Here is a 57,671-nt window from a genome sequence, read left to right as displayed (position 1 = left end):
TAAATCTAATTTTTTCCCTTGTTTGGCAATTAAAGTGTCAAGCCAATCTGTATCTGTTTCTTGACCTGGGAAAGTATCAATGAATAATTTTCTGGGAATGCGTGCTTTCTCAATGCAAAGACGCATAATATTGCGTTCAAATTCCCGTATGTGGTTTCTTAGTTGACGAAAATGCCGGGTCAATTTATCGACTTCTCTTGAAGTTAATTTTAACTTTAAGAAAGAGTCCGACATAGTATCTAAAAGCTCTACCGTTTTTTTAGAAGTACGTCCGTGCGCTTTTAATGCAGACATTGCACTTTCAAAGTTTACTCGTAGTTCGTCAAAATAAACTTTCGCTTGCTCTGGATTAGGACCCTCATCGACTTCAGTGATGCCGCCTTCGCCGTCTTCACTATCGTCTTCCAATAAGTCTTCAGCGCTAGTAGCGATTGCCTCTTCGTCTTCTTCCAGCATGGAGCCAATATTAGAAGCAGGGGCCTCATCTTCACCATCTGCAAAACCACTGATAATTTCACTTAAACGGGTTTCTTCTGCTAAGACGCGGTCGTAATCTTCTAAAACGATTTGCACGGTTTCAGGGTAATGGGCTAAAGCTTTAAGAACTTGATAAATACCTTCTTCAATACGCTTCGCAATGCGGATTTCGCCTTCACGGGTTAATAATTCCACAGTACCCATTTCCCGCATATACATACGTACAGGATCGGTTGTTCTACCTGTTTCTTTGTCTACAGAGGCCAAGACGGCAGCTGCTTCTTCAACGTCTTCAGGTGCTTCTTCGGTAGTCCCTAATAAAGCCAGCTCGTCTTCGCTAGGCGGCTGCTCGAAAACTTTGATATTCATGCCTTCCAGCATGCTAATAATCACGTCAAAGTGTTCGGTATCGACGATATTAGGTAAGAGGTCGTTAATTTGGGCATAGGTTAAATAATTTTGATCTTTACCTAAGCTAATCACCTTAGTGATCTGCGAGCGTTGCTGTTCTTGGTCATTCATGGTCATAGGCATTATCACGGCGTATATCTTGCAAAATGATTTGATTATAAACTGGGTTAGTGAAACTTGCCAGTTTTTACCCTTTTTTATTAACAAATTGTATAAATTTGTTGCTATTTTACTTCTGTATTGCTGTGGCGTTTTTTTAACATATCTTGCAATTCAATACGCTCGGTATCGTTTAACCCTTGCAGTCTTGCCTTGGTCAATAGTTGTTGTATCTGCTCATCCCGCTGTTGTTTTTCTAAAAAAAAGAGCGTATCGATAAACTCTTTTACAAGGGCGTCCTCAGGGACTTGGTGATCCCAAAAAGCGAGCTTTGTTATTGCCTCAAACAATGGTGAGTCACGCCAAGACTCAACAAGTTTAGCTGTATTAATGCCAGGATTTTCGCTTATTTGTTGCAGTAACTGATGTAAAATCGGGTGGTTATTCTGCTTAAGGAAATCTGGGTACAGCTTATTTTTACTATCACTAACAATCTCGGGATGTTGCAAAAGAAGTGCTATAGCAACGCGTATAGGAGAGCGCGTTATATTTACACCCGAATCGCTTAGTTTATCTAATTTTTTATCGCTCAACAATTGATTTAATCGATGATGATCCATCCGCGTATAACGTGTTAATTCATCTAACAATAATTGTTTGTAAGAACCCTCTGGTATTTTCTGCAAAAAAGGTTTAGCTGTATTAATCAATTGAGTTTTGCCAGAAATTGTAGTTATATCAAATCCCTGCATTAAGGTACTCAATAAATATTGGTGTAAAGGCAGAGCAGTGTTTAAACGGGCCAAAAATTTTTCTTTGCCTTCTTCTCTTATCATGCTATCCGGATCCTGGCCTTCTGGTAAAAAGATAAAATTAATTTCTATCCCTGAATTTAAATACGGAAGAGAGCTTTCTAATGCTCGCCAAGCGGCACTTCTTCCTGCTTTATCCCCGTCGAAGCAAAAAATTAGTTTTTTAGTATGTTTACTTAATAATTGAATATGGTAAGTGCTAGTAGCGGTACCTAAGGTGGCTACGCAATTAGTAATTCCAAATTGCGCAAGAGCTATGACATCCATATAGCCTTCTACCACCAAAATAAAGTCAATGGGATTTTCCTGTTGGATCGCTTGATAAAGGCCATATAATTCGCGATTTTTTTGAAAAATTATAGTTTCGGGAGAATTTAAATATTTTGGTTTATCATTGGGATGTATGCTACGCCCCCCAAAACCAATAATACGCCCATGACGATCATGGATGGGATACATTACGCGGTTACGGTAACGATCATACGCGGAGCCGTTTTCTTTAGGGACGAGCATTCCTGTGGCAATTAATTCTTGCTTGTATGTTTTTAATTCATTTTCTAAAAATTGCCATCCAGGTGGGGCATAGCCCAGATGGTAGGTGCGGGCGATTTCTCCACTCACTTGCCTATTTTTAAGATAAGTAATGGCTTCCGCTCCGGCATGTTTTAAAGTTTTTTGATAAAGTAGGGAAACGCGCTCAAGCAGTTGATAATAAGTAATATTTTTTTTAACAGTATCCTTATGACCCGAACGCGGTACTTGTAACCCTAAACGCTCTGCCAAATTTTCAATGGCGTCCACAAAACTTAAATGCAGATAGTTCATGGCAAAGCTAATCGCGTTACCGCTCGCCCCACACCCAAAGCAATGATAAAACTGTTTTTTAGCGACTACGTTAAAAGAGGGAGTTTTCTCATTATGAAAAGGGCAGCAAGCAAGATGGCTATTTCCTCTTTTTTTCAATGGAACGTAGCTGTCGATTAGTTCAACAATATCTGTGCGGCTTAATAGATCATCGATAAACGGCTGCGGGATCAAACCGGTCATAGGAGGCCGCTCATTGGTTTAAGAAATGGAAAGCTGACTTAATTTTGCTTTGATTAATGCACTTACTTTTGCCATATCTGCACGCCCTTGTAATTTGGGCTTCAATTCTGCCATTACTTTACCCATATCACTCATTTGTTTGGCGGCAGAAGAGAGAATGGCCTCTTCAATTAATTGGTTTATTTCTTCTTCAGATAGCGGCTCAGGGAGGTATGCTTTAATTATGTCGAGCTCGAATTGTTCTTGAGCGACTAAATCATCACGCCCAGCGGCTTTAAATTGGGTAAGAGATTCATTACGTTGTTTAGCCATTTTGTCTAAAATGACTAACATGCGCGTATCATCGACTTCAATACGTTCATCAACTTCAATTTGCTTGATTGCAGCAGTAATAAGACGCAATGCTTCCAATTTTTTCTTGTCTTTGGCACGCATTGCATCTTTTAAATCGTTGTTGATACGTTCTTTGATAGTCATAATTATTTACGACGGTGTTTCACAGGTCTTTTAGCAGAAGTATCACGAGATAATTTCTTAAGATGACGCTTAACAGCAGCAGCTTGTTTACGTTTACGTTCAGCAGTGGGTTTTTCATAAAACTCACGACGGCGTAATTCAGTTAAAATACCTGCTTTTTCACAAGAACGCTTAAAGCGACGTAATGCGTATTCTGGATTTTCGCCTTCTTTCACGCGAACGGTAGGCATGCAATAGTTCCTCTTAATATATTTATAACAATAGGTGGGCAATTGTAGTGCTGGAAGAAACAATCGTCAAGTTTATTCGTTAGTTTATTGAGCGAATAAAAAATCACCCTCATAGTGGACTGTGTGAGTGAAAATTGGGTAGCTTGGTTGCTTGCCAACCAGGTTTATTTTAGGCTTGGTTGGTTATAAAACCTGGTTACAAACAATCAGGCTACAATTCTATTAGCTCTTCAGTAATAGAAGCGAGTTACAGTATAATTGATCCTTTATTTTTTAGCGGGGTACTTGTGCGCGTATTGGGAATAGAGACTTCTTGTGATGAAACAGGCGTCGCGGTATATGATTCGGAGCAGGGGTTACTTGCTAACGCACTTTATTCACAGATCGCTTTACATAAACAGTTTGGGGGGGTTGTACCGGAGTTGGCCTCCAGGGATCATGTTAAGTATTTAATTCCTCTGGTTGATGAAGTGCTTAATCAGGCAGGTATTACAAAAAGTGATATCGATGCCATTGCTTATACCGCAGGGCCTGGGTTAATCGGTGCTCTATTAACGGGTGCAAGTTTTGCGAAAGCTTTAGCGTATGCTTTAAATATCCCGGCAATAGCTACGCATCATTTAGAAGCACATTTGCTGGCCGCACAAATTAATTTTCCTGAAATTCGCTTCCCTTTTTTAGTCTTGCTGGTTTCCGGTGGCCATACGCAATTGTTAGCCGCACACTCTTTAGGCAATTATTCCTTACTAGGAGATACTTTAGATGATGCGGTAGGGGAGGCTTTCGATAAAACGGCAAAAGTAATGGGGTTTGAGTATCCCGGTGGTCCCAAACTGGCAGCAATGGCAGATGAGTACACTGCAACGAACCCTGTCGTTATTCCTGCATTCCCAAGACCTATGACAGATAGACCGGGTTTGGATTTTAGTTTCAGCGGCTTAAAAACACATGCACTGAATGCATGGAATAATAGTCTTAAAAATAAGGACGCGCAGGTAGCTATAGCCAAGGCGTTCCAGGATGCCGTGATTGCCACACTGCTTATAAAGTGTAAACGCGCTATTGAACAAGAAGGAATTAATACGCTAATAGTGGCCGGTGGAGTCGGCGCAAATCGTGCATTGCGAGCCTCACTGGAAAAAGAAATGAAACATTTAGGCGGTCACGTATTTTTTCCCCGCATTGAATTCTGTACAGATAATGGGGCAATGGTTGCTTATGCAGGTTGCTTACATTTATTGCAAAACAAAAAAGATCAGAACTTAAGCATTCAAGTAAAGGCCCGTTGGCCTTTATCTTAAGTGCTTTTCTTGACGCGTCTAGGTGCTCTTTTGGCGCGTGTTTTTTTTGGGGTTACTATCGCAGGCTCATCGAGATGAGTAACTTCCTCCGCAATTTCAATGGGTTCTGGATTTTTTAAAGAACCATGCCGACGAAAAACAATTTTAGATTCTGTACCATCTATCAGGCGGGTGATGTTATTTCGGTGTTTAAATAGAACAAAAACCGTAATGAAAAAGAGGGGGCTGAAGACATAAAGTCCTTTAAAAATATAAATAGAATAAAAAGGCATGAAAATTACCGATACAATGGAAGCAAAAGAAGAGTAACGGGTAAAATTAGCAATAATAAGCCAGGTAGCAATGACCATAACACCTAATATAAAATTAAGTGCCAATAATCCGCCTAAAGTAGTCGCAACGCCTTTCCCTCCCTTAAAATCAAAAAAGACAGGATACATATGGCCAAATACGGCGGCAAAGCATGTGCAGGCTTGAATAAACTCGTTTGCTCCAATTAATTTAGCCAGTAGGACAGGTAGCAAACCTTTTAATAAATCTGCTAAAAGAACAATAACGGCATATTTTTTCCCTGCTAAACGCAATACGTTAGTGGCTCCAGGATTTTGTGAACCCTCTAAACGGGGATCTGGGAGGGCAAAGATTTTACTTACAATAACGGCGGAGCATACGGAGCCTACGAGATAACCTACCAATACGCAAACAATAAGTGCTACCCAGACCATTCTTTTCTCCAATTTTTTTTATTATCTGAAAATATACCCAAGATACTTCCGCATTTTGAAGTAATTGAGTATAAAGTAAATTGGGAAAATTTTCCTAGTCGGGCAAAAATAATGCCTGGAGGTCGTTAGTGAATTTTCTTCCAAGTTTAGTTACTTGCCAGTGCGTTTCCCGGCAATCAATTAAACCTTTCACTTTCGCCTGGTTTAATTTGCTAAACAGCTCGCTGAAGTCCCCTCCCGTGGTTGCTGTAAATAATTCATTAGCGATAGGGTTTTCTAAACGAGTAGTATTGAGCATGAACTCAAATAGCAAATTTTCTTTATCTATTTTTTCGCAGTGAGTTAAAAAAGGCTTGTCTTTAGAAAGGTAATCTCTTGGTATACGATGTTTTTGCGTGCGATACACTTTCCTGTCCTTTGTAATTTTTCCATGAGCTCCTGCCCCGATTCCTAAATAATCACCAAATTGCCAATAGTTAAGATTATGCGAAGCATGCTTTTGCGGTTTGCAAAAAGCAGAAATTTCATAACGTGTGTAATCATGCTCTTTTAATAAAGAGAAACCTTCTTCTTCCAAGTGAAAGGTCAGTTCTTCTTCTGGAAGGGGTGGCGCTGTCTTATAGAAAACTGTATTGGGCTCTAGGGTGAGTTGATACCAGGAAATATGCTCTGGTTGATGACGAATGGCAGTTCTTAAATCGGCTATCCCCTCGGCTTGGGTTTGATGGGGAAGACTGTGCATTATATCTAAATTAATATTTGTAAATCCTGCTTTTCTGGCGCTCTCAATTGCTTTATGCGCTTGGGTATCATCATGAATGCGACCCAAGGCTTTTAAATGCTTGGCATGAAAACTTTGAATTCCCAAAGAAAGGCGATTAATTCCTAATTCGCGATAATTCTGGAAACGTTTTTGCTCTACGGTTCCCGGATTGGCTTCTAACGTAATCTCCGTGCCTGCAGGGATAGTTACTATTTTATTTAACTCTAAAAATAACTGATGGTATGCTTCGCCAGATAATAAGCTCGGTGTACCTCCGCCTATAAAAATGGTATTAATGGTGGGCTTATTGAGCGTAAAGTGTTCCAAATCATGTCTTAAATCAGCAACTAATGCAGCCACATATTCCATCTCCGGTAATTGCGAAGGGCTTTTATGCGAGTTAAAGTCACAATAAGGACATTTTTGAATACACCAGGGAATATGAATATAAAGTGACAAGGGAATCATGAATGTAAAAACAAGACTGGTTTGTTAGATAAAGGTAATATACCATAAGTTACAAAAGTTGAGGATAAAATATGAACAATAGAGTACGCGTTGCAGTAACCGGGGCGGCAGGTCAAATTGGCTATGCCTTGTTATTCCGAATTGCTTCAGGACAAATGTTTGGACCTGAGACCGATGTGGAATTGCATTTAATTGAACTAGAGCAAACAATGCCTGTTTTGGAAGGCGTTGCCATGGAATTAGACGATTGTGCTTTTCCACTGTTGAAACGCGTAGTTTGTACTTCTGACCTGAAAACGGGAATGGATGGGGTAAATTGGGCTTTATTAGTGGGGTCTGTGCCTCGCAAACAAGGCATGGAACGCTCTGATCTCTTACAAATTAATGGTGGTATTTTCATTAATCAAGGACGAGCTATTAATGATTTCGCTAGTGATGATGTGCGTGTATTTGTAGTGGGTAACCCTTGCAATACCAATTGTTTAATTGCCAAGCACCATGCTAAAGATGTTCCAGATGATCGATTCTATGCGATGACTACACTAGATGAATTACGCGCACGCACGCAATTAGCAAAAAAAGCGGGAGTAGATGTTACCTGCGTTACCCAAATGACTGTTTGGGGAAATCATTCTTCTACGCAATTCCCTGATTTTTATAATACTAAAATCAATGGTATTTCAGCAGCTAAAGTTATAGATGATGAAGACTGGTTAAGAAATACCTTTGTTCCTATGATTCAACAACGTGGTGCAGCTGTGATTAAAGCCCGCGGATCTTCTTCTGCTGCCTCCGCCGCCAATGGTGTTGTAGTAGGCGTAAATCATTTAGTGAAAGATACAGTACCTGGCGAATCGTTTTCTGTTTCCCTTTGCTCGAAAGGAGAATATGGCGTTGATGAAGGATTAATTTTCTCCTTCCCTTGCCGTCGAGAGCATGGATTAGTACGTAATATTGGTCTTGAGCATGGTGTAGTGAATGTTATTGAAGGTTTGGAATTTAATGATTATAGCCGTGGTAAGTTTGAAGAAACTTTGAATGAGTTGCGTCAAGAAAGAGATATGGTTAAATCATTGGGATTATTGGATTAATTTAGACTAATAGGTCGGGCCTCTAGGCCCAACCTATTAAAGCCCATCCTTCTTGTACATTTTCTTCAAGCGGAGTAAAAACGCCTTCATAAGCATTTTTCAATTCATTTATTTGTTCTTCTAAAATCCCTGAAACTACTAATAGTCCCCCTGGTTTTAATAGTTCTTTCAAACGAAAACGCAGTTCAATGAGTGGTCCTAGTAAGATATTTGCCAGAATTAAATCTACCGGTTTCTTTAATTCATCTGGTTTGCCTATGAATAATGAATCACATAATAAGTTATTTGATTGAGCGTTATTTTCAGTGGCAATTAATGCTTGGGGGTCAATATCTACGGCATATACTTTTTTAGCGTGCAACTTTAGAGCTGCTAGAGCTAAAATACCTGAACCGCACCCATAATCAATAACCTCTAATTCCTTTACAGAGTGATTACCTAGCCATTTTAAGCATAAGGCGGTAGTTTGATGATTGCCTGTGCCAAACGCTAGTCCCGGATCCAATATAAGATTAGTAGCGTTAGGATCAGGAGGTGCGGTCCAGGAAGGACAAACCCATAAATGGTCGCCAAATTGCAAAGGTTTAAAATCTACCAGACAAGTACGTTCCCAATCTTGCTCCTGAATTTCTTTAATGACCATTTCAGGATGTTCTGATTGTTGCTCAATCATCTGTTGGGCGAATTGTGCCTGGTGGATATCCTCAAAGAGTGCATTGATAACCACCTCAGGCCAAAGTGGCGAGGTGCCTAACTCCGGTTCTAGAATTGGGTGATCATGCTTGTCTGTCATGGTAATGGAAAGAGCCCCCAAGGACTCTAAAAGAGCACAAAGGGGTTCGGCGTGGGATTCAGGGGAGCTAACTTGAAGTTCAAACATTCGATTCCTTTAACATTTTTTCCAGGTAATGGATGTTTGTTCCACCCTCCATAAATGCTTTGTCGTGCATTATGCGTTGATGTAATTCAATATTGGTTTTAATCCCATCCACAATAATTTCATCAAGGGCATTGCGCATTCTACAGAGGGCTTCCTCACGTGTTTCCCCGTAACTAATCAGTTTTCCAATCATGGAATCGTAATTCGGAGGAACTGTATAACTGCTATAAATGTGAGAGTCAAAACGAATGCCAGGCCCACCGGGTTGATGTAATAACTTTATCGTTCCTGGTGAGGGCATAAATGTTCGCGCATCTTCAGCATTAATACGGCATTCAATCGCATGACCTCGCAAATTGACATCACTTTGTTTGTAATCAAAAGGCATACCACTGGCCACTTTAATTTGGGCTTTAATGAGATCGAACCCAGTAATCATTTCGGTAACCGGGTGTTCTACTTGTATACGGGTATTCATTTCTATGAAATAAAAGCATCCGTCTTGATATAAAAACTCAAAAGTTCCTGCACCACGGTATTGTAGCTCTTTACATGCTTGAACCACTCTTTCACCGATTTCTTGACGCAACTTAGTGGAAATACCGGGCGCTGGAGCTTCTTCCACCACTTTTTGATGACGGCGTTGCATGGAGCAATCACGTTCGCCAAGATGAATGGCATTACCATGGCCATCGCCAAGGACTTGAAACTCAATGTGTCTGGGATTTTCTAAAAATTTTTCCATGTAAACTATGGGATTATTAAACGCAGCTTTCGCCTCACTACGGGTGAGGGCAATTGCATTAAGTAGGTTGGATTCAGTGTGCACTACGCGCATGCCGCGTCCACCACCTCCGCCAGCTGCTTTAATAATAACGGGGTAGCCAATTTCTTTTCCTAATTTTAAATTTAATGCGTCATCTTCTGATAAAGGGCCATCAGAACCCGGTACGCAAGGAACCCCGGCTTTTTTCATAGCGGCAATGGCAGAAACTTTATCGCCCATTAAACGGATAGTCTCACCCCGCGGGCCAATAAATACAAAACCACTTTGCTCTACAATATCGGCAAAGTCTGCATTTTCAGAAAGAAAACCATACCCCGGATGAATAGCTACGGCATCCGTAATTTCTGCTGCAGAAATAATTGCAGGGATATTTAAATAGCTTTTTTGGGAGGGGGCAGGGCCTATGCAAACGGTTTCATCAGCAAGACGGACATGTAATAAATCTTTATCTACATCAGAATGTACGGCAACCGTTTGAATGCCCATTTCTTTACAAGCACGCAAAATACGTAAAGCAATTTCGCCGCGATTAGCAATAACTATTTTACTAAACATAACGGCCCCTAGTCTTGTATGACAAATAAAGGCTGATCATATTCAACAGGCTCGCCATTGTTTACCAAAATGGCAGAAATAGTTCCAGCACGATCGGCTTCAATTTCATTGAACATTTTCATCGCTTCAATGATACACAAGGTATCACCAACTTTTACTTTTTGACCGACTGTCACAAAAGGCGCTGCTTCTGGTGAAGGGGAGGTATACATAGTTCCCACCATAGGCGCTTTGACTTTATGGCCTGGAATTTGTTTTTCCTGCGGTTTACTTTCTGTTACATGAGCAGGGGTGGCTACGTGAGGGTGTGCTGGTGCAGAAACGGGAACATGATGAGCCACGACACGTGGGTGGGCTGGTTCGTTCGTGGTATAACGGCTCAAACGTAAAGACTCTTCTCCTTCTTTAATTTCAATTTCCGAAATTCCGGTTTCATCTAATAACTCAATGAGTTTTTTAATTTTGCGAATATCCATTGATAATGACTCTCTTTAACTAAAATGAAATGGCTAATAACGCCAACAAATATCCATTTGTTCCAAAACCGCTAATTACACCTTGCGCAATATCTGAAAAAAAGGATTTATGGCGAAAGACTTCTCGTGCATGAATGTTACTGATATGCACTTCAAAAAAAGGAATTTGAACGGCTAATAAAGCATCACGTAAAGCAATACTTGTATGCGTGTATGCTGCGGGATTAATGATAATGTAATCTACTTTATCAATCGCTGCCTGATGAACGATTTCAACTAACTCCCCTTCATAATTACTTTGTTTAGCAAAGAGCTCGAAACCTAGCTCCCGGGCTTTACTGTTTAATTGGCGATTTACGTCATCTAATGTAGTCGAACCGTACACATTGGGCTGACGTGTTCCAAGCAAATTAAGGTTAGGGCCATGCAAAACCAATATTTTTTTCATTGAAGAAGAAATTATTCAAACTTGGAGCAATTTTGCCTTATTTCAATATTTATGTCTACATGTAAGAGGATATCGGCAAGATCACTGCAAGTTTTCCACTAAGTTTGTTAGAAATTGAATTTACCATCCGCTTTGTGGATGAAGGTATTTGCTTCTGGATTTTTTATAAACTCGCTAATTTTTGCACAAAAGAGTATCATAAACGCCTATTTGGCAGCTGAATTTTTATTCTTAGGAGTAAAAAATGATACATTACTTATTCTTTTTTTTAGGATTGCTGTGGCTTCCTTTTGCCGCCTTTTCGGCGCAACCTTTAGCTTTAGATAAAACGAATTTGGCAACTATTCAAAAAAGCTTTCAAATAGTAATGCCCGCTGCCAAACAAAATACCATGACGGTAAAAAGCATTGCTTCGAAAGACAGTCTTAAATATTTAAAGGAAAATAAAGATAAAAATAACGTAATTCATGTTCGCATGCACCAAGAGTATGCTAATTTCCCTGTGTATGGAGGGTATGCAATATTTCATAGCAAAGACAAGAGCATAATGGATGCTGGAAATACAAAAATGACCGGCATACTCTACAAAGGATTAGAGTCTGACTTAGGTTCTCCCAAGTTAAGTTTTCTTAAAAATACTACACTCGCTTTGGAAAAATTTAAGGCCAAACATGGGAATGGTAAAATTATCAAAGAAGCGGTTACTCCAATTGTATATATAGATGAGCAAGGAAAAGGCCATTGGGCTTATAAAGTAAGTTTAATGATATTGTCAGACTATGCTATCCCTGAAAAACCTACCGCAATACTTAATGCAAAGAACTTCCTTCCTTTTGTTGAGTGGAACGACATGAAGACGGCTACCTCCCTCGTGACAGGGCAGGGCTATGGCGGAAATAGTCTTAACCGAAAAGTACATTATGGTGTAAATGCTCCTTTTTTACTTCTTTCACGTGATAACAATAGCGCAACTTGTTATATGGAAAACAAAAACGTAAAAGTAGTAGATATGAAGCATGAGTATGAAGCGCCTAATCTAGCTATGAAGTTTAATTGCAACCCTGTCGTTCAAAACAATCGCCAGGTATTTTGGACGGGCTATAAAGGCGACGGTTATGACTTTGAAAATGGTGCTTATTCCCCAACAAATGATGCTTTATATGCCGGCCAAGTAATTAATCAAATGTATCTGGAATGGTTTAAACAATATCCTTTAATGAGAAACAATGCACCTATGAAGTTGGTTATGCGGGTTCATTTTGGCCAAGGATATGAGAATGCCTTTTGGGATGGGGAGGAAATGACATTCGGGGACGGCGATGCAATGACGTATCCGCTTGTTTCCATTGGTATTGGTGCTCATGAAATTAGCCATGGATTTACTGAACAGCATTCTAATCTTCAATACTATGGACAATCTGGCGCTATTAACGAAGCATTTTCTGATATGGCGGCGCAAGCAGCTGAATTTTATGCTTTGAAAAATAACAGCTGGAAAATTGGAAATGATATTTTTAAAAAGGAGAGCGGGTATTCTGCTATTCGCTTTATGGATCAACCCAGTTTAGACGGCAAGTCCATTGATAATGCATCTCAATACTATCCCGGCCTGGATGTGCATTTTGCTAGTGGTGTTTATAACCGTTTTTTTTATTTGCTAGCACATCAACCCGACTGGGATACGAAAAAAGCGTTTAATGTAATGGTATTGGCCAATATGAATTATTGGACTCCCTATACCACATTTGAGCAAGGAGCTTGTGGAATTTTACAAGCAGCGAAAGATCTGGGATACCCTGAACAGCCCATTAAAGAGTCGTTGCAGGAAGTGGCTATTAATTATCAGGAAACCTGTATTGAGGGAGCGTAAATTATTAAGTTTAAAATTAGTACTAAAATAGCTAGTATAGGATGAATTGATGATAGGACGATAAATGGTTTCAACCAATCGGGCGGTTTCTCTCATTACCTATAATATTCATAAAGGTTTCGGTGTAGGTAAAGTACGTTTTCTACTTCCTGAGATGCGTGATGCTATTGCTCATTTAAATCCTGATTTTGTTTTTTTGCAGGAAGTCCAGGGCGAACATAGAAAACGCGAAAAAAGAATTGATGCGTGGCCTAATTCTCCGCAATTTGAATACATTGCAGAGAATATTTGGCCGCATTATGTTTATGCAAAAAATGCAGTCTACCAGTCAGGTCACCACGGTAATGCGATTCTCAGTAAATATCCTTTTGAAAGGTTCGAAAATATTAATTTATCCACAATGCACCGTGCTTCCCGTGGAATCTTGCATACGCAGTTGCTCCTGGATGATGGACAAACCAAAATTCATTTATTGTGTGTACATTTAGGATTATTCAAAGCAGAAAGAAAAGAGCAGTGCAAAACATTAATGAACCGGCTCAGTGAAGCAGTGCCCGAGCATGAACCACTTTTAATGGCCGGTGACTTTAACGATTGGCGCATGCTTTTATCTAAACCATTAGAACATGAACTAGGAATTCAAGAAGCTTTTTTTTCGGTTGAGGGACAACATGCCAAATCTTTTCCTGCGCTTCGTCCTGCTTTGTGCGTTGACCGGGTTTATTTTAGAGGGATGGAAGTAAGCGAAGTGCAATGTCTGCAGGGGAAACCCTGGAGGACTTTGTCGGATCATGTGCCTTTATTTGCGCGTTTTTCTTTAATTTAAAAAGAAGGCGGCCAAGCCGCCTTTTTTTATTCCATATCTGGATTATATTCACCTAAGCAAGCAAGGCTATTTAATCTAGCCCGGTTTAGTAATACTGCTTGTGCTCTTTCAGCATTACTTTCCTGGCCTTTCCAAATTTGTAGGCATTCTTCTTGTAATGCTCGTCCATAAGAGAAGCTCAAATTCCAGGGTTGGTATCCTAAGCAATTAATCGCATTTAAATTCTCAGCTGCTTGTTGAGGGGTTTGCCCGCCTGACAAGAAGTTAATAGTAGGAACAGAAGCAGGTACATGATTACGAAAAACGCTAATAGTGAATTCAGCAATTTCTTCTGGTGAACTGAATGGTTTGTAATTCTTACCGCAAGTTACCATGCTGGGCTTCAAAACAATTAATTCAAGATCTACTTGATGTACGTAAAGAGCGTTAAAAAGCTCGTGTAAAACCATCTCGGTTGCTTCTGCGCAATGCTCAATACTGTGATCACCATCGATTAAAACTTCAGGCTCAACAATTGGAACAATACCGACTGATTGGCACGTGGTGGCATAGCGTGCCAACATTTCAGCACCTGCTTTCATCGCGGTGAGGCTCGGAGTAAAGTCTGAAATAGAGTAAACATTACGCCACTTGGCAAATTTTGCTCCTTGCTCTTTATAATGAACTAAACGCTCATATAGGCCATCCAGACCCTGGGTTACTTTCTCATCTTCAGTATTAGGGAGGGAAACGAGTCCTTTGTCTACCTTAATGCCAGGTAATATTCCTTTGCGAGTAAAGATTTCAGCGATGGGAGTTCCTGACTTATCTTTGTTTTGAAAGGTTTCTTCAAATAAGATAACTCCATTGATGTATTTTTCTAAATCCTTGGTGTTAGCTAGCAGTAAACGATAGTTTTTTCTATTTTCTTCATTATTTTCGAGATTAATAGAGGCAAAACGTTTTCCAATAGTATTGGTACTCTCATCCGCTGCTAAAATTCCTTTACCTTCTTGTAAAAGGTGATCAATGGTGGCTGATAACTCTTCATAGTTCATTCTTTTCTCCTATTCTAACGGGATATATATTTCTCACGGATAATTTGTGGCATTTCAAAATTTTGTTCTTTTAAGTAGGCAAAAGCTTCGTCGATCATACTCGGATTTCCACATAAATAAATAAGATCTTCCGCAGGGTTTAATTGAAGCTCTGGAAATGCAGTTTGAACATATCCACTAAATTCAAATTCTTTTAAATTTTCTTTCGGTTCACGACTTAAATGGGCACGAAATACTACCTGAGTCGAGAATTCTTTGGCAAAGGCGCTAAATTCATTTTTATAAAGGACATCTTCACTTTTTTGCACCCCTTGTAAAATAACTACTTTACTATCGGGATTTTTCAGTAAATGTTCTTTTAACGAGGAAAGCATGGCTCTATAAGGGGTGACGCCGGTACTAGTGGCTACCAAAAGATAACGTTTGGGGGCGTTATCTTTTAGAATAAGCCTACCAAAAGGGCCGGTAATATTTATTGCATCACCTGGTTTCAAATTAAAAAGGAGTTGTGTACCCGGGCCGCCTTCTACATAACCTGCAGCAAATTCTATAAGATTGTTTTGTTGTGGAACATTCGCAATACTATAACTACGGCGTAAAATTTTGCCTTCTTTTTCAAAATGAATTGTTATAAATTGACCGGGGAGATAATCAAAAACCGGGTTTAAGGAGCTTTCGAAAACAAAATGCTTTACCTTTGGCGAAAGCATATAGGCTTCTTTTAAAATAACCGGGAAAGGTTTAACCTGCATAATCATTACACTTTTAAAAAAACTTCCTAATATTAGGGAAAAATTTAAACAATGCAAGTAGTATTGCTACCTGTAGACGATGAAATGTAACTACTTGCCCAATAAAATGAGTATATACTTTAACATATGAATAATTCAGATTTTGTGCGAATTCTGGGCAATATAAGTCAATCATTACTTCCTATTGATTCGCTAATAGCTGGGCTTGCCTATTTATTAGGCATACTTTTTTTTATGTTAGCGCTCTTTAAATTTAAAAAAGTAGCTGCGAAAGGAGGGGGACAAGATAATAAAATGTTTATCCCTCTAGCTTATCTTCTCGGAGGCTCTGCGCTTTTATTCTTACCCTCAGCAATTACCCTTTTCTCTTATAGTTCTTTTGGGCAAAGCAATCCTTTACAATATATTCAATATAACCCCTATAATGTTTATGGCGCAGTTAGAATGTTAATTCAAACGGCAGGGCTTATCTGGTTCGTGCGTGGCTGTGTTTTATTAGTCCATGCCAGCGAGCCTGGGGTTCAAGAAGGACCAAAGGGTTTGGCGTTCTTGGTAGCTGGAATTTTAGCTGTGAATTTTGAAGGGACCATTTCTTCCTTAAATGCTGCAATAAATTATTTAATGGATTTAAGTTTTTCTTCAAATACCACCACCTAAAAAACGCATAGGAGTAATATAATGAAAGGTAAACATGGATTAGGGATACTATTTTTTTTACTACCTTTTATGACACTGGCACAGGGCGAAGCGCTGTCTACAAGTCTCATTCTAGATCAGGTAAAAGTGCTAAAGAGCAGTGAAAAACAAGGAGACGAGCTCTATTTTGATATTAATGTTTATCAACCAAACCAACAAATAAGCCTGGTACGGGTACCACAAAAACCTAATCATTGGCCTTCAGCTATTCTCGATAAAATAAAGCAAGTACCTATTTGGAGTGCCTCTTTAAAACCGGGAGAAGCAGTTACTTTAATTATATCGCTGGTTGATAGTGATGATTTTGTTTTGAATCCAGATGATTTAATTGGCAGTGTGCGCTTAAATATTAAAAATGAAAATGGAACTTTAAAATCTACCTGGAGTGTTCCAAATCAGAAAAAAAATGAGACGCAAAGTGATAATGTCCAAAAATTTGTAATACAAAATGCAGATTCTCAGTATGAGGTATATTTTACCTTAAAAAGCTAATTTCTTTTAAAACATTCTCTGTAATTCAACAGGTAACCCTGGTTGGCAAGCAACCAGGCTACAATGCATGGTAGGTATGGGGAAGCAAAAGAACAGAACTTATTCCGAATCTTCCTCACCGCAAATTTTTAAATTATTGGTTTTAGCAAATTCTAATATCGCATTATAAACCTGAGGGCTCGATTCTTTTAATTTGGGGTCCAAGAGAACACATTTATACCCTTCATGGTTAACGCTGGGTTGTAATAAAGGAGAGTAATGAATACGGCTGTTTTTAAAAGTAGCCATTGTTCCGCTCATGCGCTCAGCCCAATCACTGGGACGGAAATGTTTTCCTTGGGGAGTGACTCCTTCAATAGTAATTACTTTTTTATCTTTAGATTTAGGCATAGTTCATACAGTATAGCATGTAGGTTGGTGCCGAAGGCCCAACATTTTTTAGAGATTGTATTGTTGGGCCTTCGGCACCAACCTACATTAGTATAATTGAAATTTAAGGTCTAGACTAAGGAATGGCAAAATTTATTCTGATTATGGTAGGATTCAGCAAATTATTTTAAGAGAGTTGCATGTTGAAGCAGAAGGAAAGTCATTCTGGTATTTATTTGTTACCTAATTTACTAACTACGGCGAGTTTGTTTGCTGCGTTTTATTCAATGGTGGCTTCGGCCAAAGGACTATTCGAACCGGCTGTTATTGCCATTTTTATCGGCATGGTGGCAGACGGTTTAGATGGTCGTATTGCCAGATTAACCAATACACAAACAGCTTTTGGGGCCGAATACGATAGTTTGTCTGATATGGTTACTTTTGGGGTAGCGCCTTCGCTTTTACTTTATAGCTGGAGTTTGGATCAGCTGGGGAAAATTGGTTGGTTGGTGGCTTTTATGTACACGGCGGCAGTGGCCCTTCGTTTAGCGCGATTTAATGTGCAGATTGATATAGTCGATAAAAAATATTTCCAAGGGCTGGCTTGTCCTGCCGGCGCTGCTATTGTGTCCTCTTTTGTATGGTTTTGTGAGCAAAATACATGGAATAATTATTATATTATTTCCCTGACTACTGCTGTTTTGGCGCTAGTAATCGCCGTATTAATGATTAGTAATTTACGCTATTATAGCTTTAAGGAAATAGACTTTAAGGGTAAAGTCCCATTTCTATATATATTAATTATTATTGTTTTATTTGTAGCCATTGCTGCAGCCCCTTCGTTTGTTTTATTTTTTGGTTTCTTAGGGTATGCCCTTTCTGGTCCTTTTTACGCGGTATTATCTTACAAACGCAGAGAGAGAAATATAGGGAACGAAGAGGATAAGTGATTACCGAGCCGTGCACGTAAATAAGCGGAAAGTTTGGGTTTGGTGCGGATCGTAAGTAAATAGAAATTTGAGATACGATAATCTAAAATTTCCCCTTTAACGGTTTCACGCGAAAGATCAAGTTTCCGCTCCCTCAGGCCGGCAGGTCGCCAAATAGATGCTAGAAGAGTTGTGGGGAGCCCATCCTGCAATTCGTTCGATTATTCTTTTTCATCAAAGCGATTATTTATTAGCTTCACTAAAGCTTCGGCCATTTCTTCCTCGTCCGGTCCCTCTATTTCCAAGGTGAGTTCAGAGCCTTTATGGGCAGCTAGTAGCATAACTCCCATGATGCTTTTACCATTTACAGTTTGACTTTCTTTAGTCACTTCAATGGCGCTTTGAAACCTTCCCGCTAGAGAGACGAATTTGGCTGAAGCTCGGGCGTGAAGGCCGAGTCTGTTGATAATTGGAACTGTGATTTTTATCATTTTTAAAATTTTATAAGGAAAAAAAAGACTCCTGAGACATTAGACTATAATATTTACTCAGGAGTACTCAAATTATTCGCGATGGTGGTTACGCAATTTTTCTTTGTGTTTAATTAATTGGCGATCCAGTTTATCCACTAATTCGTCAATGGCCGTATACATATCTTCAGCTTCGGAGCTAGCGTGCAATTCACCTTTGGCAATTAAAACAGTGGCTTCAGCAATTTGACGCATTTTTTCTACATCAAAAACTACGTTAATAGCTGTTATTTTATCAAAATGCCTTTCTAATTTATCAAATTTTTCCTGTGTAAAGGATCTTAATGCAGGGGTAACCTCCATCTTGTGCCCTGTGAAAGTTATTTCCATAAACGCTCTCCTCATTTTTTTTAAAACTTACCTTCTAAATCGCTTCCTCTCGCTAGAAGAAGCAATACCCATTGCTTCCCTATATTTTGTCACTGTTCGACGCGCAATTTGAATACCCTGTACAGCAATTTTTTGCATAATTTTATGATCACTCAATGGCGCATTAGGATTTTCCGCTTCAATTAATTTTTTTATCAAAGCTTGAATGGCTATTGAGGAGCATTCTTCGCCCCGTTGATTAGAAACATGGCTTGAGAAAAAATATTTTAATTCAAATAAGCCGCGAGGGGTATGAATAAATTTTTGCGTAGTAACTCTCGAAATAGTTGATTCATGCATGGATAAAGCAGAGGCCACTTCGTTTAAAATTAAAGGTCTCATAGCGACAGCGCCTTTATCAAAAAATTCTTTTTGGTAGGCAACAATATAACTTGCGACTTTCAATAAAGTTTCTTGTCGGCTCTTTATGCTTCTCAAGAACCAACGTGCTTCTTGTAAATTGTTTTTAAGAAACTGAAGATCCGAATTATTTTCCGCTTTGTTCATTAATGACACATAATAATCATTAATACTCAGCTGGGGAAGCACTGAATTATTTAGAAATACAGTCCAATCGCCATTTATTTTTTTAACTGTAAGATCAGGTATTGCATATTCAATGGCTTGTGATGCAATCGCATTACCTGGTTTGGGATTTAACTGCCGAATCGTGGTTTTTATCTGTGCTAACGCTTCAGTACTAATCCCATACGCTTTAAGGAGGGGCTTATAGTTATGGGCGGCTAATAGTTCAATATTATTTTTAATTATATCCTCGATAAGGGAAATATAAGGGGTATTTTGATTTAATTGATTTAATTGCACTAATAAAGTTTCTACCAAAGTGCTACATCCACACCCAATGGGGTCAAAATTTTGAATTAAATGCTGCACTGCCAAAATTTCTTCTTTATCAAGCGTGGGTAATTGTCTTTTTAAACTGAGGAATAATTCTTCTATTTCCAGGGTTAAAAAGCCATTATCATTTATGGCATCTATTAGGGCCTGTCCTATTTGTTTATCTGTTTCACTAGCGGGCGTTAAAGTAAGCTGCCATAGTAGATGTTCACGTAAATTAGCTGTTGTACAGTGTAAAGTTTCAAAGATGTAATCATTTTCATTAAAACCACCCACATTACTTGGAGAATAGAGGTGAGACCATTGGAAATCATTAAACTCTTCTATTTTTTCTTGTGTAGCAAAGGTTTCTTCTTTTTCTTCAACTGGATTTGCCTCTAATAAAGGGTTCGTTTCAAGGCGTTGTTGGATTTCCTGGCGTAAATCAAGGGTGGATAATTGTAATAATCGAATAGCTTGCTGCAATTGAGGGGTAAGGGTTAATTGATGTGTTAAATTCAATTGTAAAGAAGGTTTCATGCAATCCTCTAGAAAATACCCCTATTATTATCAGTGTAATCCATATATAAATATTATCCAGTGTGTTTAATATCGAGCTATATTATTTGACGGTTGCTAGCTAAGGCTTAACAAATTTTACATTAGTGCAATACAAATGTTTTATCTTGAAGACCCAAGATGTCATTTTTATACTGAGTATTCGCGGGAAAAAATTAGAAGGAATAAGATAATTTGCAGAAAGATAGAAATAAAAAAGGCCTCTTAAGAGGCCTTAAAATTATTTAACTTTTTTCTCTTTAAAAACCACATGTTTACGTACTTTAGGGTCGTACATTTTTAATTCCATCTTTTCAGGGTGATTACGCGGATTTTTAGTGGTTGTTTTATAGTATCCGGTACCCGCAGTGGATTCCATTTTTACTTTGACGGTAATTGCTGCCACGGTTTATCCTCTTTAAATTAAATTTTTTCGCCTTTGGAGCGTAATTGATCAATAACAGCTTTTATTCCAAGCTTATCAATGATGCGAATACCTTTAGTGCTTACCTTCAATGTAACAAAGCGATTTTCTTCTGCTACCCAAAATCGGCGCGTTTTAATATTCGGTAAAAAACGTCTTCTAGTTTTATTGTTGGCATGCGACACATTATTTCCAGTGGTTGGTCGCTTACCAGTAACCTGGCATACTCTGGACATGTTTTATTACTCCACTGCCTGACGCAACGTCGGCATATTCAATATAATTTCTAGGTGGCGTTTTATAGCAAAAATTGGATAAAGATGCAAGTAATATTGGTATTTTGTGAAAATTTGCAAACTAGTCCTCTGTGCATCTTATTCTCTTGTATCCGTGTATTTTGTTTACAATAAGAAAGAGAGTATAATTCGCTATTTTAGTCCAATATTCATGCATCCAAGAACTATTAAAAGTTATGTTTTAAGAGCTGGCCGAGTCAGTAACCGTCAACAGCATGCTCTCGATAATTGGTTACCCTTATATAGTTTGCCCCAAACCGAGGAACTATGGGATTTAAATAACCATTTTACAATGAAAGGGGAAGTCGTTGTTGAAATTGGATTTGGAATGGGCGATTCCTTATTAAGGATGGCTAAAGAAAATCCCGCCCTTAATTTTATTGGAATTGAAGTACATCAAGCCGGGATAGGCGCACTAGTCGCCGGTATTCACGAAGCAGGTCTTCATAATATTCGGATTGCTTCCTTTGATGCGGTTGAGGTCTTTAAAAAATATTTACCAGATAATTCTTTACAAGGTATACAAATTTTTTTCCCTGATCCCTGGCCTAAGAAACGCCATCATAAACGTCGTTTGGTACAGCGGGACTTTATTAAGACATTAGTAAAAAAAATTAAACCCGGTGGCTTTATTCATTGTGCTACTGACTGGGAGGAATATGCCCATCATATGCTTGATGTCTTGGAAAAAGAAGAGCAGTTGAAAAATCAGCAAATTGAAGGCGGATTTACTCCGAAGCCCCCGACCAGACCATTGACTAAGTTTGAAAAAAGAGGGGAGCAATTAGGTCACGGCGTGTGGGACCTCATCTTTTTCAAAGTTATTTAGGTTGTCTGGATGAAATATTTAGAGTTACTAGAAGAGTTAAAAGGAAAGCATCTGTCCGTGGTTATTAGAAAACTTCGCGAAGATTTGCTTAAAAAACTCACCTCTCCTCTTTTCAGTGCCGAAATGCGTTCTTTTATGGTAACTCTTAATGAAGACGAGGTTCCTTTTAGAGACTTTGAAGAAGAACCGGCGCCTGTTTCACAAATAAAAAAAGGTATTAATGCGCTTTATCACCTGGAACAAGCCCTTCTGGATGTAGAAAAAACAGACTTTAGGCTTTTAAAGCCCATTCAGGCTATTCTTGATTTACGGATGCTATATAGTAAAACCCTTCACCACGTCTATTTAGCGCTTTTCCCGTTAATGCATTTTGATGTAAGCCTCCCAGAAATTTTTGCAAATGAAATAGCTACTTTAAGGCCAATTTTAGCTCAATTATTTTCTCTTGCGGTTCAATACCAGCAGAGAGCCACTCTTCCCAAACAAGAACAAATAGAAGGGATAGTAAAAAATACGGGTCTTGCCGTTGGAGTTATGCTAGATCAAATGCAAGCAAATTCCGGGGAAGTAGATTATGAATTTATTACTCAATTTACTGCGCGAATTCCCCATTACCTGGATAGGTTAAATCTATATGTGGCGCAACTCTCAGAAAGTATTGTCAAGCATGGGCCTAGTATAGACAAAAAAAAATTAGAAGGGCTCCAAGCGGATGCTTCGCAGCTCTTACATTCTCTAGAAAATCTGAAAGCAAATCGTTTTGTAGTTTCAATTAAAATCATCAATTATATATTTGTGGTCCGTCATACCATTATATTGACCATGAGTATTTTCAAAGAAATTGGGCATGTAACTGATTCTACCCAAGATATTTTACGCGAAAAATTAGCTTTACTAAAATATAAGGTCTTACCCGAGTTATTTGAAGTTATTGAAAAAATAGAAGTGGAGTTCATGTTAGTTCCTGGAACTCTCTCTAAACCCACCATGGAAAAAATAAGTCGTTTGTATGATCTGTGTATTCAACATTTACAAAAAATCATTGATTTTAATGCGAAAGGAAGGGAGCTTTTAACACTTGAAGATGATCGATTCCTACAACTTCGCTTGCAAAATTCGTATCAACGGATATCAGAACATAATAGAGCCTTAGCATTATTCAGAGTGTCAGAAATAGCAGTAAAGAATTTCTTTGCCATCTTAAGAAAAGATAAATATAAAAGTTTACGTCTTTGCGAACTTCCTCCGTTTACTAGAAAACAGCTGTTAATTCATTTTTCTTTTTTTCATCATTTAGTCAGGCAAATAGAGCCCCATATGTATAACATAATACTTGTGGGATTAAATCCATCTTCTCACATAGTAAGGAGTAGTTCGTTTCTTGCGGAAGGGCAGGTTACAAAGGTTATTCCTTTAGAGAGGGCTCTACAATCTCAATTGCGTAAAGCGGTAGCGGATCATCAATTCCATGTACAATTAAACGAAAATATGGTGGCGAGTGTCATCTTGGATAGTAACCCTGCTGTGTATCCATGTAGAAGCTTGAATCCTTATTTAATTGACGAACGCAAGATATTTCAATCTCCTTCCCATTTTGAAAATTCACGTTTTAATCAATTGGATGGCGAATACTATTTAGACCATCCTTCAGGCCATCAGGTGGTTGATTTAATTGCCTATTATGATTTTAAACTGCAGGAGATAGCCAGAGCTCAAATTGCTTATGAACAATTCTTAAGATTGGTAGAACTTTGGGAGTTAGGGGATACACAAAATATAGAAAAAAGGAGTAAATTTCAAAAATGGTATTCCCTTTTTCAAGCCCATTTTTATTTTTCTGCACTTGGGATGCACACAGTTGCATTTGATAAAGCGTTGGTGAATTGTTTTAACGAAGATCAGAGCTCAAATCTTACTCAAGAGGTAATTCTAGAAAACCTAAGACCATTAGGAAATATTTTAGCTACAGCTCAGGACCGTTTTGAGCAAAAGAAAAAGGAAATGGTTCAGTTGTTTAAAAAACAAACTAGCGAAGAGGGCGAATTAGAAAAGTTATCTTTACTTAGCCCAGCTGCGCGAGCTGAATTTATTATCTCGCACACCCATTTCTCAAAATTCTCTCACGATTTACGCGGTTATATACAGCAGATCTTTACCATTTTTAATCAACCCATGCGCAGGGAACTAACCCCCATGATGGACCAGGTACCTTACCCCGAAATGGTAAGTGATCAGGTTGCATTAGAAGTGCCCGAAGTCCTGGGTATTTTAAGAAGGTTAAGTAATAGTGCTTTTCATTTGCATCAGGCTGCTGTGCATCTTGAAGAACTTCGCGAAAAAAGTACGGAGGTTACTTTTGTTTTAACTTTCCTTAAAGCAGCCAAACATTTCAGAGAAATTGCAGAAATTGTAAAAAGATTAGCTAATACCCCTTTCATTTATTTCATAAAACAGGATTTAGAAGAAAAATTACAAGCGTTCAAAAAGGCTTTTTTGGGAGTCAAAGAAATTTACGTGTGGGAAATTCCACCTGCTGCTCCAGAAATGAAGGGAAAAGATGCTATCACCTTGGTTCTAAATGCTTTGTTATTATTACCTGTTCACATAGAAAAGAGGGTTAAGAAGCAACCATTGCGGGCGGAGGAGGTGGAAGCATCGCGATCGCATAGTCAAAATCTGGCAAGAACTATAGCCGATATTATCGTTCGGTCAGACTCTTCTTTTCAGTTATTTCTTAGCCTTCCCACCATGTATGGTTTATATACTCACCTACAAGAAAAATTAAGTATATTAAGTACCTGTACGCACGATACCGTCACTGCGCATTTAGAAGATATTAAAAATACGTGCTTGGTTGATCTTTTAAATCATGCCGATGAATGGGAAGATAAATTATTCTTACAGCCAGGGTTGATAAGTAATCCTTTGAGTCGCTTGTTGGACATATTTTTTAAAGGACTTTTGGAACCCTTAAATCTTTCTTCCTCTACCCACCTTAACCTTATAGATAACATAGCTGTATATGATAAACGCGTGTTAAAACAAGCCGCGCGAATTGAATCTGCCGTAGTACTACAAAATGAATTGCATGAGCATCTGGAAAAGATAAAAGAATTTGAAATCTGCCTGAGTGATTTTCAGAGAGAAAATACAACGCATCCTTCGGACCAAGAAACTTTACAGCAAAAAAATAGTTGTTTAAAACACGCTTTTCTTGCTTTACATCCTTTTTTAGTAAAAGAAAGACCATTCTTAGCTAGCGTAAATGCGGGAAAAGGTCATGCTAGTTCAATTACCGATAGCCTTCTTAATGCGTATCTTTCTGACGAAAGTGCGCGTTTAGAGAATATAGAGTTTCTAGTGCGTGTCGCTAAAAGCTGGTGTAAGGGGATGATAAGAACGCAGAAATTAATTATTGACTCTGCTAATGAAAAAATTGCCCATTTAGCTTCAGAGCGGCAAGTCCAAGAACAAGTTCATAAGAAATATAAGCTTGAGTATGCTAATAGAATATATAGACGCCTACTGAAACCTGCTTCTTTGCATTGTAATTTTATTCATGTTAATGATGAGTATTCAGAAGCGCTAAGAGCAGTATTGCGCCGTCACCAACCAGCGCTAGTGGAAGAAGCGTTGCGCACCGATAATGTAAAAGAATCTTTGGAGAATGCAATAAGCTTGCGCGTTCTGGATTTTGAGCAGGAGAATTATAAAAAATACAACCAGCTAGAGTCTATTATGGCAGTATTCGCTCAGTTGAATTCATACGTTGAGAAATCGAGACTTCATTTAGTAAATAGCCATCCATTATTTGAGAATGCCGATACACTCCACCAAAAGTCCGCACTTATAGCGGAAGCAGAAGCTATTGCTTCAGATAAAGAGCAAGAAGTTGAAGAACGCTTATCATTACTACATGAAAAGATTCTTTCCCATCGCTTTGAGGAGACCATTCTTGCTTACCATATATATGAACCTTTTACTTATGGTTGGCTAAAGCAGTGGATGTTTTCTGTTTTTGAATTATTGCATTTATATACGCCGGATCATAAAAAATTATTAAACGAGTTAAAAGGCTTGGCTAATGAGCCATTAATCGCTCCTTCCAGATGCAGGGCTGCACTTTTTACTCCACCTCCTCCAGGGCGCCGCGTTTATTCCTTGCCTCCTGTTGATGAGAATGGATTATTAAACTTATCGGATAATTTATCGAGAACTACCCCTTAGTTGGGGGAGTACCCGGAAACTTTAAATACTATTTTTCATCTATCGCTTTTTGTGCCTGGAAAATCAAAAAAATCTCGCAATGGAATACCATTACTCGTTTTTTTTAATTTCCCAGACGCAAAAATCGAATCGCTCAAAACCTAGCATTTTGAAGTATCTTGGGGAGATACCCAAGAAACTCCAAAATACTATTTTTCATCTATCGCTTTTTGTGCCTGGAAAATCAAAAAAATCTCGCAATGGAATACCATTACTCGTTTTTTTTAATTTCCCAGACGCAAAAATCGAATCGCTCAAAACCTAGCATTTTGAAGTATCTTGGGTATAGAATGCTATTTTTGTTAAAAGGCGGGAGAAATTATGGGGTGGAATGAGCCCGACAAAGATAAGGATCCTTGGAGTGGGAAAAATCAACCCCCGGATTTAGATGAGGCGTTAAAGCGGTTGCAAGATAAATTAAAAAAAACTTTTTTAAGAAACTCTTCTCCACCCGAGTCTGGTGATGATAACCGTTCAAATGGTAAATTTTTAGCGTTGATCATATTTTTTGTGGCATTTGCTATCTGGGCTCTCTCTGGAATTTTCATTGTTGATCCCGCAGAGCAAGCAGCTATTCTTCGCTTTGGAAAATATGTTGAAACAGTAGGGCCAGGACCTCATTGGATCCCAAGACTTATTTCTTCAAAAATAATCGTAAACATAGACCGTGTCGCCGATTATTCCTATTCCGGCCAAATGTTAACTAAAGATGAAAATCTTGTTTCGGTTGCTATTGCTGTGCAATACCGTATCGGTGATTTACAAGAGTATTTATTTAACGTCGCTGATCCGGAAGAAAGTTTAAAACAAGCTACTTCTAGCGCATTACGGCAAGTTGTGGGGCAGACAACATTAGATCAGATGATTACCGAAGGTCGCGAAGCATGGGGCAATAGTGTGCAAGATACACTTGTAAAAATTTTAGCAGGATATAAAACAGGTATTGCTATTGTGAATGTTTCACCCCAACCTGCAAGAGCTCCCGAAAATGTGCAAGATGCCTTTGATGATGCAATAAAAGCGCAAGAAGACGAAAAGCGGTTTAAGGATCAGGCACGCGCTTATGAAGCACGTGTAGTTCCCATTGCAGAAGGAAATGCACAACGAATTCAGGCAGAAGCCACTGCGTATGCCGAGCAAGTGGTATTAAAAGCCCAAGGGGAAACAGCAGAGTTTTTAGAGTTGTTGCCTCAATATTCTCGCTCACCTTATGTGACCAGTGAGCGTATGTATTTAGAAGCGATGCAACAAGTTTTAAGTCGAAGTACTAAAATCATTGTGGACAATAAAGCAGGGAATTTACTTTATTTGCCCCTGGAGAAATTATTTTCCCAAAACAATCAACCAAACACTGCCGAAAACAGTAAACCGGAGGCTACTGTAGCTAATGCAACCCAAGGTGAGGCTGGTGGGGGTGATTTATTTGATGGGCGAGAAACAATAAGACCCACAGAGCGTTTGGGAAGGAGTGAATAATGAACGGTACACGCACTTTATTAGCTGTTTTAGGTTTTTTTGTACTTTTGCTCTTAATCACTAGTGTATTTACGATTACCCAAGGTCAACATGGGATACTTTTACGTCTAGGGCGTTTAGTTGAAGACACTGATTCGAAACAGGTAAAAGTAGTAAACCCGGGCTTGCATTTCAAGCTTCCCTTTATTGAAAAAGTACGTGTTTTTGATACGCGAATACAGACTTTGGACATTAAGTCGTCACGTATCGTAACGCGTGAGAAAAAAGACGTGATTGTTGACTATTATGTTAAGTGGCGTATTGACAACATTCCTCAATACTTTAAATCGACGGGTGGTAATGAGTTAAAGGCTGAAACTTTATTGGAGCAGCAATTAAATACGTCCTTACGCGCGCAATTTGGTAAACGCACCATATCAGATGTTGTTTCCGGTGGACGTGACGATTTGATGGTCGTTTTAAGGGACCGAGCAGAACAGCAAGCTGGTCAATTGGGTATCCATGTCGTTGATGTTCGTATTAAAGGAATTGAGCTGCCTGAAAATACGAGTAATGCTATTTATCAACGTATGCGGGCACATATGCAACAAATTGCCAACCGTCATCGTGCTGACGGGCATGCGGAAGCAGAAGCTATACAAGCAAGAGCCGATGCTATGGTCACTGTGGTATTAGCTAAAGCCCGTAGCGAAGGGCAAAAAATACGAGCCCAAGGCCAGGCAAAGGCCGCTGCCATTTATGCAGAAGCTTATGATAAAAATAAAGACTTTTTTGCTTTTTACCGCAGCTTAAAGGCATACGAAGGTAGTTTTAATCAAAAACAAGATATTCTCGTGTTAGACCAAAGCAGTGAATTCTTTAATTACTTTAAGCACGGAATGGCAAAAGGGAATGGTGTTACTGTAAAGAATTCTTTATAATTGGGTTTTATTATTGAAAATCCCGCTTACTGACGGGCGGTTATCGAGCCGTGACCGTGAGGGAGCGGAGATTTTATGTTGATGCAGACGGTGAAAGAACGAGTTTACCGAATGCTAGGAAAAGTTCAGAATTAAGAAAAGGGTTAAGCACACTTAACCCTTTTTTATTTACGATTTGTTTAAAGTAGGAAAAATACGTTTATGGGTAAGAATGTAGTAGTTGTGGGTACGCAATGGGGTGATGAGGGTAAAGGTAAAATTGTAGATTTACTAACTCATGATGCCCAGGTAGTCGTTCGTTATCAAGGCGGACACAACGCGGGGCACACATTGAAGATAAATGGCGAAAAAACGGTTTTGCGATTAATTCCGTCTGGCATTCTTCGCTCCCACGTTCGCTGTTACATAGGTAACGGGGTGGTTTTATCTCCTAAAGCGTTAATTGAAGAAATAAATGAGATAGAAGCGAAAGGAATTCAAGTGCGTAGCCGTTTACATATTAGTCCGGCTTGTCCGCTTATATTACCCTCACACGTTGCTTTGGATAAGGCAAGAGAAACTCATAAAGGTGGTTCTGAAGCGATTGGTACCACAGGAAGGGGAATTGGTCCGGCTTATGAAGACAAAATTGCCCGCAGAGCGCTTAAAGTCGGGGACTTGCTCGATAGCGAAAGGTTTAAACATAAGCTGAAAGATTTATTGCAATATCACAATTTTATTCTAAAAAATTATTACCAACAGCCTGAAGTAGAAATTCAAAGTATTCTAGAAGAGGCTACTCAGTGGGCTAAAGAAATAGTACCCATGCTAACTGACGTGACGTCGCGGTTGCATGAACATCGTGTGAAAGGTGATCACATTTTATTTGAGGGTGCTCAAGGGGTTTATTTAGATATTGATCACGGTACCTATCCTTTTGTGACTTCATCAAATACTTGTATAGGAAGCGTAGTAAATGGCGCAGGTTTTGGCCCGCTTTATCTGGATTATATTTTAGGAATAACAAAAGCGTATACCACCCGCGTGGGGGGCGGTCCTTTTCCCACTGAGCTAACTGATGAAACGGGTAAACGTTTAGCCGAAAGAGGAAATGAATTTGGCTCGGTAACTGGTAGGCAGCGTCGTTGTGGTTGGTTTGACGCGGTATTACTAAAACGTTCTATTGAGCTGAATAGTATTTCTGGTATCTGTCTGACTAAGTTAGATGTATTAGATGGATTAGAAACAATCCAGGTAGCAGTAGGTTATAAAGATAAAAATGGAAACACACTATCGAGACCTCCCCAGGCGGCAGAGGATTTTATAGGTCTTGAGCCTATATATGAGGAATTACCAGGATGGTTTGAATCTACAGCGGACATCACTTCATTGGATCAATTTCCTAAAAATGCCTTAGCGTATATTAACCGTCTCGAGGCTTTATTAGAGATTCCCATAGATATGATTTCTACCGGCCCGGAAAGAAACTCTACTGTTATTTTAAGGGATCCTTTTCTCAGAAAATAAAACATGGTAAATCACATGGAACTTTGTGTTGACAAAAAACCATTTTCAGCTCTTTTTCAGCCGTTGGACTTAGGATTTACCACACTGAAAAATCGGTTGCTAATGGGATCCATGCATACAGGTTTGGAAGAGGATAAGGAAAGCCTGAACCGGTTAGCTATGTTTTATCGTGAGCGCGCTCAAGGAGGAGTAGGGCTTATCGTTACTGGAGGGTTTGCTCCCAACCGTTCAGGCCGCTTGGCTCCTTTTGCGGCAAAGCTTACCAATAATAAAGAAAAAAATCGCCATACTTTAATTACAGATACGGTTCATGAAGCGGATGGAAAAATTGTTTTACAAATTTTACATGCTGGCAGATATGGCTATCATCCTTTTATTGTTGCACCCTCCCGTATAAAGTCTCCCATTAGTCCTTTTACCCCTTGGAAACTTGGTAAGTTTCAAATTAAAAAGACTATTGCCCATTTTGCCCGCTGTGCTTATTTAGCTAAAGAAGCAGGTTATGATGGGGTGGAGGTGATGGGAAGCGAAGGGTATTTGATAAACCAATTTATCGTTACTCATACTAATAAAAGAGTAGACGAATGGGGTGGCGCGTATGAAAATCGTATTCGTTTTCCATTAGAAATCGTAAGATCTATCAGAGCTAAAGTAGGGAAAGACTTTATAATCATCTTTAGACTGTCTTTACTGGATTTAATTCCCCAGGGTAGTAATTGGGAAGAGGTTATTTTTCTTGCCAAGGCACTTGAAGAAGCAGGGGTTACTCTGCTCAATACCGGAATTGGTTGGCATGAAGCGAGAATCCCAACTATTGCCACCATGGTTCCTCCCGCTGCATTTACGCAAATTACTAAAAAATTGAAATCGGAAATTTCTATTCCGATTATTACTTCAAATCGTATTAACACGCCAGTCATTGCTAATAAACTGCTCGAAGATAATGTAGCTGATATGATTTCTCTAGCGAGACCATTCCTTGCAGACCCTTTATTTGTAGAAAAGGCAAAGAGTGGAGAGCAGAATTCTATTAATGTTTGTATTGCATGCAATCAAGCCTGTCTCGATTTAGTATTTCAAAACCAACAGGCTACTTGTTTAGTTAATCCACGAGCGGCTAACGAAACCCAATTAATATATTCAGCTGTTCGCCAGCCGAAAAAGATTGCAGTAGTAGGGGGAGGACCTGCTGGGCTGGCATTTGCCGCAGTGGCTGCCGAAAGAGGTCACGAGGTTACTTTATTCGAAAAGAATAATGTTTTGGGTGGACAATTTAATTTAGCGAAAAAAATTCCTGGTAAAAATGAGTTTCAATACACCATTGATTATTTTTCACACCAATTACAAAAATATAATGTTCAGGTAGTTCTCAATAAAGAAGCTACTACCAATGATTTATTAAATTACGACGATATTATCGTTTCAACAGGGGTTACTCCACGCATTCCCGAATTAGAAGGAATTAATCACCCGAAAGTGATGACTTACATTGAAGTAATAGAAGGAAGAAAAGAACCTGGAAAAAAAGTAGCTATTATGGGAGCCGGGGGGATTGGTTTTGATGTCGCAGAATGGTTGGTTCACAACCCTTACCAAGATCCCTATTTAAATTTTTATCAAGAGTGGGGGATTGATCTTAGTGGTAATTCACGGGGAGGTTTGAAAACACCCGAAATTTTTGCCTGTGATAGAGAAGTTTTTTTATTGCAAAGAAAACAGGAAAAAATGGGTAAACGGTTAGGAAAAACTACTGGCTGGATTCATAGAAGCTCATTGAAACATAAAAAAGTAAAAATGATTTCAGGGGTGCAGTATATTCGCATTAATGATGAGGGGTTACATCTTATCATAGATGAAACACCAGTTCTTCTAGCTGTGGATTCTATTATTTTATGCACCGGCCAGTTAGAATCCAAGGGCTTATTTGCCCCCTTAAAAGCAGCAGGGAAGTCCGTTCACCTGGTGGGAGGCGCGTACAAAGCTTTAGAATTAGATGCAAGACATGCAATTAAGCAAGCGAGTCATTTAGCGGCACTTTTATAAGTTATGTGCGACATACTGCATACAAGTATGAGAAAGAAAAGTGGTTTGCTGCATATAATAAATGTGCATTTTGCTTTAATTTCTGCTATGATACTGATCAGTTTTTACATTCATTAATCTATTAGCATACCTAATTTGATTTTTTTTCAGGATTATTCATGACACAAGCTACACCTTCCTTCGCTTCTTTGGGCTTATCTCCCCCTTTATTAAAAGCTATTGAGGAATTAAATTATCAAACGCCCTCACCTATTCAACAACAAACCATTCCCTGGCTTTTGCAAGGTCGAGACGTAATTGGACAAGCACAAACAGGTACTGGTAAAACAGCTGCCTTTGCTTTACCTATTTTGCAACGGTTGCAAGTGGCGGTTAAAGAAACCCAAGCGCTTATTCTTGCGCCTACCAGAGAATTAGCTATTCAAGTTGCCGAGAGTTTTTCTTCATTAAGTACAAAACAAGCGGGGATAAAGGTAGTTGTTCTTTGTGGGGGACAAGATTACCGTCCTCAATTGAAGCAATTGCGAGAAGGGGCGCAAATTGTTGTTGGAACACCGGGAAGGATTCTTGACCACCTTGATCGAGGTACCTTGCAATTAGGCAACCTTAATACATTTGTTTTAGATGAAGCAGATGAAATGTTGCGAATGGGTTTTATTGAAGATGTAGAAACGATATTGGCAAAACTCCCAGAGACTAAGCAAATGGCTTTGTTCTCCGCTACCATGCCCAGTCGAATACGACAAATTGCTAATTGCTATTTAAATGATCCTGTTTCTATTGAAATTAAATCAGCAACTGCTACGGTAAAATCAATTGAGCAACGTTTTTTATTTGCGAATCAAATGCAAAAACCAGACGCTTTATTGCGTGTGTTAGCAAGCGAAGATTTTCAAGGAGTTATTGTTTTTGTACGTACTAAAAGCAGTACAGAAGAAGTAGCCGAACTGTTACAGCAGTATGATCATAAAGCAATGGCAATCCATGGGGATTTAAGCCAGGCTTTACGCGAACGTATTATTGCGCAATTTAAACAAGGTACTATTGATATCTTGGTTGCTACTGATGTAGCTGCCAGAGGCCTGGATGTAGATCGCGTGACGCATGTTATCAATTATGATATCGCACAAGATTGTGAAACGTATGTTCATCGAATTGGCCGAACAGGTCGTGCAGGAAGAAGCGGAGTAACAATTTTATTTGTTACGCCGAGAGAATCACGCATGCTCAGTTTAATCGAAAGACATACTCGTCAACGTATTGAAAAAATTAATGTTCCACACGATCAGGCTATTTTAGCCGCTAAACACAAACGTTTTATTAATAATATTACCACTCGTTTAGACAATGAAAATTTGAAAGAGTACCAACAAATTATTGAAAATTTTCTTAAAGAAAACGAGGTCTCCGCTGTCGAAGTAGCGGCAGCCTTGGCTCTAAAATTAAATAGTGATAAAGGTTGGAAGAACTCCATTTCTTTACCCCAGGTTAAACAAGAAAAAGTAAAAATAAAAAATGGTAAATCAGAAGGAAAGAATCCACGGTTTGGCGAACGAGACCGAAAAAGAAGTAAAGTAGAAGACTATGCCCATGAAGTCTTTCGACTAGACGTGGGAAGAATTCATGGTGTTAAGCCGGGTAATATCGTAGGGGCCATCGCTAACGAAGCGGGCATCCAAAGCCGTTATATCACTGGTTTAAAAATTAATGATGACCATTCTATTGTAAAATTGCCTAAAGGGATGTCCAAAGAAATTTTCCAAGATCTAAATAAAGCTTGGGTTTGTGGTAGACAATTAAAACTGGTTTCCTTGGGTTAAATGGGTAGGCCCTTGTCATTCCCCGCCTACGCGGGAATGACAAGGGCTGAATAAAGAGTGAGGATGCCTCTGTCTATGGTCAACTTTCATTTGCTCTTTATAAACCCATATTGTTTCTAATTACTTACAAACTTCAAAATTAATCACACACTTGTCTAATATTGCAAATCAAGGTCTATATGAGAGTATTATGTTCTGTAACTGGTAATAAAGTATAAAATTTACATTGATTCGTAATTTTTTTCATGCTTATAATCAATCACGTTAACCATAACAAAATAAGGTTCCTATGAAAATTCTTATCTCCATTATCGCGTTTTTGTTTACGACGATGGTATCTGCCACGCCTTTACACAAAATTGTCGTTTTTGGTGATAGTTTGTCTGATAACGGCAACCTTTATGAATATATGAAACATCAATTACCCATCTCTCCTCCTTACTACAAAGGTCGTTTTACGAACGGCTTGGTATGGGTAGAATTATTGGTCTCTAATTACAAAAATAAACAGCAACCGGCTCCACAAATTCAATTGGTTGACTATGCTTTCGGCGGCGCTTCAGTAGATGAATCGGAAAGTGGCCCTTTTTCTCTACGCGGACAAGTGGATAGTTATTTTCTGGTAAATAAAGTTGCCGACCCAAACAGTCTTTATATCGTTTGGATTGGTTCTAACAATTATTTATCTCTTGATGAAGATATGGAAACCTACCCCGTGATTCAAGGAATCAAAAACCAATTAGAGCGTCTGGTAGAAAAAGGTGCTAAACATTTTCTTATTGTAAATTTACCCGATCTGGGCAAAACTCCTTTAGCTCCTACTTTCGGGGTCACAGAATTACTTTCTTCCATTAGTTTGAAACATAATGATGAGTTGGCCTCTTTAATTGCAGATTATCAATCCAAACGTTCAGACATTAAATGGACGTACCTGGATGTAAATGAAGTATTTAATGAGATGTTGAAAGGAAGTTATTTCTCTAATGTAAATGAATCATGTACCAAAGATGATGATGAAGAGGTTGAATGGGAAGTAGCCCCACCATCCATGCTAAAAATCGCTGCAAAAGTAACCAAACCTGCACCAAGAAATTGTGACGATTACTTATTCTTCGATGAAGTGCATCCTACAGGTCCCGCTCACAAAATTATGGCGGCCCATGCGATGAGAATCCTTGAAAAGGCAGGGGAAGTATTTGGTTAATTATAAACTCTGAAGATAATATGAGAAGTCCCCCGGTTGACAAGCAACCGGGCTACTTTAGTTAGGTGACTCCAGATCATAGCCTAGCTGCTCGTCAGGGAAGCCCAATTACCATCCTTTACTCTTGCAAATGGCTTCGTATGCTTTCGTTATTTTCTGTGTTTTGTCATTAGCCATTTTTATCATTGCTTCAGGTAAGCCCTTCGCAATTAGGCGATCAGGGTGATTTCGGCTTATAAGCTTCCTATAAGCCTTTTTTACCTCTTGTTTGGATGCATTCGGGTTAATTTCTAGAATGGCATAAGCCTGATCTAAATGTGATGTACTTTGATAGGTACGAGAATACTGATTATTGGAAGTATGCTGACGACTATATTGCTGATATTGATTAAAAAAATCTTCATAAAAACGATTCTGCTGATGTAAGGGCGCAAAACCGAGATGACGTAAGACAATGTTCATGGCCGTGAGTTTTGGCTGAGACAACCCGTCTACACACGCAGATCTGTATTGAATATCTAAAAATAAGCGTAATAAGTCGGGGTTATCCTGAGTAACTTCTTTTAAAAGTTGCAAAATATGAGTTACATTAAAAGTTGTTTTTTTACCTTCCCTAAAGTATCTCTTTGCTTCTTCCCGTTGTTTGCCATTTAAACCCATTTCATCCATTAAAGTAGCTGCCATTTGGATTTCTTTCTCGGATACTCTCCCGTCAGCTTTAGCAATATGTCCTATAATGGAAAAAGTGGCTTCAAAAAATATTTTTTGCACCACTCCTCTTTTTTCTGCATGATAAAGCCAATGAGGACGAGAAAAATGTTCCGCCAAACCATGATCAAAAAAATTTCCAATGAGGAGGCCAAAAAGAGCTCCAACAGGACCTGCCATTAAGTAACCAAGGAATGCACCAAATATTTTTCCCCACCAAGTGTGAGCGGTAAAAAACTCGCGTAAATTCATTAAACAAAACCTGCTATTCAAATTGGATATTTACAAGATAAATATATTTTAGCTGGAGTTTGTCTTTTTTTATACTGATAGAAGGGAAAATTAACAATTATATAACAGTTTGGTTTTATCATATCTTCCTCTGCGCGTGGGCTTCAGACAATAAGATAGATCACAGGTATATTTATCTTAGTACATCCCAATTTTGTCATGTACTAAGATATTTATTATAAATTCCGCTGGTTAATAAAATAGCGTATAATTTGCTTTTTATAAGCTTTTAAAAGCCATGCGATTCATTTACTCGTTTTTATTTAACCTGCTATCTCCGCTTTTACTCATAAGACTTTATTGGAAAGGAAAAAAATTACCTGCTTATCGTCAACGAATTAAAGAGCGCTTTTGTTTAGAAGGCCCTGCAAAACCAGTAGACGTATGGTTGCACGCAGTATCTTTAGGCGAGGTTGTTGCTGCTGTACCCTTAATAGAGCAATTTTTGGCGAAGAATAAAAAAGTATTGATTACCACTATGACGCCTACTGGATCCGAGCAAATAATAAAACGTTTTGCTGAAAAGGTAGTGCATCAATATGTTCCTTATGATTTAGGTTGGGTAACAAGACGCTTTTTTGCCCAATACAAGCCCAAAATAGCGGTGATCATGGAAACGGAATTATGGCCAAATTTAATCCATCATGCTAATAAACGTAAAATTCCTCTTTTTCTTGTCAATGCACGTATCTCGGATAAAGCTTTTCAAAGTTATTTAAAAACGAAGTTCTTTTTCCAATCAGTGGTTAGAAAATTTACCAAGATATTAGCGCAAAGTGATATTGATTCAACGCGTTTTATAGAATTAGGCGCAGCTAATCAACGGGTTGCCAATTGCGGAAATATAAAGTTTGATATTAAGTTAAATGCTCACTTCAAAGAAGAACTTCTACAAATGAAAGAAGTCTGGGGGCAAGAGCGGGCTGTATTTATTGCGGCGAGTACGCATGAAGGGGAAGAGGAAGAGATATTAAAACATTTGCCAAAACTACAAGAAAGAATTCCCAACATACTCCTGTTAATTGCTCCCCGACATCCGGAACGTTTTGAGCATGTTTTCCAATTAAGTAAAAAATATGGGTTCAATACACAATTACGCACGGAATTTAAAAGTAACGCTAAGACCGAGGTTATTATTGTTAATAGCTTGGGCGAGCTTTTGACGTTTTATAAACTATCTGATTTTGCGTTTGTAGGAGGAAGTATAATTTCTACTATTGGCGGCCATAATGTTCTCGAGCCTATAGCGTTACAAAAACCAGTAGTAACCGGGCCCTACATGCAAAATAGCCGCGAAATTTTTGAGGGATTGTGTAACAAGAATGCCCTAAGGGTAGCTAAAAATGGGCAAGAATTGGTTGATGTGGTTAGTGAGCTTTATTTGTCTCCTGAGCAGTATGAAGATTTAGTTAGTAACGCTAGTAGGGTAATGCAAGCGAATCAGGGTACGGTGCAAAGAATCTTGCGGGAAGTTGAGGGGTATTGGTAGGGGCTAAAGTCTCGTAGTTTTGTAGTAGTTGTTGCCTCAACCAGGAGTCAATTTTGTCGGTAAAAGACATGTATTGAAGGCAGGAAAACCTGGTTGGCTAGCAACCAGGTTACATTTACATGCAAAAGTAATAAGCTGGTTAACTTCCCTGATTTTGCCGCTCTTTTATTTCAGAAAGGGTTTTACAGTCAATACACAATGTTGCGGTAGGGCGTGCTTCCAAGCGGCGGAGGCCGATTTCTATACCGCATGCTTCACAATAACCAAAGTCATCGTCGCGTAATCGCTCTAATGCATCTTCGATTTTTTTGATTAATTTACGCTCACGATCGCGCGTGCGTAATTCTAAACTAAACTCTTCTTCTTGACTTGCTCTATCGGAAGGATCAGGAAAATTGGCAGCTTCGTCTTTCATATGGGTTACTGTGCGGTCTACTTCTTCCATAAGAGACTGACGCCAGGCTAGTAATATTTTTTCAATATGAGCCAACTGGCTTTCATTCATGTATTCTTCGCCGTCCTTTTCTTGGTAAGGAGCTATCCCCATGCTGCTAACTGTGTCACTTTTCACGTTGTGTTCACTCTCATTAGTTAAATCAATTAATTGCTCTGGCATAGACCGCCTCCTGCTAAGGTATCCCTTTTAATCTTTGGCTCCCCAGTTAATTAAAAGGGCTAGGTATACCAAAAATATTGTTATTCATCAACTATAGCCTAAAATAAGGGGGTGTGCATAAATTTAACATCTCCCCATTAAAGTGGTTTTCTTCCCCCAGAGCAACGATCTCTTCCTTCATAATCTTGCCAACAGGATATTTCTTTATACCCTTTTGCTGACAATTTCTCAAATATTGCTTTCCTTTGTTCGAAGCCATGTTCTATAAGCAATACCCCTCCGGGAGATAAATAGTTAACACTGTGATCAATAATAGTGGAAATGTCAGATAGTCCTTGGTCCCCGCTAATTAAAGCACCCTGCGGCTCAAATCGTAGATCTCCCGCTCCCAGGTGAGGGTCATTTTCCGCAATATAAGGAGGGTTTGAGACAATTAAATCAAATGTTTCTGTGCCAACATCAGAGAACCAATCGGATTGGGCAAAAAGAATATTGGTTACTTCCAAATCTTTTGCATTTTCAATCGCCACCGCTAATGCTTTTAAATTTTTATCTACCGCCAGAATTTTCCAATGTGGTCTCTCTAACCCTAGCGCAATAGCAATGGCACCGGTACCGGTTCCTAAGTCTAAAACCTTAGCTTGTTCTTTATCACTTAATAATTTTAAACCTATTTCCACTAATAATTCTGTTTCTGGCCTTGGTATAAGGGTATCCGGTGTAACTTTTAGGGTAAAGGACCAGAAATCGCGTTGGCTTATTATGTAAGCAATAGGAAGGCCATTTTTTCTCTGTTGCACTAAATTAATATATATTTGCGCTTCCTGCTTGTTTAATTTTAATTCAGGATAAGTGTAAAGAAAGGTGCGATTTTTCTGAATGACAAATGCCAGTAATATCTCTGCATCAATTTGGGCCGTAGAGCTGAACGGGGCTAAGGAAGCGACAGCATTTTGCAATAGTGTCTTTATAGTGTATCCATCTTCATCCGCACCCCCGGTCGCATCAATCATGTTGCCCTAATTCGGCTAATAGTTCAGCATGATGTTCCCGTTGTAATGCATCAATAACGTCGGTTAAATGTCCGGTCATTACTTCATTAAGTTGATAAAGGGTAAGGTTAATACGGTGGTCCGTTAACCGCCCTTGTGGAAAATTATACGTACGAATGCGCTCTGAGCGATCACCGCTGCCAACAAGCGATTTACGCGTTTGGGCTTGTTGTTGCCTTTGCTTTGTTTGTTCTGCGTCTAATAGACGCGCTTTTAGCAAAGCCATAGCTTTTGCGCGATTTTTATGTTGTGAACGTTCATCCTGACATTCAACAACCACCCCCGTTGGTAAGTGAGTAATACGAATAGCAGAGTCAGTTTTATTAACGTGCTGCCCACCAGCTCCTGATGAACGGTAGGTATCAATTCTTAATTCATCCGGATTAATAGCAATTTCGTCAATTTCATCGATTTCAGGTAAAATTGCAACGGTACAGGCAGAGGTGTGAACCCGTCCCTGTGATTCTGTTTCTGGAACTCGCTGCACACGATGAGTACCTGATTCAAATTTCAATTGCGAATAAACATTTTGGCCGCTTACTCGGGCAATGATTTCTTTATAACCCCCATGTTCTCCGTGATTTGCGCTAATTACTTCTACTGGCCAGCCCCGGCTTTCTGCGTAACGGCTATACATACGGAAGAGATCCCCGGCAAATATAGCTGCTTCGTCACCGCCTGTACCGGCACGGATTTCTAAATAAATATTACGTTCGTCGTCAGGATCCTTGGGAATCAAGTGGTATTGTAACTCTTCTTCTAAGGTGGCAATTTTCTCTTTACAAGAGGGAATTTCTTCCTGGGCCATCGCTGCCATCTCCTGATCGTCACTGGCAACCATTTCCTCCAACGATTCAAGATCCTTGCGTGCATGCATATACTGATCAAAACAATTAGCGATAGGCTCTAATTGCGCATATTCTTTAGATAGCGATTTAAACTGGTTTTGATCAGCTATTACAGAAGACTCGGATAAAAGCCTACCCACTTCTTGGAAGCGCTCTAATAGTTGTTCTAATTTAATTTCAAGTGACTTCTTCATAAATAGAATTATTGCCTTGGAGAATGTATTTAGCAAAGTCAAGTAACTCGATTCGGTTATCTTGTGCTGCTTCCTTTAACCCTACCGTTGGTGAGTGGGTTAATTTATTTAATAGCCGGTTGGCGAATTCGTTCAAAACTATCTCTTGGCATTGCCCGGAAGCCAGTTTTTGTAAAGCACGCTGTAATTCAGCTTGTGTAAGCTCTTTCATTTGACTGCGATAATCGCAAATAACCTGGTTCGCCCGGAGTGAACGGTGCCAACGTATATATTCTTCTAATTCTATTTCAACTAGCTGTTCCGCTTTGAGAGCCGCTTCTTGGCGTTCACTCCTGCCTTTTTCAACGATACTTTCCAAGTCGTCAATATTGAAGAGGCTGACATTCTCTATTTCAGCAACATTGGCTTCAATATCTCTTGGGACAGCTAAATCTAATAAGAAAAGTGGGGCCTGATTTCGTTGCTTTAATACGTCATTTATCAAACTTTGGTTAATAAAAGGGAAAGGGCATGCAGTAGCGGAAATGACTACGTCTGCTTTTACCAGATGCTGGTGTAGGTCCATAATGGAAACGGCTACGCCATTAAAGTTGTGAGCCAAATTTTTAGCATTGTCTTCCGTGCGACTAGCTATAATGAATTTTGAAGCCCCGTTTTTGTGTAAGTACTTGGCCACTAAACTTGAGGTTTCACCTGAACCAATGATAAGTACAGTTAAAGGTTCAAAATTTTTGAACGCTTTTTCAATTAACTGAACGGCCGCAAAAGCGATAGATACGGGATTATTGCCAATGCCACTATGGGTACGAATCCGTTTGCTGGCTTTAAAAACAAAGGGGAAAATTTTTTGTAAATTTTCTTTAACACTCCCTAATTGATAAGCAAATTCATACGAGCGTTTTATTTGCCCAAATATTTGTGGCTCACCAATCATCATGGAATCTAAACCGCTGGCTACGCGTAGAATATGGCGAATACCCTGATTGCCAGTATGTACATAAAAATGCGGCTTGATGCTTTGTTCCGGCAATTGGTGAAAGTCAGCGACTACGTGAGAAAGATGTTCTATCGAACTGCTTTCACAATAAATTTCTGTGCGGTTACAAGTGGACATAACAACAGCTTCGTTGGCAGCATTAGAGTTTATAAGCTTATAAAGTAACAAATCCTGATTCTCTGCAGTCAGGGCTACTTTTTCGCGAAAATTTAAAGAAGCTGATTTATGATTAAATCCGCAAGCAACAAAAACCATGGTATTTAAGCTAGTAAGTAATAGGGGGAATTGTACTGCATTTAGACGAGGATTTGTACCCTGAAACTTTTTCTAAAGAACTGTAATTTCCAGCCGTTAAATAAGGTAACCCTTTTGAAAATCCTGCAGTGAGGGAAAAAATGGAAATCATCTTTCAAGGCAATCACAACAGTGAAGAAGCATTAGAAAGTTTGCAAGGGGTCCTCCAATTATTTAAGGAGCGTTATCATATTGCCGAATTTCGGGAAATGCATTTAACGATAACGCTGGTAGATGATAGAGGGCAAGATGTCGAGTTGGTAGATAGCGAAACCGATCAAGCTTATCGAACTTTTGAAGTATATCGTGAAGGACAGGAGTTTGAACCCCGTCGAAAATTACCTATTTTAAAATTAATAGTAGATAATACTCGTAAATAAAAATCTGAGTATTAATATTTTGTTAGTCTCTCTTATTGCTCTTATTTTAAGTTTGCTATTAGTTATTGGCCTGCATGAAGCAGGCCATGCATTGGCTGCTTATTTTCTGGGAATTAAAATTAAGCGCATTGCTATCGGTTTCGGGCCTCCCCTTATAAAGTGGACCAATAAAAATAAAGTGGAATGGGTTTGGGGGTTATTGCCGTTAGGAGGGTATGTAGAATTATTAAACACGCGGATTGGTATTGTTAAGAAAAGTGAAGAAAAATATGCTTTTGATAAACAAGCTATTTGGAAACGAATAACGGTGTTAGTAGCTGGTGTAGCGACTAATTTTTTCATTGCCTTTGTCGCGTTAATAATTATCCATGTGATGGGTTACCAACGGCTAGCGCCTGTGATTTCTGAAGTAGATCCCGCAAGTATTGCTGCACAAGCACAAATTGCAGCAGGTGATCGTTTTCTGGCTATTAATAACAAGAGTACACCCTCATGGCGAGAGGCAGGATTACAATTATTAATTTCACTTGGACAAAATGAAGTTCCGGTAGAGCTTATTACTTCTACGGGAGAAGGCAAAAAAACTATGCTTCATCTAAACCGGTGGCACTATCAAAAGGATGAAAATCTTTTAAAAAGTATCGGGATCATAGTTTTGCCTTCGGAAAAACCGGAAATAGTACCTGGCATAAATTTATTGCAGGCAATGATAAAAGCCGCGCAAGAGATTCAAAATCTGGTGATATTTTTTATACTTTTATTAAAGCAAATTGTAACCGGTACATTGCCGTTTGCACTGCTTCTGGGCCCTATAGGTATTTTTTCTTTAATAATTAATTCTTTAGAACAGGGTTTTCTTGTATTTTTAAATTTTATTGCCAATTTAAGTATATCCGTTGCTGTTGTGAATATATTACCTATTCCCGGTTTGGATGGGGGAGGAATTCTCTATGCATTACTTGAAAAAATTCGTGGTAAACCTCTTTCGATAGCCTTGGAAATTTTAATATTCCGCTTAATGTGTATATTTTTTATTCTTTTCACCATACAGCTTATCCTGAACGACTTAAATCGTTACTTTGCCTAAGTTGGTGCCCCGGACCCACAAAAAAATTTGTAAAGCGTGTTAGCCTTGCGGCATAACTACATAATAAATAAATCCTTCAATGTTCTTTTTTTGACAAAATTAATGCATAATTTCTAGCTCTTTTCCTTATTGTTTAATAAATATGACAAACCCCACAAAAGTTTCGGAAGTAGCTCTTCGTGCTGGTGCTTTAAAAGGCGCCAGTGAATTAACAACAGTTGCCGAAGCGATGGTAACGAGCTTAGTCCCGGGGGGGGCTACTGCTACCTCCTTTCTTTCCGAGATAGCTAAACAAAAAGAAATTATTGGCTTGGCAGTGGTTGCTGTAGTTGGCGCTGCCATGGCTATTCGTCACGCAATAAGTGAATTAAATGATGCGCGTTTAGATTACGATAAAGTTATCAGGAAATGTAAAATTGGAGCCATGGAAATTCCAACGGATTGTGAGGAAGGAAGACTTGAAACTGAGCAATTGGTAGTCCATCAATTTGTGGAGATGACGAAAGATACTGAACACCATCTGGCTCCATATTTTGGTATACAAGAAGATACATTAACGGATAAACATCATTCCAGGCTTTATTCTGTTCTTCCGTTTTCAACTATGAGCAAACATCTGGGACAAGTTATTGCAAGCAGCAGACCATTAGATGTAGCACGTAGAGAAATTCGTTTATTTTTAGATGGCAGACTACCAAAAATATTAGGAGATTTGGACAGAGTCTTTGAAAAGCAATGGAAACCTGTAGAGGTGGTAAAACATACATTTAAAGGGACCAATTACTTAAATGATTTAAAAGCCCCGCGGTTTATAATGATCACGTTAGCTAATCTGCTTTGGCACTTGCAACATCCGGTAGATCCTGAGACGGGGTATCCATTAAGTGTTAGCGATTCACTTGCCTTATGCAGGGAAGCCGCGCAGTTTGTAAATAATCTATTAAATAGAGACCGACGGCCATTTATTCATAAAATTGCAAATGAGCAAAATCATTTGGATGAATATGTACAAATGGTGGAGGCACATATTCGTGCATTACACGAGGCCTATGAAAAAGAACTTACCCAGGAATTAAATATACAGGATGTAGCCAATAGAGCCCATGAAGTTATCAGGAGAATGGATACCAGTGTATTTGAAATTGTTTTCACGCGAGAAGAAACGCCTGGGGAAAAAATACCGGATGACAAGGCTGCAGGGAATATTGCGGAACTTGTAAGTGCATTAAATATCATTTTGAATGGAAATCCGGCTATTTTAGATTATTTTTTACCTTTTAAAGATATTCCTCACAGAACGGCTGGAGTGAATCACAAGCTTAATACAGTAATCGACCTATTAATTATTTTTTGCCACCTTCCTGAAGATGAAAGAAGGAGGCTCTTAGACTTACTCCTTAAACAAGGAGGAACTTTTAGCTTATTTAGTAAACAATTAAAAAGTTTCTACCACGAGTTTGTAGAGCCAATACAAGCTGTTTGCAAAAGGGATTTAGGGCACGGGAAAATATTTGGTCATGCGTCAGAAGAGCAAGTAATGGTATTGACTGCAAGACGGCTTATCCCGTTAATTACTTTGGTTATAGAGGATTATGGTGTAAGCGTTGATACGGAAAGAAGTACAGAGGTAGCAGAAAAATCAAAGGCTACCGAGGTTCCCATTTTTAGCGGAATCGAGCAAGTAGAATTTATTAATAGAAATTGGGTGCGCGATAGAGGATATTATAATTTAATGCTCTCTGCATTCATTACCATGAATGCAGATTCAGAAGCGTTAATTGATGAATTTCCCAAAAAACAATATAGGTTAACCCAAGTTACCAAATTATTAGACAGTATTACGGAACTGACTTTTAATTATCGTAATTTCCTCCAACATAAAGGCTTTCAAGCTTTTTTAAAAGATGCGATCAGAAGAGTATCGGTTGAATTTACACAAGTAGGGGAAAAAATAAAAGAAATCGATCGTCAAATTTTAATTAGAGACAATAGTAGCAGCCGGACGATGACTGATATCATAGGGAGCTTGTTAGAGGATTTATTTAAGAGTTTACGTGCCTTTGCAGCAGCTTCTTCTCATTTAAGGGACGTAGTTGATGCCCCCGATTTTACTGAGCAACAACAACACATTTTACAAAAAAAACTACGGTCTATTTCAGAGCAGTATACCCGTTTATTTGGTATTCGATTAGATACTTCTGCATTTACCACGGACAAAACGGAGGCGGTATTTCAAGAAAATACATGCAGACCGCATTCGGTTAGACCAAGTACTGTGGCTGCGTTGAAATCATTAATTTATCGTTGCTCTGATGCGCTCTCCTTTCAAAGCAGATATGGACATAAAGGAAAATTATTACGCGATTTATCCCTGCTGGTCGATCACACAGCAAATCGTCTTACTGATGATCAAATAAGAAAAGTTATTCTTGAGCTGGTTCGAATTACCGCAAGCTATACGACTTTGGGTTTTTTTCATGCCAATTATTGTGAAACGCGATCGGCAAAAGCGCTGATAAACGGTTTAAAAGATAGTGATTTAAATGCAGAGCTCCCGCTGATGGACATAATTTTTGGAGCCGACACACAGATTGATTATCAGCTGGTGGCTGATAAAGTTTTATTTGAAAAACTTGTTAACATGGGAAGGGAGAAGCACTGGGAAGAAAGTGCCAAGGATATTAATAGAACAACATTAATGGCCTAAACCGCTTTAGCACATCCCCAGGCATGGATAGTGATAGCAGAATTTTTTTTTATCATACGGGCTAGTTCGTTCAGCGTACTACCCGTGGTGATAATGTCGTCAATAAGCGTAATGTTTTTATAGGTAATGGAAGAAATACTGAAAACATCGCGTAAATTTTGCCTTCTCTTTACGCCTCTTAATTCCGCCTGTGCGGGTGTCATTATCTGTTTTTTACAACAATTTAACTCTACCGGAATTCCCAGTACTTTCCCTAAATATTTAGCCAATTCGGCCGCTTGATTAAACCCACGTTGCCGTAATTTCTTGTAATGTAGCGGTATGGGAATAAAACATTCACTGTGTAAAATAGTTTCTGGCGTCTTTTCCAACATTAGTTCCGCTAAAAATTGGGTAAGATAAATTCCGCCCTTGTATTTAAATTCATGCATAATACTTCGCAGTGGCTCTGTAAAATAATAAGCAGCTTGCATGCTATCCACATGCGGTTTTTTCTTAATGCATCGCCCGCATACTAAATAATCACTTTGGGGCAGTGGGGTAGCGCAACTGAAACAAGCAGCCCCTATAGGATCAAGGTAATTGGTACAATCAGCACAAATCACCTTGCTGTGGGAATGTGCTTGATTACAGAGAAAACAAACCGATTTAAGATAAAACTTCTGTGTTATACTCGTCAGTCTTTGCCATACCATATTCTTTTCCAAAATACGCAAGCATGAATAAAACGAACGAGGTAAGTAAGTCCTTTAACAAGGTAGCTAATGATTATGAAACTTTTGCAAAAGTGCAAAAAGAAATTGGCTTACGCTTATTCGAACGCCTGGAATTATTAAAAATTACACCAAAATATGTTTTAGACTTGGGCAGCGGTACGGGGATATTTACCTCCTTGCTGAAAAAAAAATACCCCAAAGCGGAAGTAATTGCATTCGATATTGCCCACCAGATGCTTCTAACCGGAAAAAAGAAACAAACCTGGCGGTTAAAATGGAATTCCATTTCCGGTGACATGCTGCGTATGCCTTTTCCTGATGGAATGATCGATTTGGTTTTCTCCAACCAAGTTATCCATTGGTCTCCTTCTTTGCCGCGATTATTTTCAGAAATTAATCGAATTATGAATGTAAACGGATGCCTTATGTTTTCTTCTTTAGGTCCAGACACGTTTTGCGAATTACGAAAGGCTTGGGGTGCGGTAGACTCTTTTGCTCACGCAAATGAGTTTTTAGATATGCACGATTTGGGGGATATTTTATTAAAGGAACAATTCCTTGATCCCGTAGTCGATATGGAAAAATTAGTCGTTCACTATAATAGCTTTGTAAGGCTTATTCATGCCTTGAAAATGCAGGGTGTGCGCAATGTTCATAGCAAAAGAAATGCTGGCCTTACGGGTAAAACCGCCTGGTTAAAATTTGAAGAGGCTTATAATCAGTTAAAAGTTTCCGATCATTTTCCTTTAAGTTATGAAATTGTGTATGGGCATGCGTGGAAGGGTTTGCAATTTAGTAGTTCACATGGGACGGAAGTTAGGATTCCAATTGCGGGGATAAGAAAAAAAATGTAGGTTGGCGCCAACGGCCCAACATTCGATCTCTGAAGAAATAGAAGAATGTTGGGCAGTCGACCGGAAGTGTCGTCCATTTTTTTGAACAACTGATAAATGAGCAGATGGTTACTTAATCCAAGGTATTACCGAAAAAAGTGACAATCCCACAGGCCTGCGGCCAATATACATATTAAAATTGTCTTGCGAAGCCATAGGGTTACTGGTAAAATTGCACAAATTTTTTACATATATTTGTTTTATGATTCAGACTTTGTTGGTTAAAACGCAGCCATCCACTTTCGAACAAACACTTCTTGAACTCGGCGAGCGCATTCGCATCAAAAATCCGGTGAACTTGTATATAGAGGAAAATTTAACTGAAGAGCAATTACTCAGTATAGAGAAATGGATTAATACCTTACCAGAAGATGCTATTAATCGCATTGATATACCAGTTACATATCACCTTATCAGTTCGCTAAACTTTTTACCCCTCCTGACAGCCTTAAAAAACAAGTCCACACGTGTTTTAAAGCTTTTATTTGATAGGGTCGAACTACAAAGCGCTACTGAGGAGAAATTGCTAGATTTTGTATCTTTCGTTAATTTTCCTATTCTCATTGAGGACAAAGAAACAAGACAACGAATTGGGTTGGAAAGATTTCAGCGTGCAATTACTCAAGTAATTCAATGTGCCGCCAAACCACAAAAAGGAGAAACTGGAGAAGGTCACGAAAATGATTCTTTAGAGGAGATCCCCGATTTTGGTGGTGAACCGATTCGTTTGAAATCATTAATTAAATCTCAGGGCGCTATAGAAGAAAATACTTTTAATCAGTTTGTTCAAATTGAACTCCAGCATACGGAAGTTGTGGAGGAAACGATTGAGGAAACGGTAACCACAGAGGTGGTAACTGAAAATACTATCGCTTATTATACCGGCGATCTTATTAATTACTCCCAGTTTAATACGCCTGCCTACCATCGAATGGCAGAATCTTTCTTTAAACCTGAAGTCGTTAAAGAGTCTTTTAAACAAGTAGAATATGAATGTTTTGCGAATTTACCGCAAGCGATTAAATTCTTAACGCCCGAAGCAGCAAAGAAAATGGCTGTTTTATTACCACAGTTTTTAAGCTTGAACAAAGAAAACCTTCCCGCAGGTTTTTTATTAAAGAAAACGTTAAAAGAAGAGTTTGTATTAGATTACGATGAAACGGCAATTGACGATGATCGCACCGCTAATTTATTTACGCCTAGTGAATATATCCCCTTGGATGAGAGGCGACCTTACTATTTTATCGATTTTGATCCCCCACATTTACGCACACTAATTTCCAACGAAAAGATTTATGAAAGCTTGGAGAAAGTTCATTTTGTTCCTCTCATGAATTTATGGGTACGCTATGGGGATAAGGGGATTAGAGAATTCTTTTTAAAATTAAACCATTTGGAACAAGCCCACCCAGGATTCTCCGCATTTTTATATGAGCACTATTTTGCGCACTTTGATCATTTAGAAAATTTCTGCAATGAAACTTTTTTTGATGAAATGGTCCGTTTAGAAAATTTTACCCCTTTGCAAATCAATTGCTTAAAACGATTTTTGCAAAACACAGGAACATCCCAACATGAATTAAGTAAAACCCTGGATGGTTTTGAGTATTTCTGGAGAAATTTTTCTCTTTTATGCAAAGACAACTTGGCTTTGATGCAGTTGCTGGATACCAATTGGGTTGTTCCCTGTGGCGGGCAGCCTTTAGTTTACATGGAAAGATTGCTTGCTATTTTAAACAATGCCCGTAACTTGCAAGATCAGTTGTCATGCTTGCAGGGGATTTCATTATCTCAATACGGTGCTTATTATGCTTCTAAATATGAAGGTTTTACTGGCGTACATCCCAGTATGGTGCTTGATTATGACCCTCAAAAAATAAATGCGATCCCGTTTAATTCCGCATTTCAATTATATCGAATCGAGCTTGCTACTTTGTTTGAGATAGTTGATAGAGGTGCAGAAGCTATTAAGGAGGATTATTGTCTTTTAAAGAATTTGTTTTTAATTGATACTTCTTGTTCTCTATTAAGTCAGGATGGATTTAAAGAGTTACAAGCCCAAGGTAAAGTGGTACCTCTTACTTTGTATATGTCAACTTATGTAGAGGTGCTGCCGCCTACATATGGTTGTTTTTATCATTATGGAGGAGGATATGGTGCCGCCACTTTACGATCAAAAAATGTTCCTCTTTCTGCTCCAATATTTTATAAGCTAGTCTTTAGATTTTTAGGCACCCAGCTGGCGGGAGTATCTATTGGAGAGTTTTTCAGAAATTTTCAAGAAATTAGACAGGAGTGGACGAAAATAAGGGAGCGCGAAAACGAAACTAGTTTTTTATGGACGAGGGAAGAAGTTAGTTTTTCTATCCATATGAACCTTGTCAAAGCACTCCTATTGCTTACGTCTGAGCGTGTAACCGGTAGTGTAGAATATTTTACGGGTCGATATAACGACACCACAGATATTCGTACTCAACCGACACTACGAGCACTTATTGGATTGGCAGATACAGTTGACATCAGTGCTATTATTGTGCAGCTCCACCTGCTCAGAGAATTATTTAACCGCAACATTCGGTTTAATGATCTGGAGGCAATTTGCTACCTGACTATGCAAAATATTTGGCTTAAGCATATTCTGGAAAAGGAAAAATTTGGAGGCTATGAAGCGTCCGTAACCTTGTGGCCTGCAGTTAAAGAAGAGTATTCGCAGCGCCTACATAAACTCATCCTGTCTAATAAATATCCCACATATAAATTTATCCAATTAATTGGTAAGCAAAAAGCCAAAAAAGCGGCTCTCTATGCCATCAATACCCATGATTTTTTTCAAGAAAGCCCAGCGATTGCGACCACTTTTGCAGACAGTTTAATTCTCTTTTCGGCGCTATTAAGAAATTTTAATTTTAATATAACTAGCGATAATTTTTTTACGCTCTTGCAATCCAGTTCTGAAGATATTCCTTCATCCCCTCCAAAAATCCCCTTATACGAGCTTTGCGGAGAAATAAACGGTGTGAATTTTAATTTGGATTATTGGAGATGGGTAACTCGTGAGGAAATTCCGCAACTAAAGAGAATTCGTGATTATCTACAAGAGGCAACCACGGGCTTAAATGCTACCAATTCCCTTTATTATGCTTACCAATTACTTATAGATGCGGAACAATTTTTATCTTATTCGCAAGTTATTGCAATTTTTGATGCAGTGAGCCGACTGCCTCTTGTAGAAGCGCTTATTAATATTGCTGAAATTCATAAAATTTTTAATGATCACGGCGTGCAGGTAAGAATTAAAATGCCTGAGGTTTTGCAATATGATAATGAAGAAGTAAAACAATGTTTGCTAAGCTTAATTACCGGTTTGGAAATTGTTAAAACGCGTGGCTTGCAAATAGGGGCTGATTTTCTACAGATGGGAATGACCTTGGCGCATAATTTTTTACTAGGTGCCCCCTTAAGCCCGGAAGCCAATATTCCTGAGGAGTTAATCGCAGAACTCGAGCAAGTTTTTGCGCGATTATCCCCCTTGTCTGGTAAATCTGTATCCGAGTTACAAGTAGTTTTTCAAGAACAATTAAGTACTTGTAATTTTGCTATCGCTTTTCTTACCTCGCAATGTATCAAACCTATATTATGGAAACTTAAAAGCCATTTAATTGCAGGTAGTTTTGAAAGACACTTGCGAGCAGATGAAGATAAAGAATTAATAAATAAATTTACTGAAATAACATTAAATTTAAGTGACATTCGGGACGAAAGCAATTTTGAAAAAATTAACCAGGCAATTAATAAGGCAGAGTCTATTGCTATTGTTTGTGGTGCTATAGCTCGTCATCCTTGCATTCTTGAGCAGCAGGAAGCTTTTCTAAAAATACTTTCCAATGTTCAAATAGAGAAAATAGATTCTGAATTACTTCTTCAATTATTTAATTTGTTAACCAAAATGCCGCAGCGGGATTATATTCCGTTACTTAAAGAAATGTTGGACTCCTCATTAATTTATAATAAAGAAGCCTTTATTTTTTTGCTGGGGCTGATTACTAAACTTCATGACGAACATTTCTCAACACAAGGTATAGTTAATTTTTGCAGACGCTGCAAATTGTCATCTTTTACAGATTTTGAAAGCTTTGAAGAGTTTATGCGACAACTTATCGAGGCGCATAGCTATGATACGGAAGATCCTCTCCTGCTTTTTCTTCTGGCGGACGAAAATTTTACAGTGGAGCAAGTACAATTACTTAGTACGTATACTTACCAAATACGTGAAAACCGTGAAAAAATTACCGACTTAGTGCGATTTATAGGTAAACAAAACCTAACAGATACTTTTTTACAACAACTTGCAGGACTCGAGGCGCCTCAAAGAGCTAGTATAATTACGGTAATTTCCAAGGCTTATGCTATGCGTAGGCCGCAAGATCCTACCATTGATATACTGCGTGTGGTAAAACATTTACAAAGACTTTCATGCAATCAACTGAATGAGATACTGAAGCTTTATTCAACCAGTGTTACCAGCATCGCTTGTTTAGCCAATGCACTAAGTTCTTATGACCCACAAGCCCCCTTCGCAGACTTCCTGCAAGCCATGGAAATCGCTCCATTTGGTATGCGTTGTGAAAAGGAGGAATTCAATTGTGATGAAGTAGAGCGGGTAGTTAATGAATCGAGTGATTTATTAAATAAAACCTCCTATCCGTATAGCTACCGCAAACAGCTAATGGAGATTTTTTTATTAGTGAATGAAATGGGATACAAGCTTCCAGTTTTCAAAGGTAAGACTATAAATTATCTCACTAATTTAGAAATTAAATCGTTATTTTTAGAACTGAAAAATAATACGCATTTGTCTACCATGGCAAAAAGAATTAACGCATTGGCCTTAATGCGCGAAGCCATGTATAGGGCTACCGGACAATTTCCTTATTCTACCCAACTAATTGTTCTAATTGACAGCATGCTACATGAAGGAAATGTAGTTTCTAACGTGGATACAGGGCAAGGGAAAAGTTTAATAGATGTAATGAAAGCCGCTTTTTTATGGTTAGAAAGTGATAGAGTAGATGTTACTACTTCCTCAATTGCAGATGCCAAGCGTGATATTGCTAATTACTCTGCATTTTTGGAACTCCTGGGAGTACCATTTAGCAAAAAACCTGTAACCCCTACCAGCCAGTTAAGCGAATTTTGTACTAATGGGATTAATTTTAGTACCTTTGCCCAACTGTCGTTGTTTTTTTCTCGCGCAATAGCCAGTGACCATTCTCTTGATACTCCAAGAAATCGTATTTCATTGGTGGCTAATGAGTCGGATAAATCTTTTTTAGATGAACTAACTATTTATCGCTTTGCTTCTACCGAGGGAGCAAAAATTAGTAAAAAACATGCCTGGATATATACTGCGATAATGGAATATGTGCAGTTACCCGGCTTTACTCGCTGTGATACAAGCGCTAATACCGATATTCGCCGATTGAGACGTTTTTTAAGTAACAAAGCGCGGTTATTAGGAAAATCAGGGACCATACTTGCGCAATTGGATAATGAGCGATTATTAAACTGGATTGAGTCGGCGGTACTTGTTCAATACAAGTTAAGAGAAAATTTTGATTATGTAGTAATGCCATTACCAGACAATACAGAACTGCATGCTGCTAAAGTTTTAATGCGCGATACGCGTGTGAGCCCTGACTCAGTTTTCGGGAATGGTATGCACCAGCTATTACATGCAAAATTAAATGCTGAGAAACGTGTACCCTCAAAAACAGGAGAGGATTCATTTCTTATTGAGCCTGAAAATAGAACGATTATTTCTTCCAGTAACTTTAATTTACTAATGTATTACCTCAGTAGAAATGGTTTTGTCTGGTGCTCTTCGGGAACGGTAGGTTCAGAAGCAGAAATAGAGGAGCAACATGGAAAATATGGTTTTCCATTTTCAAAAATTGAACCGCATCAAGCAAAACAAGTCACTGAAAACAATGTAGTTATTTTATCTAATGAAGAAGAGCAGCTTACGTGTTTAGCTTCGGAGCTAAAGAGTAGAAGAATAAACCAATCGCAAGAACCCCTACTTATTTTTTGCCAAGACATTGAAAAAGCAAAAAAAATATTTGGTTATTTGTCTCAATGTGAAGATGCTTCTCCTATGCAATTATTCACCGGCATAGAGGATGAAGTGACCGCAATTGCACAAGCGGCTGTTCCTGGAATGGTAACTGTAACAACTGCTGCAATAGGACGTAATACAGATATTGCCTACAATAAAAGAATAGGTATGGATATTTGGCATACGTGTATAGAATCTACCCGAATCGACCGCCAAAAATCGGGCCGGACAGGTAGACAAGGTTCAAAAGGGACTATTTCCTATTTTTTAAACGAAGAAAATCAAAAAGTGCATTCGCAAGAAGAAATTAATCAATTGCGAAGGAAATTGGATCATGCGGCAAAAATCGAAAGGGAATTTAATGAAGAATTTTATGCTATTTTGGGTAATTTGTTATCCCAAGTAGAGAAAATTCCTTCTTCATTTTTCTCGGTTATAAGTAAACAGGAATTTATTAAGAAAAAATGGGCTACTTTTAGTAACACCCTAGAGCAATTTTATCGAGAATTACGATTAAAAAACATGTATGTAAGAGAACAGTTTAATCAACATGCTACAAAAACTGTCGTTGAAATGCTTAAAGAGGCTGCACCTGATTTTGACGGAACTCAAATTAAAGAATATGTAGAAACCATACATCCATCTAGAGAAAGCTATCACCCTTATACTAAAAGGGTGCGTATAAAAGATTGTATGCCACCCGTGAAAATAGCTTATGAACTTTTCGACCATAATACGGATAATTCCACTACGATTGATGATGCGAAAAAACAAACTATTATGCAGGCGCTCAATGCGTTATTTTTAGACCAAGAGCAATCTGATTTTCTGCAAAAAAATACTGTCTTTTTTAATCACTTAATTGCTTCGGAGGTCGGACAGGCGCAACTGCGTGCGATTTATGAAGAGTTTTTACAAACTTTCTTGCAAACGCATGCTTGCAGTACCTTTGTTAATCGCTGGCTAGGTGTTGCGACCCCTTTATCTCGCATAGCTAATAATCAGTATTACTTATGTTTATTCCAAGCGTTTTCTACAGTTAATAAAGCACCTTCTGTAAAGGAAAGAGGATTACAAGAGACTGTGCTTTTCCTTATTGAAGAATATTTACAAAATAGTTGGTTTATTAGCTCAGCCAAGCGCCAGGCGGCTATTGAGTTGCAAAAAAGTATTCGCTCCGCTACTGAAATGCAATCAATTATTGCAGTGTTACAACAAGGACAGCTAACTATTGCAGAACAAGATATACAAACCAATACTTCTCTTTGGCGTCTGTTTAAACCTGTCAATTTATCTGGAAGCAGTCGTTTGCAAAACACTATTAGCACTGCTTTAAATTTAGCCTGTTCTTTAGGAGTGCAAACGCACGAGGATCAATTAATAACTGATTTGACAAAACATCTAGGCACATCAATGAAAGATGATGCAACATCATTTTTATCGCCATCTGCTGATGCGCTCAAGAATCTTTCTTTATATACAAATAAAAAGGTAATTGGTTCTTGTATGGAGCACGCCATTCAAAGAAGAAACGAAAGCCGGTACGCAAAAAAGTATTCAATTTTTGCAGATGGAGAGCATCGAGGGGAACCTACTAAAGTTATGGGGTTAGAAGCTCCAGGTGCTTAGTACGTTGGTGCCAAGACCTCAAGTATCGTTATCTTTTTTCCTTCTTTCTTATGAACAAAATGCCGTCAAAAGGAGCCTTATTAGCGTAAGCGTCATCAAGGAATTTTGAGGATGGAGTGAAAACCTACGTTATTTCGCAGATCGAATGTTGGGCCTTTGGCGCCAACCTACATAAAATAATTACTTAACAAGCATGAATGTGAATATTCGGATTATTCTCATCAACTGGGAAGAAAGGGGGGTATTCACCTAGTTCATGAGCTCTTTGTAATAATTTCTTAATATCCGATTCTACGAAATCATAAAGCTCTTGATAGCTGTGGATAACGAAATAAACACGTTGCAGCATATCAATTCGGTATGGCATACGGAATGCGACTATAGGATCAAAAAGGGCGCGTAAAGGAATTTCACTTTCTACGCTATAAACGGTTTCGCTAATGGAAGAAAGAATACCGCCTCCGTAAGCACGAAGTCCTTCTTTAGTGCTTATTAATCCAAATTCTACAGTAAACCAGAAAAGTCTTTGTAATAACGCCCAATCGCTTTCGGGGAAGGTTAAAACTTTGCAGGCATAATTATGAATAAATTCTGCATAGACCGGATTGGTTAACATCGGGCAATGACCGAAAAGTTCATGAAAAATGTCGGGTTCCTTGACATAGTCTAGTTCTTCTTCCGCCCGTATAAATGTTGCCGCCGGAAATTTACGCTCGGAAAGTAATTTGAAAAAACTTCGCGCGGAAATAAGAGCCGCAACAGGTTCAACCTGCCAGCCAGTCGCTTTCTTAAGATGGTGGCTAACTTCCGGCAACTGCGGGATCGTATGTGCGTTTAAATTAAGAATTTCTAGCCCTTTTAAAAATTCATTACAGGCACGGCCTGGCAATAATTGTTGTTGTCGCTCGAATAAAATTTGCCAGACTCGGTGTTCCTCAGGACTATAAGTAATCATTCCTTGCGAATCAGGTTGATGAGAAACATAACGGCTTACAAATTCCATAAATCACTCTTTAAAGATGCTATGTATAAAAATTAGCAGATATGTGCACTACTGGAAAGTGGGAATATGAATTTATGTAGGTGGGTGCTAACAGCTTGCACTTTTTTAATGCCTGTCATTCCCGCGATAGATACGCGGGAATGACAAAGTAAGTAAGTAAATAAAAAGTGATGATACCCCAGGTCGTTGGCGCCATTCTACATTTTACTCACTTAGCAATTGTCATCTTCCTGTACTCTTGTTAATATCGTTGCACTTTCGTCTTCATGGGATGTCGCTAAGGAGCAACATTTTGATTAAAGTGTTAATTGTTGATGACCATGCCTTGGTGCGAATGGGTATTCGACGATTATTAGAAGATCTTCCTGATATGGAAGTAGTTGCTGAAGCGGAAAGTGGGGAAGTCGCGCTTGCTTTAGTAAAAACACACCAGCCTGATGTGGTTTTATTAGACATGAAAATGCCTGGTATTGATGGTTGGGAAGTTACCAGACGTCTCAAAAAATCAAACCCCAATGTTAGAGTCATCGCAGTAACTGCTATGAGTACCGAGCCTTTACCGAGCAGAGTCTTGCAATTAGGCGCTATGGGTTATTTAACCAAAGAATCCGGCGTTGAAGAAATGGCTTCGGCCATTCGCAAGGTCATACGAGGCGAAAAATATTTAAGCGCAGAAATTGCTCAAAAAATGGCAATTAGCAGTTTACAGGCCTCACAAGAATCTCCTTTTGATTTATTATCTGAACGCGAAATGCAAGTCATGCTGATGATAACCAGCGGTATGGAAGTACAAGATATTGCAGATAGGCTATTCTTAAGTAGTAAAACGATTAATGGATATCGTTATCGTATGTTTGAGAAGTTAGGTATAAAAAATGATGTAGAACTCACTTATATGGCAATGAAGCATGGAGTTATTGAACGTCCAAATGATGCTTTACAAGAAAGTGAGTCATAATATGTGTAATGAACAATTTAAAACAAACCAAAGAGTTAAATCAATTTCTAACTAATTTAACCACTGAAGCCGGTATTTACCGAATGATTGATGCGAGTGGTGTAGTTCTTTATGTCGGTAAAGCTTCCAATTTAAAAAAAAGGGTGAGCAGTTACTTTACCAAGCAGAATACCGGTTCCAAAACCCGCTCACTAATCAATCAAATCGCCTCTATTCAAATAAGCGTGACTCGCAGTGAAACAGAGGCATTATTATTAGAAAGCAGTTTAATTAAATCCCTGAAGCCTAAATATAACGTATTGCTTCGTGATGATAAGTCCTATCCTTATATTCATGTAAGCGAAGGGCCATTTCCGCGCATGGAAGCATTGCGTTTTAAAAAGAAGCCGAAAAAAGGGCTTTTCTTTGGCCCTTATCCCAGTGTATTTGCAGTCCGAGAAACCTTAAGCGTTATTCAGAAAGTTTTTAAAATTCGGGGGTGCGCAGAAACCTATTTTAGTACCCGTTCTCGTCCTTGTTTACAATATCAAATAAAGCGGTGTAGTGCCCCGTGTACGCAATTAATAACAGAAACCTCTTATCGACAGTCGTTGAAGGA

At 38.7% G+C, this 57,671-nt stretch carries 47 protein-coding genes and 1 pseudogene (2 of these 48 running past the window's edge); 23 read left to right on the top strand and 25 right to left on the bottom strand.

Features of this window, described 5'->3' with window-relative positions:
• From rpoD to rpsU, 4 genes are all read right to left on the bottom strand, one after another.
• Window positions 1-1,005: the 5' portion of an RNA polymerase sigma factor RpoD gene (gene rpoD, locus EL206_RS02180; RefSeq protein WP_058462319.1), read on the bottom strand. The gene continues 867 nt to the left of window position 1, outside the view; the window shows 1,005 of its 1,872 coding nt (coding positions 1-1,005); it begins with the start codon at window positions 1,003-1,005; its stop codon lies beyond the left edge, outside the window.
• Window positions 1,006-1,112: 107 nt separating this feature from the next.
• The gene (gene dnaG / locus EL206_RS02175) at window positions 1,113-2,846 is read right to left on the bottom strand and encodes a DNA primase (RefSeq protein ID WP_058461132.1); all 1,734 of its coding nucleotides are present in this window, start codon (window positions 2,844-2,846) and stop codon (window positions 1,113-1,115) included.
• An 18-nt stretch (window positions 2,847-2,864) separates the two neighbouring features.
• Window positions 2,865-3,323, bottom strand: coding sequence for a GatB/YqeY domain-containing protein (locus tag EL206_RS02170; protein WP_058461133.1), 459 nt, complete (start codon window positions 3,321-3,323; stop codon window positions 2,865-2,867).
• 2 nt (window positions 3,324-3,325) lie between these two features.
• Window positions 3,326-3,553 (bottom strand): 30S ribosomal protein S21, encoded by a 228-nt coding sequence (gene rpsU, locus EL206_RS02165; protein WP_058461134.1) that lies wholly within the window; start codon window positions 3,551-3,553, stop codon window positions 3,326-3,328.
• Between the two features lie 287 nt (window positions 3,554-3,840).
• On the opposite strand from rpsU, the gene tsaD reads away from it, so the two are divergent.
• Window positions 3,841-4,854, top strand: a complete 1,014-nt coding sequence (gene tsaD / locus EL206_RS02160) for a tRNA (adenosine(37)-N6)-threonylcarbamoyltransferase complex transferase subunit TsaD (RefSeq protein ID WP_058462320.1) — start codon at window positions 3,841-3,843, stop codon at window positions 4,852-4,854.
• 140 nt (window positions 4,855-4,994) lie between these two features.
• Here tsaD and plsY read toward each other — a convergent pair.
• Window positions 4,995-5,579: pseudogene (gene plsY / locus EL206_RS02155) on the bottom strand (glycerol-3-phosphate 1-O-acyltransferase PlsY); the annotation flags it as partial.
• 94 nt (window positions 5,580-5,673) lie between these two features.
• Complete coding sequence (hemW, locus tag EL206_RS02150) at window positions 5,674-6,810, bottom strand: radical SAM family heme chaperone HemW (protein WP_058461135.1); 1,137 nt, start codon at window positions 6,808-6,810, stop codon at window positions 5,674-5,676.
• 71 nt (window positions 6,811-6,881) lie between these two features.
• Here hemW and EL206_RS02145 point away from each other — a divergent pair, with 71 nt between their 5' ends.
• A complete protein-coding gene (locus EL206_RS02145) occupies window positions 6,882-7,901 on the top strand; it encodes a malate dehydrogenase (RefSeq protein WP_058461136.1) in 1,020 nt (339 codons plus the stop codon).
• 22 nt (window positions 7,902-7,923) lie between these two features.
• Here the strand turns inward: EL206_RS02145 and prmA are convergent, their stop codons facing one another.
• From prmA to aroQ, 4 genes are read right to left on the bottom strand one after another with little or no spacing between them, the layout of a single operon-like run.
• Window positions 7,924-8,781 (bottom strand): 50S ribosomal protein L11 methyltransferase, encoded by an 858-nt coding sequence (gene prmA / locus EL206_RS02140; protein WP_058461137.1) that lies wholly within the window; start codon window positions 8,779-8,781, stop codon window positions 7,924-7,926.
• On the bottom strand, window positions 8,774-10,123 hold the full coding sequence (gene accC, locus EL206_RS02135; protein ID WP_058461138.1) for an acetyl-CoA carboxylase biotin carboxylase subunit: 1,350 nt from the start codon (window positions 10,121-10,123) through the stop codon (window positions 8,774-8,776). Before accC ends, prmA begins: the two co-directional genes overlap by 8 nt.
• Window positions 10,124-10,131: 8 nt before the next feature.
• Window positions 10,132-10,599, bottom strand: a complete 468-nt coding sequence (gene accB / locus EL206_RS02130; RefSeq protein WP_058461139.1) for an acetyl-CoA carboxylase biotin carboxyl carrier protein — start codon at window positions 10,597-10,599, stop codon at window positions 10,132-10,134.
• Between the two features lie 19 nt (window positions 10,600-10,618).
• Entirely contained in the window at window positions 10,619-11,047 is a 429-nt protein-coding gene (gene aroQ / locus EL206_RS02125; RefSeq protein WP_058461140.1) for a type II 3-dehydroquinate dehydratase, read from the bottom strand.
• 244 nt (window positions 11,048-11,291) lie between these two features.
• Here aroQ and EL206_RS02120 point away from each other — a divergent pair, with 244 nt between their 5' ends.
• Window positions 11,292-12,917 carry a M4 family metallopeptidase gene (locus EL206_RS02120; protein WP_058461141.1) on the top strand — a complete coding sequence of 542 codons (1,626 nt, stop codon included), beginning with the start codon at window positions 11,292-11,294 and terminating at the stop codon, window positions 12,915-12,917.
• Window positions 12,918-12,981: 64 nt separating this feature from the next.
• Window positions 12,982-13,743 (top strand): endonuclease/exonuclease/phosphatase family protein, encoded by a 762-nt coding sequence (locus tag EL206_RS02115; RefSeq protein ID WP_058461142.1) that lies wholly within the window; start codon window positions 12,982-12,984, stop codon window positions 13,741-13,743.
• Between the two features lie 26 nt (window positions 13,744-13,769).
• Here EL206_RS02115 and EL206_RS02110 read toward each other — a convergent pair whose 3' ends face one another.
• The gene (locus EL206_RS02110; protein WP_058461143.1) at window positions 13,770-14,780 is read right to left on the bottom strand and encodes a class I fructose-bisphosphate aldolase; all 1,011 of its coding nucleotides are present in this window, start codon (window positions 14,778-14,780) and stop codon (window positions 13,770-13,772) included.
• 14 nt (window positions 14,781-14,794) lie between these two features.
• Window positions 14,795-15,532 (bottom strand): ferredoxin--NADP reductase, encoded by a 738-nt coding sequence (locus tag EL206_RS02105; RefSeq protein WP_058462322.1) that lies wholly within the window; start codon window positions 15,530-15,532, stop codon window positions 14,795-14,797.
• A 126-nt stretch (window positions 15,533-15,658) separates the two neighbouring features.
• Between EL206_RS02105 and EL206_RS02100 the strand changes: the two genes are divergently transcribed.
• Complete coding sequence (locus tag EL206_RS02100) at window positions 15,659-16,189, top strand: hypothetical protein (RefSeq protein ID WP_058461144.1); 531 nt, start codon at window positions 15,659-15,661, stop codon at window positions 16,187-16,189.
• 21 nt (window positions 16,190-16,210) lie between these two features.
• Entirely contained in the window at window positions 16,211-16,720 is a 510-nt protein-coding gene (locus EL206_RS02095; RefSeq protein WP_058461145.1) for a hypothetical protein, read from the top strand.
• Window positions 16,721-16,819: 99 nt separating this feature from the next.
• On the opposite strand, the gene EL206_RS02090 is transcribed toward EL206_RS02095, so the two are convergent.
• Complete coding sequence (locus EL206_RS02090) at window positions 16,820-17,110, bottom strand: DUF3579 domain-containing protein (protein WP_058461146.1); 291 nt, start codon at window positions 17,108-17,110, stop codon at window positions 16,820-16,822.
• A gap of 179 nt (window positions 17,111-17,289) precedes the next feature.
• Between EL206_RS02090 and pssA the strand changes: the two genes are divergently transcribed.
• Window positions 17,290-18,039 (top strand): CDP-diacylglycerol--serine O-phosphatidyltransferase, encoded by a 750-nt coding sequence (pssA, locus tag EL206_RS02085; protein ID WP_058461147.1) that lies wholly within the window; start codon window positions 17,290-17,292, stop codon window positions 18,037-18,039.
• Window positions 18,040-18,239: 200 nt separating this feature from the next.
• Here the strand turns inward: pssA and EL206_RS02080 are convergent, their stop codons facing one another.
• The 5 genes from EL206_RS02080 to rpmB form a co-directional block, all read right to left on the bottom strand.
• Window positions 18,240-18,509 carry an HPr family phosphocarrier protein gene (locus EL206_RS02080; protein WP_058461148.1) on the bottom strand — a complete coding sequence of 90 codons (270 nt, stop codon included), beginning with the start codon at window positions 18,507-18,509 and terminating at the stop codon, window positions 18,240-18,242.
• Window positions 18,510-18,581: 72 nt separating this feature from the next.
• Window positions 18,582-18,878, bottom strand: a complete 297-nt coding sequence (hpf, locus tag EL206_RS02075; RefSeq protein ID WP_058461149.1) for a ribosome hibernation-promoting factor, HPF/YfiA family — start codon at window positions 18,876-18,878, stop codon at window positions 18,582-18,584.
• 27 nt (window positions 18,879-18,905) lie between these two features.
• Window positions 18,906-20,294, bottom strand: a complete 1,389-nt coding sequence (locus EL206_RS02070) for an RNA polymerase factor sigma-54 (protein ID WP_058461150.1) — start codon at window positions 20,292-20,294, stop codon at window positions 18,906-18,908.
• A 259-nt stretch (window positions 20,295-20,553) separates the two neighbouring features.
• The gene (rpmG, locus tag EL206_RS02065) at window positions 20,554-20,691 is read right to left on the bottom strand and encodes a 50S ribosomal protein L33 (RefSeq protein WP_058462323.1); all 138 of its coding nucleotides are present in this window, start codon (window positions 20,689-20,691) and stop codon (window positions 20,554-20,556) included.
• 44 nt (window positions 20,692-20,735) lie between these two features.
• A complete protein-coding gene (gene rpmB / locus EL206_RS02060) occupies window positions 20,736-20,972 on the bottom strand; it encodes a 50S ribosomal protein L28 (RefSeq protein WP_058461151.1) in 237 nt (78 codons plus the stop codon).
• Between the two features lie 211 nt (window positions 20,973-21,183).
• Between rpmB and trmB the strand changes: the two genes are divergently transcribed.
• The 8 genes from trmB to EL206_RS02020 all read left to right on the top strand — a co-directional run bounded on the left by trmB (window position 21,184) and on the right by EL206_RS02020 (window position 35,096).
• The gene (gene trmB / locus EL206_RS02055; protein WP_058461152.1) at window positions 21,184-21,861 is read left to right on the top strand and encodes a tRNA (guanosine(46)-N7)-methyltransferase TrmB; all 678 of its coding nucleotides are present in this window, start codon (window positions 21,184-21,186) and stop codon (window positions 21,859-21,861) included.
• Window positions 21,862-21,870: 9 nt separating this feature from the next.
• The gene (locus EL206_RS02050; protein ID WP_058461153.1) at window positions 21,871-26,088 is read left to right on the top strand and encodes a hypothetical protein; all 4,218 of its coding nucleotides are present in this window, start codon (window positions 21,871-21,873) and stop codon (window positions 26,086-26,088) included.
• Window positions 26,089-26,448: 360 nt separating this feature from the next.
• The gene (hflK, locus tag EL206_RS02045; protein WP_058461154.1) at window positions 26,449-27,603 is read left to right on the top strand and encodes an FtsH protease activity modulator HflK; all 1,155 of its coding nucleotides are present in this window, start codon (window positions 26,449-26,451) and stop codon (window positions 27,601-27,603) included.
• Complete coding sequence (gene hflC / locus EL206_RS02040) at window positions 27,603-28,523, top strand: protease modulator HflC (protein WP_058461155.1); 921 nt, start codon at window positions 27,603-27,605, stop codon at window positions 28,521-28,523. Before hflK ends, hflC begins: the two co-directional genes overlap by 1 nt.
• A 201-nt stretch (window positions 28,524-28,724) precedes the next feature.
• A complete protein-coding gene (locus EL206_RS02035) occupies window positions 28,725-30,029 on the top strand; it encodes an adenylosuccinate synthase (RefSeq protein ID WP_058461156.1) in 1,305 nt (434 codons plus the stop codon).
• A 15-nt stretch (window positions 30,030-30,044) separates the two neighbouring features.
• Window positions 30,045-32,072 carry an NADPH-dependent 2,4-dienoyl-CoA reductase gene (locus tag EL206_RS02030; protein WP_058461157.1) on the top strand — a complete coding sequence of 676 codons (2,028 nt, stop codon included), beginning with the start codon at window positions 30,045-30,047 and terminating at the stop codon, window positions 32,070-32,072.
• A gap of 158 nt (window positions 32,073-32,230) precedes the next feature.
• On the top strand, window positions 32,231-33,892 hold the full coding sequence (locus EL206_RS02025; RefSeq protein ID WP_058461158.1) for a DEAD/DEAH box helicase: 1,662 nt from the start codon (window positions 32,231-32,233) through the stop codon (window positions 33,890-33,892).
• A 289-nt stretch (window positions 33,893-34,181) separates the two neighbouring features.
• Entirely contained in the window at window positions 34,182-35,096 is a 915-nt protein-coding gene (locus EL206_RS02020; protein ID WP_058461159.1) for an SGNH/GDSL hydrolase family protein, read from the top strand.
• A gap of 108 nt (window positions 35,097-35,204) precedes the next feature.
• Here EL206_RS02020 and djlA read toward each other — a convergent pair whose 3' ends face one another.
• Window positions 35,205-36,056, bottom strand: coding sequence for a co-chaperone DjlA (gene djlA / locus EL206_RS02015; RefSeq protein ID WP_058461160.1), 852 nt, complete (start codon window positions 36,054-36,056; stop codon window positions 35,205-35,207).
• A gap of 277 nt (window positions 36,057-36,333) precedes the next feature.
• Between djlA and waaA the strand changes: the two genes are divergently transcribed.
• Window positions 36,334-37,584 (top strand): lipid IV(A) 3-deoxy-D-manno-octulosonic acid transferase, encoded by a 1,251-nt coding sequence (waaA, locus tag EL206_RS02010; RefSeq protein WP_058461161.1) that lies wholly within the window; start codon window positions 36,334-36,336, stop codon window positions 37,582-37,584.
• 139 nt (window positions 37,585-37,723) lie between these two features.
• Here the strand turns inward: waaA and dksA are convergent, their stop codons facing one another.
• The 4 genes from dksA to hemA all read right to left on the bottom strand — a co-directional run bounded on the left by dksA (window position 37,724) and on the right by hemA (window position 41,546).
• Window positions 37,724-38,131, bottom strand: coding sequence for an RNA polymerase-binding protein DksA (gene dksA, locus EL206_RS02005; protein ID WP_415097920.1), 408 nt, complete (start codon window positions 38,129-38,131; stop codon window positions 37,724-37,726).
• 206 nt (window positions 38,132-38,337) lie between these two features.
• Window positions 38,338-39,213 carry a peptide chain release factor N(5)-glutamine methyltransferase gene (gene prmC, locus EL206_RS02000; RefSeq protein WP_084758805.1) on the bottom strand — a complete coding sequence of 292 codons (876 nt, stop codon included), beginning with the start codon at window positions 39,211-39,213 and terminating at the stop codon, window positions 38,338-38,340.
• A complete protein-coding gene (gene prfA / locus EL206_RS01995; protein WP_058461163.1) occupies window positions 39,206-40,294 on the bottom strand; it encodes a peptide chain release factor 1 in 1,089 nt (362 codons plus the stop codon). The genes prmC and prfA overlap by 8 nt, the downstream gene beginning before the upstream one ends.
• The gene (hemA, locus tag EL206_RS01990; protein ID WP_058461164.1) at window positions 40,278-41,546 is read right to left on the bottom strand and encodes a glutamyl-tRNA reductase; all 1,269 of its coding nucleotides are present in this window, start codon (window positions 41,544-41,546) and stop codon (window positions 40,278-40,280) included. Before hemA ends, prfA begins: the two co-directional genes overlap by 17 nt.
• Window positions 41,547-41,686: 140 nt before the next feature.
• On the opposite strand from hemA, the gene EL206_RS01985 reads away from it, so the two are divergent.
• From EL206_RS01985 to EL206_RS01975, 3 genes are all read left to right on the top strand, one after another.
• Window positions 41,687-41,965, top strand: a complete 279-nt coding sequence (locus tag EL206_RS01985; RefSeq protein ID WP_058461165.1) for a hypothetical protein — start codon at window positions 41,687-41,689, stop codon at window positions 41,963-41,965.
• A 19-nt stretch (window positions 41,966-41,984) separates the two neighbouring features.
• Window positions 41,985-43,052, top strand: coding sequence for a M50 family metallopeptidase (locus EL206_RS01980; RefSeq protein ID WP_058461166.1), 1,068 nt, complete (start codon window positions 41,985-41,987; stop codon window positions 43,050-43,052).
• A gap of 142 nt (window positions 43,053-43,194) precedes the next feature.
• Window positions 43,195-45,759, top strand: coding sequence for a hypothetical protein (locus EL206_RS01975; RefSeq protein ID WP_058461167.1), 2,565 nt, complete (start codon window positions 43,195-43,197; stop codon window positions 45,757-45,759).
• Here EL206_RS01975 and EL206_RS01970 read toward each other — a convergent pair.
• Complete coding sequence (locus tag EL206_RS01970; protein WP_131739664.1) at window positions 45,756-46,241, bottom strand: ComF family protein; 486 nt, start codon at window positions 46,239-46,241, stop codon at window positions 45,756-45,758. The two genes, EL206_RS01975 and EL206_RS01970, sit on opposite strands and share 4 nt — an antisense overlap.
• 236 nt (window positions 46,242-46,477) lie before the next feature.
• On the opposite strand from EL206_RS01970, the gene bioC reads away from it, so the two are divergent.
• Together bioC and EL206_RS01960 are read left to right on the top strand one after the other, a co-directional pair.
• Complete coding sequence (bioC, locus tag EL206_RS01965; RefSeq protein WP_058461169.1) at window positions 46,478-47,329, top strand: malonyl-ACP O-methyltransferase BioC; 852 nt, start codon at window positions 46,478-46,480, stop codon at window positions 47,327-47,329.
• 241 nt (window positions 47,330-47,570) lie between these two features.
• Complete coding sequence (locus tag EL206_RS01960; RefSeq protein ID WP_058461170.1) at window positions 47,571-55,112, top strand: hypothetical protein; 7,542 nt, start codon at window positions 47,571-47,573, stop codon at window positions 55,110-55,112.
• Between the two features lie 184 nt (window positions 55,113-55,296).
• On the opposite strand, the gene phhA is transcribed toward EL206_RS01960, so the two are convergent.
• Window positions 55,297-56,115, bottom strand: a complete 819-nt coding sequence (gene phhA / locus EL206_RS01955; RefSeq protein WP_058461171.1) for a phenylalanine 4-monooxygenase — start codon at window positions 56,113-56,115, stop codon at window positions 55,297-55,299.
• A gap of 292 nt (window positions 56,116-56,407) precedes the next feature.
• Here phhA and letA point away from each other — a divergent pair, with 292 nt between their 5' ends.
• Entirely contained in the window at window positions 56,408-57,073 is a 666-nt protein-coding gene (letA, locus tag EL206_RS01950) for a two-component system response regulator LetA (RefSeq protein WP_058461172.1), read from the top strand.
• A gap of 8 nt (window positions 57,074-57,081) precedes the next feature.
• Window positions 57,082-57,671, top strand: partial view of an excinuclease ABC subunit UvrC gene (uvrC, locus tag EL206_RS01945; protein ID WP_058461173.1) — the start only. 1,264 nt of this gene lie beyond the right edge of the window; 590 of the gene's 1,854 nt are visible here — the first part of the coding sequence; the start codon lies at window positions 57,082-57,084; the stop codon falls past the right edge of the window.

Source organism: Legionella adelaidensis (genome assembly GCF_900637865.1).
GTDB classification, from domain to species: Bacteria; Pseudomonadota; Gammaproteobacteria; order Legionellales; family Legionellaceae; genus Legionella_A; species Legionella_A adelaidensis.
The sequence above is the reverse complement of the archived record's forward strand: the minus strand, read 5'-3'. Positions and strand labels throughout refer to the sequence as shown.

What these genes read in the sequence shown, in the direction of transcription:
- dnaG (WP_058461132.1), bottom strand. Translation starts at nt 2,846, where the DNA reads ATGACCGGTTTGATCCCGCAGCCGTTTATCGATGATCTATTAAGCCGC.
- EL206_RS02170 (WP_058461133.1), bottom strand. Translation starts at nt 3,323, where the DNA reads ATGACTATCAAAGAACGTATCAACAACGATTTAAAAGATGCAATGCGT.
- rpsU (WP_058461134.1), bottom strand. Translation starts at nt 3,553, where the DNA reads ATGCCTACCGTTCGCGTGAAAGAAGGCGAAAATCCAGAATACGCATTA.
- hemW (WP_058461135.1), bottom strand. Translation starts at nt 6,810, where the DNA reads ATGATTCCCTTGTCACTTTATATTCATATTCCCTGGTGTATTCAAAAA.
- EL206_RS02145 (WP_058461136.1), top strand. Translation starts at nt 6,882, where the DNA reads ATGAACAATAGAGTACGCGTTGCAGTAACCGGGGCGGCAGGTCAAATT.
- prmA (WP_058461137.1), bottom strand. Translation starts at nt 8,781, where the DNA reads ATGTTTGAACTTCAAGTTAGCTCCCCTGAATCCCACGCCGAACCCCTT.
- accC (WP_058461138.1), bottom strand. Translation starts at nt 10,123, where the DNA reads ATGTTTAGTAAAATAGTTATTGCTAATCGCGGCGAAATTGCTTTACGT.
- accB (WP_058461139.1), bottom strand. Translation starts at nt 10,599, where the DNA reads ATGGATATTCGCAAAATTAAAAAACTCATTGAGTTATTAGATGAAACC.
- aroQ (WP_058461140.1), bottom strand. Translation starts at nt 11,047, where the DNA reads ATGAAAAAAATATTGGTTTTGCATGGCCCTAACCTTAATTTGCTTGGA.
- EL206_RS02120 (WP_058461141.1), top strand. Translation starts at nt 11,292, where the DNA reads ATGATACATTACTTATTCTTTTTTTTAGGATTGCTGTGGCTTCCTTTT.
- EL206_RS02115 (WP_058461142.1), top strand. Translation starts at nt 12,982, where the DNA reads ATGGTTTCAACCAATCGGGCGGTTTCTCTCATTACCTATAATATTCAT.
- EL206_RS02110 (WP_058461143.1), bottom strand. Translation starts at nt 14,780, where the DNA reads ATGAACTATGAAGAGTTATCAGCCACCATTGATCACCTTTTACAAGAA.
- EL206_RS02105 (WP_058462322.1), bottom strand. Translation starts at nt 15,532, where the DNA reads ATGCAGGTTAAACCTTTCCCGGTTATTTTAAAAGAAGCCTATATGCTT.
- EL206_RS02100 (WP_058461144.1), top strand. Translation starts at nt 15,659, where the DNA reads ATGAATAATTCAGATTTTGTGCGAATTCTGGGCAATATAAGTCAATCA.
- EL206_RS02095 (WP_058461145.1), top strand. Translation starts at nt 16,211, where the DNA reads ATGAAAGGTAAACATGGATTAGGGATACTATTTTTTTTACTACCTTTT.
- EL206_RS02090 (WP_058461146.1), bottom strand. Translation starts at nt 17,110, where the DNA reads ATGCCTAAATCTAAAGATAAAAAAGTAATTACTATTGAAGGAGTCACT.
- pssA (WP_058461147.1), top strand. Translation starts at nt 17,290, where the DNA reads ATGTTGAAGCAGAAGGAAAGTCATTCTGGTATTTATTTGTTACCTAAT.
- EL206_RS02080 (WP_058461148.1), bottom strand. Translation starts at nt 18,509, where the DNA reads ATGATAAAAATCACAGTTCCAATTATCAACAGACTCGGCCTTCACGCC.
- hpf (WP_058461149.1), bottom strand. Translation starts at nt 18,878, where the DNA reads ATGGAAATAACTTTCACAGGGCACAAGATGGAGGTTACCCCTGCATTA.
- EL206_RS02070 (WP_058461150.1), bottom strand. Translation starts at nt 20,294, where the DNA reads ATGAAACCTTCTTTACAATTGAATTTAACACATCAATTAACCCTTACC.
- rpmG (WP_058462323.1), bottom strand. Translation starts at nt 20,691, where the DNA reads ATGGAATCCACTGCGGGTACCGGATACTATAAAACAACCACTAAAAAT.
- rpmB (WP_058461151.1), bottom strand. Translation starts at nt 20,972, where the DNA reads ATGTCCAGAGTATGCCAGGTTACTGGTAAGCGACCAACCACTGGAAAT.
- trmB (WP_058461152.1), top strand. Translation starts at nt 21,184, where the DNA reads ATGCATCCAAGAACTATTAAAAGTTATGTTTTAAGAGCTGGCCGAGTC.
- EL206_RS02050 (WP_058461153.1), top strand. Translation starts at nt 21,871, where the DNA reads ATGAAATATTTAGAGTTACTAGAAGAGTTAAAAGGAAAGCATCTGTCC.
- hflK (WP_058461154.1), top strand. Translation starts at nt 26,449, where the DNA reads ATGGGGTGGAATGAGCCCGACAAAGATAAGGATCCTTGGAGTGGGAAA.
- hflC (WP_058461155.1), top strand. Translation starts at nt 27,603, where the DNA reads ATGAACGGTACACGCACTTTATTAGCTGTTTTAGGTTTTTTTGTACTT.
- EL206_RS02035 (WP_058461156.1), top strand. Translation starts at nt 28,725, where the DNA reads ATGGGTAAGAATGTAGTAGTTGTGGGTACGCAATGGGGTGATGAGGGT.
- EL206_RS02030 (WP_058461157.1), top strand. Translation starts at nt 30,045, where the DNA reads ATGGAACTTTGTGTTGACAAAAAACCATTTTCAGCTCTTTTTCAGCCG.
- EL206_RS02025 (WP_058461158.1), top strand. Translation starts at nt 32,231, where the DNA reads ATGACACAAGCTACACCTTCCTTCGCTTCTTTGGGCTTATCTCCCCCT.
- EL206_RS02020 (WP_058461159.1), top strand. Translation starts at nt 34,182, where the DNA reads ATGAAAATTCTTATCTCCATTATCGCGTTTTTGTTTACGACGATGGTA.
- djlA (WP_058461160.1), bottom strand. Translation starts at nt 36,056, where the DNA reads ATGAATTTACGCGAGTTTTTTACCGCTCACACTTGGTGGGGAAAAATA.
- waaA (WP_058461161.1), top strand. Translation starts at nt 36,334, where the DNA reads ATGCGATTCATTTACTCGTTTTTATTTAACCTGCTATCTCCGCTTTTA.
- dksA (WP_415097920.1), bottom strand. Translation starts at nt 38,131, where the DNA reads ATGGGGATAGCTCCTTACCAAGAAAAGGACGGCGAAGAATACATGAAT.
- prmC (WP_084758805.1), bottom strand. Translation starts at nt 39,213, where the DNA reads ATGATTGATGCGACCGGGGGTGCGGATGAAGATGGATACACTATAAAG.
- prfA (WP_058461163.1), bottom strand. Translation starts at nt 40,294, where the DNA reads ATGAAGAAGTCACTTGAAATTAAATTAGAACAACTATTAGAGCGCTTC.
- hemA (WP_058461164.1), bottom strand. Translation starts at nt 41,546, where the DNA reads ATGGTTTTTGTTGCTTGCGGATTTAATCATAAATCAGCTTCTTTAAAT.
- EL206_RS01985 (WP_058461165.1), top strand. Translation starts at nt 41,687, where the DNA reads ATGGAAATCATCTTTCAAGGCAATCACAACAGTGAAGAAGCATTAGAA.
- EL206_RS01975 (WP_058461167.1), top strand. Translation starts at nt 43,195, where the DNA reads ATGACAAACCCCACAAAAGTTTCGGAAGTAGCTCTTCGTGCTGGTGCT.
- bioC (WP_058461169.1), top strand. Translation starts at nt 46,478, where the DNA reads ATGAATAAAACGAACGAGGTAAGTAAGTCCTTTAACAAGGTAGCTAAT.
- EL206_RS01960 (WP_058461170.1), top strand. Translation starts at nt 47,571, where the DNA reads ATGATTCAGACTTTGTTGGTTAAAACGCAGCCATCCACTTTCGAACAA.
- phhA (WP_058461171.1), bottom strand. Translation starts at nt 56,115, where the DNA reads ATGGAATTTGTAAGCCGTTATGTTTCTCATCAACCTGATTCGCAAGGA.